This window comes from Clostridium sp. LXY-7 (assembly GCF_056172015.1).
In genome coordinates, this window is record NZ_JBLLJL010000001.1 from 173,014 (window position 1) to 230,684 (window position 57,671).

The 57,671-nt window shown below is 30.5% G+C and carries 52 protein-coding genes, 1 pseudogene and 2 other annotated features (1 of these 55 running past the window's edge); of the genes and pseudogenes, 28 read left to right on the plus strand and 25 right to left on the minus strand.

Annotated features, from left to right (window positions below):
- The 6 genes from ACI48Q_RS00925 to ACI48Q_RS00950 all read right to left on the minus strand — a co-directional run.
- Window positions 1-71, minus strand: partial view of an acyltransferase family protein gene (locus ACI48Q_RS00925; RefSeq protein ID WP_474917166.1) — the beginning only. Its footprint begins 919 nt before the window's first position; only the first 71 of its 990 coding nucleotides appear in the window; its start codon is at window positions 69-71; its stop codon lies beyond the left edge, outside the window.
- 23 nt (window positions 72-94) lie between these two features.
- Entirely contained in the window at window positions 95-736 is a 642-nt protein-coding gene (locus ACI48Q_RS00930; RefSeq protein WP_474917167.1) for an SGNH/GDSL hydrolase family protein, read from the minus strand.
- A 300-nt stretch (window positions 737-1,036) separates the two neighbouring features.
- Window positions 1,037-1,177: a hypothetical protein gene (locus ACI48Q_RS00935; protein ID WP_474917168.1), complete on the minus strand. Its 141-nt coding sequence runs from the start codon at window positions 1,175-1,177 to the stop codon at window positions 1,037-1,039.
- Window positions 1,178-1,297: 120 nt separating this feature from the next.
- Window positions 1,298-1,690: a DUF2500 domain-containing protein gene (locus tag ACI48Q_RS00940; protein WP_474917169.1), complete on the minus strand. Its 393-nt coding sequence runs from the start codon at window positions 1,688-1,690 to the stop codon at window positions 1,298-1,300.
- Window positions 1,691-1,894: 204 nt separating this feature from the next.
- Window positions 1,895-3,538, minus strand: a complete 1,644-nt coding sequence (locus ACI48Q_RS00945) for an SGNH/GDSL hydrolase family protein (RefSeq protein WP_474917170.1) — start codon at window positions 3,536-3,538, stop codon at window positions 1,895-1,897.
- Between the two features lie 15 nt (window positions 3,539-3,553).
- Complete coding sequence (locus tag ACI48Q_RS00950) at window positions 3,554-4,894, minus strand: hypothetical protein (RefSeq protein WP_474917171.1); 1,341 nt, start codon at window positions 4,892-4,894, stop codon at window positions 3,554-3,556.
- A gap of 318 nt (window positions 4,895-5,212) precedes the next feature.
- Here ACI48Q_RS00950 and ACI48Q_RS00955 point away from each other — a divergent pair, with 318 nt between their 5' ends.
- The 5 genes from ACI48Q_RS00955 (at window position 5,213) to ACI48Q_RS00975 (ending at window position 11,394) form a co-directional block, all read left to right on the plus strand.
- Entirely contained in the window at window positions 5,213-5,404 is a 192-nt protein-coding gene (locus ACI48Q_RS00955; RefSeq protein ID WP_474917172.1) for a ferredoxin, read from the plus strand.
- Window positions 5,405-5,502: 98 nt separating this feature from the next.
- Window positions 5,503-5,664: a DUF1540 domain-containing protein gene (locus ACI48Q_RS00960; protein ID WP_474917173.1), complete on the plus strand. Its 162-nt coding sequence runs from the start codon at window positions 5,503-5,505 to the stop codon at window positions 5,662-5,664.
- Window positions 5,665-5,898: 234 nt separating this feature from the next.
- Entirely contained in the window at window positions 5,899-7,980 is a 2,082-nt protein-coding gene (locus ACI48Q_RS00965; protein WP_474917174.1) for an SPFH domain-containing protein, read from the plus strand.
- Window positions 7,981-8,114: 134 nt separating this feature from the next.
- Window positions 8,115-9,881, plus strand: coding sequence for a sigma-54 interaction domain-containing protein (locus ACI48Q_RS00970; RefSeq protein WP_474917175.1), 1,767 nt, complete (start codon window positions 8,115-8,117; stop codon window positions 9,879-9,881).
- A gap of 202 nt (window positions 9,882-10,083) precedes the next feature.
- Window positions 10,084-11,394, plus strand: coding sequence for an L-cysteine desulfidase family protein (locus tag ACI48Q_RS00975; protein WP_474917176.1), 1,311 nt, complete (start codon window positions 10,084-10,086; stop codon window positions 11,392-11,394).
- 121 nt (window positions 11,395-11,515) lie between these two features.
- Here the strand turns inward: ACI48Q_RS00975 and ACI48Q_RS00980 are convergent, their stop codons facing one another.
- Window positions 11,516-12,040, minus strand: a complete 525-nt coding sequence (locus tag ACI48Q_RS00980; RefSeq protein ID WP_474917177.1) for a hypothetical protein — start codon at window positions 12,038-12,040, stop codon at window positions 11,516-11,518.
- Window positions 12,041-12,261: 221 nt separating this feature from the next.
- Between ACI48Q_RS00980 and ACI48Q_RS00985 the strand changes: the two genes are divergently transcribed.
- Both ACI48Q_RS00985 and clpA read left to right on the plus strand, forming a co-directional pair.
- On the plus strand, window positions 12,262-12,561 hold the full coding sequence (locus ACI48Q_RS00985; RefSeq protein WP_474917178.1) for an ATP-dependent Clp protease adaptor ClpS: 300 nt from the start codon (window positions 12,262-12,264) through the stop codon (window positions 12,559-12,561).
- 1 nt (window position 12,562) lies between these two features.
- Window positions 12,563-14,815, plus strand: a complete 2,253-nt coding sequence (gene clpA, locus ACI48Q_RS00990; RefSeq protein WP_474917179.1) for an ATP-dependent Clp protease ATP-binding subunit ClpA — start codon at window positions 12,563-12,565, stop codon at window positions 14,813-14,815.
- 57 nt (window positions 14,816-14,872) lie between these two features.
- Here the strand turns inward: clpA and corA are convergent, their stop codons facing one another.
- Window positions 14,873-15,823: a magnesium/cobalt transporter CorA gene (corA, locus tag ACI48Q_RS00995; protein ID WP_474917180.1), complete on the minus strand. Its 951-nt coding sequence runs from the start codon at window positions 15,821-15,823 to the stop codon at window positions 14,873-14,875.
- A 241-nt stretch (window positions 15,824-16,064) separates the two neighbouring features.
- On the opposite strand from corA, the gene cutA reads away from it, so the two are divergent.
- A complete protein-coding gene (gene cutA / locus ACI48Q_RS01000; RefSeq protein ID WP_474917181.1) occupies window positions 16,065-16,388 on the plus strand; it encodes a divalent cation tolerance protein CutA in 324 nt (107 codons plus the stop codon).
- A gap of 199 nt (window positions 16,389-16,587) precedes the next feature.
- Here cutA and ACI48Q_RS01005 read toward each other — a convergent pair whose 3' ends face one another.
- Window positions 16,588-16,974, minus strand: coding sequence for a hypothetical protein (locus ACI48Q_RS01005; protein ID WP_474917182.1), 387 nt, complete (start codon window positions 16,972-16,974; stop codon window positions 16,588-16,590).
- 501 nt (window positions 16,975-17,475) lie between these two features.
- Between ACI48Q_RS01005 and ACI48Q_RS01010 the strand changes: the two genes are divergently transcribed.
- From ACI48Q_RS01010 to ACI48Q_RS01040, 7 genes are all read left to right on the plus strand, one after another.
- The gene (locus tag ACI48Q_RS01010) at window positions 17,476-17,817 is read left to right on the plus strand and encodes a PadR family transcriptional regulator (protein ID WP_474917183.1); all 342 of its coding nucleotides are present in this window, start codon (window positions 17,476-17,478) and stop codon (window positions 17,815-17,817) included.
- Window positions 17,808-19,115 (plus strand): FtsW/RodA/SpoVE family cell cycle protein, encoded by a 1,308-nt coding sequence (locus tag ACI48Q_RS01015; RefSeq protein ID WP_474917184.1) that lies wholly within the window; start codon window positions 17,808-17,810, stop codon window positions 19,113-19,115. The genes ACI48Q_RS01010 and ACI48Q_RS01015 overlap by 10 nt, the downstream gene beginning before the upstream one ends.
- Window positions 19,116-19,396: 281 nt before the next feature.
- Window positions 19,397-19,954, plus strand: a complete 558-nt coding sequence (locus tag ACI48Q_RS01020) for a biotin transporter BioY (RefSeq protein WP_474917185.1) — start codon at window positions 19,397-19,399, stop codon at window positions 19,952-19,954.
- Between the two features lie 31 nt (window positions 19,955-19,985).
- Complete coding sequence (gene bioB / locus ACI48Q_RS01025) at window positions 19,986-20,939, plus strand: biotin synthase BioB (RefSeq protein ID WP_474917186.1); 954 nt, start codon at window positions 19,986-19,988, stop codon at window positions 20,937-20,939.
- A gap of 2 nt (window positions 20,940-20,941) precedes the next feature.
- Window positions 20,942-21,625, plus strand: coding sequence for a dethiobiotin synthase (gene bioD / locus ACI48Q_RS01030; protein WP_474917187.1), 684 nt, complete (start codon window positions 20,942-20,944; stop codon window positions 21,623-21,625).
- A gap of 5 nt (window positions 21,626-21,630) precedes the next feature.
- Complete coding sequence (bioA, locus tag ACI48Q_RS01035) at window positions 21,631-22,971, plus strand: adenosylmethionine--8-amino-7-oxononanoate transaminase (RefSeq protein ID WP_474917188.1); 1,341 nt, start codon at window positions 21,631-21,633, stop codon at window positions 22,969-22,971.
- A gap of 164 nt (window positions 22,972-23,135) precedes the next feature.
- Window positions 23,136-23,513 carry a hypothetical protein gene (locus ACI48Q_RS01040; protein WP_474917189.1) on the plus strand — a complete coding sequence of 126 codons (378 nt, stop codon included), beginning with the start codon at window positions 23,136-23,138 and terminating at the stop codon, window positions 23,511-23,513.
- A gap of 165 nt (window positions 23,514-23,678) precedes the next feature.
- Here ACI48Q_RS01040 and ACI48Q_RS01045 read toward each other — a convergent pair whose 3' ends face one another.
- Both ACI48Q_RS01045 and ACI48Q_RS01050 read right to left on the minus strand, forming a co-directional pair.
- Window positions 23,679-24,650: an ABC-F family ATP-binding cassette domain-containing protein gene (locus ACI48Q_RS01045; RefSeq protein WP_474918310.1), complete on the minus strand. Its 972-nt coding sequence runs from the start codon at window positions 24,648-24,650 to the stop codon at window positions 23,679-23,681.
- Window positions 24,650-25,244: pseudogene (locus tag ACI48Q_RS01050) on the minus strand (ATP-binding cassette domain-containing protein); the annotation flags it as partial. The pseudogene ACI48Q_RS01050 and the gene ACI48Q_RS01045, both read right to left, overlap by 1 nt.
- Before the next feature lie 438 nt (window positions 25,245-25,682).
- On the opposite strand from ACI48Q_RS01050, the gene ACI48Q_RS01055 reads away from it, so the two are divergent.
- The 7 genes from ACI48Q_RS01055 to ACI48Q_RS01085 all read left to right on the plus strand — a co-directional run bounded on the left by ACI48Q_RS01055 (window position 25,683) and on the right by ACI48Q_RS01085 (window position 32,617).
- Window positions 25,683-26,378 (plus strand): response regulator transcription factor, encoded by a 696-nt coding sequence (locus ACI48Q_RS01055; RefSeq protein ID WP_474917190.1) that lies wholly within the window; start codon window positions 25,683-25,685, stop codon window positions 26,376-26,378.
- Window positions 26,379-26,525: 147 nt separating this feature from the next.
- Window positions 26,526-27,449, plus strand: a complete 924-nt coding sequence (locus ACI48Q_RS01060; RefSeq protein WP_474917191.1) for an ATP-binding cassette domain-containing protein — start codon at window positions 26,526-26,528, stop codon at window positions 27,447-27,449.
- A complete protein-coding gene (locus tag ACI48Q_RS01065; protein ID WP_474917192.1) occupies window positions 27,442-28,203 on the plus strand; it encodes an ABC transporter permease in 762 nt (253 codons plus the stop codon). The genes ACI48Q_RS01060 and ACI48Q_RS01065 overlap by 8 nt, the downstream gene beginning before the upstream one ends.
- A gap of 26 nt (window positions 28,204-28,229) precedes the next feature.
- On the plus strand, window positions 28,230-29,132 hold the full coding sequence (locus ACI48Q_RS01070) for a sensor histidine kinase (RefSeq protein WP_474917193.1): 903 nt from the start codon (window positions 28,230-28,232) through the stop codon (window positions 29,130-29,132).
- A 585-nt stretch (window positions 29,133-29,717) separates the two neighbouring features.
- Window positions 29,718-30,284: a glycerol-3-phosphate responsive antiterminator gene (locus ACI48Q_RS01075; protein WP_474917194.1), complete on the plus strand. Its 567-nt coding sequence runs from the start codon at window positions 29,718-29,720 to the stop codon at window positions 30,282-30,284.
- A gap of 104 nt (window positions 30,285-30,388) precedes the next feature.
- Window positions 30,389-31,879, plus strand: coding sequence for a glycerol kinase GlpK (gene glpK, locus ACI48Q_RS01080; protein WP_474917195.1), 1,491 nt, complete (start codon window positions 30,389-30,391; stop codon window positions 31,877-31,879).
- Between the two features lie 33 nt (window positions 31,880-31,912).
- Window positions 31,913-32,617, plus strand: coding sequence for an MIP/aquaporin family protein (locus ACI48Q_RS01085; protein WP_474917196.1), 705 nt, complete (start codon window positions 31,913-31,915; stop codon window positions 32,615-32,617).
- A gap of 90 nt (window positions 32,618-32,707) precedes the next feature.
- Here the strand turns inward: ACI48Q_RS01085 and ACI48Q_RS01090 are convergent, their stop codons facing one another.
- A complete protein-coding gene (locus ACI48Q_RS01090) occupies window positions 32,708-33,151 on the minus strand; it encodes a MarR family winged helix-turn-helix transcriptional regulator (RefSeq protein ID WP_474917197.1) in 444 nt (147 codons plus the stop codon).
- 209 nt (window positions 33,152-33,360) lie between these two features.
- On the opposite strand from ACI48Q_RS01090, the gene ACI48Q_RS01095 reads away from it, so the two are divergent.
- Together ACI48Q_RS01095 and ACI48Q_RS01100 are read left to right on the plus strand one after the other, a co-directional pair.
- Complete coding sequence (locus ACI48Q_RS01095) at window positions 33,361-35,583, plus strand: ABC transporter ATP-binding protein (RefSeq protein WP_474917198.1); 2,223 nt, start codon at window positions 33,361-33,363, stop codon at window positions 35,581-35,583.
- The gene (locus ACI48Q_RS01100; RefSeq protein WP_474917199.1) at window positions 35,576-37,426 is read left to right on the plus strand and encodes an ABC transporter ATP-binding protein; all 1,851 of its coding nucleotides are present in this window, start codon (window positions 35,576-35,578) and stop codon (window positions 37,424-37,426) included. Before ACI48Q_RS01095 ends, ACI48Q_RS01100 begins: the two co-directional genes overlap by 8 nt.
- A gap of 359 nt (window positions 37,427-37,785) precedes the next feature.
- On the opposite strand, the gene ACI48Q_RS01105 is transcribed toward ACI48Q_RS01100, so the two are convergent.
- From ACI48Q_RS01105 to ACI48Q_RS01145, 9 genes are all read right to left on the minus strand, one after another.
- Window positions 37,786-39,018 carry an AfsR/SARP family transcriptional regulator gene (locus ACI48Q_RS01105; RefSeq protein ID WP_474917200.1) on the minus strand — a complete coding sequence of 411 codons (1,233 nt, stop codon included), beginning with the start codon at window positions 39,016-39,018 and terminating at the stop codon, window positions 37,786-37,788.
- A gap of 30 nt (window positions 39,019-39,048) precedes the next feature.
- Window positions 39,049-40,590: an amidohydrolase gene (locus ACI48Q_RS01110; RefSeq protein WP_474917201.1), complete on the minus strand. Its 1,542-nt coding sequence runs from the start codon at window positions 40,588-40,590 to the stop codon at window positions 39,049-39,051.
- Between the two features lie 242 nt (window positions 40,591-40,832).
- Window positions 40,833-42,041 (minus strand): M20 family metallopeptidase, encoded by a 1,209-nt coding sequence (locus tag ACI48Q_RS01115; protein WP_474917202.1) that lies wholly within the window; start codon window positions 42,039-42,041, stop codon window positions 40,833-40,835.
- A 17-nt stretch (window positions 42,042-42,058) separates the two neighbouring features.
- Window positions 42,059-43,495, minus strand: a complete 1,437-nt coding sequence (gene nhaC / locus ACI48Q_RS01120) for a Na+/H+ antiporter NhaC (RefSeq protein WP_474917203.1) — start codon at window positions 43,493-43,495, stop codon at window positions 42,059-42,061.
- 277 nt (window positions 43,496-43,772) lie between these two features.
- Window positions 43,773-44,477: an ABC transporter ATP-binding protein gene (locus ACI48Q_RS01125; RefSeq protein WP_474917204.1), complete on the minus strand. Its 705-nt coding sequence runs from the start codon at window positions 44,475-44,477 to the stop codon at window positions 43,773-43,775.
- Window positions 44,477-45,253, minus strand: a complete 777-nt coding sequence (locus ACI48Q_RS01130; protein ID WP_474917205.1) for an ABC transporter ATP-binding protein — start codon at window positions 45,251-45,253, stop codon at window positions 44,477-44,479. The genes ACI48Q_RS01125 and ACI48Q_RS01130 overlap by 1 nt, the downstream gene beginning before the upstream one ends.
- A complete protein-coding gene (locus ACI48Q_RS01135) occupies window positions 45,234-46,181 on the minus strand; it encodes a branched-chain amino acid ABC transporter permease (RefSeq protein WP_474917206.1) in 948 nt (315 codons plus the stop codon). The genes ACI48Q_RS01130 and ACI48Q_RS01135 overlap by 20 nt, the downstream gene beginning before the upstream one ends.
- A gap of 10 nt (window positions 46,182-46,191) precedes the next feature.
- On the minus strand, window positions 46,192-47,076 hold the full coding sequence (locus ACI48Q_RS01140) for a branched-chain amino acid ABC transporter permease (protein WP_474917207.1): 885 nt from the start codon (window positions 47,074-47,076) through the stop codon (window positions 46,192-46,194).
- A gap of 36 nt (window positions 47,077-47,112) precedes the next feature.
- Complete coding sequence (locus ACI48Q_RS01145; RefSeq protein ID WP_474917208.1) at window positions 47,113-48,285, minus strand: ABC transporter substrate-binding protein; 1,173 nt, start codon at window positions 48,283-48,285, stop codon at window positions 47,113-47,115.
- An 86-nt stretch (window positions 48,286-48,371) separates the two neighbouring features.
- Window positions 48,372-48,603 (minus strand) — a binding site (T-box leader).
- 263 nt (window positions 48,604-48,866) lie between these two features.
- Window positions 48,867-49,098: a binding site (T-box leader), on the minus strand.
- A 383-nt stretch (window positions 49,099-49,481) separates the two neighbouring features.
- On the opposite strand from ACI48Q_RS01145, the gene ACI48Q_RS01150 reads away from it, so the two are divergent.
- Window positions 49,482-51,485, plus strand: coding sequence for a S9 family peptidase (locus ACI48Q_RS01150; protein ID WP_474917209.1), 2,004 nt, complete (start codon window positions 49,482-49,484; stop codon window positions 51,483-51,485).
- Window positions 51,486-51,657: 172 nt separating this feature from the next.
- Here the strand turns inward: ACI48Q_RS01150 and ACI48Q_RS01155 are convergent, their stop codons facing one another.
- The gene (locus ACI48Q_RS01155; protein ID WP_474917210.1) at window positions 51,658-53,124 is read right to left on the minus strand and encodes an aminotransferase-like domain-containing protein; all 1,467 of its coding nucleotides are present in this window, start codon (window positions 53,122-53,124) and stop codon (window positions 51,658-51,660) included.
- A 151-nt stretch (window positions 53,125-53,275) separates the two neighbouring features.
- On the opposite strand from ACI48Q_RS01155, the gene ACI48Q_RS01160 reads away from it, so the two are divergent.
- A complete protein-coding gene (locus ACI48Q_RS01160; RefSeq protein WP_474917211.1) occupies window positions 53,276-53,902 on the plus strand; it encodes a LysE/ArgO family amino acid transporter in 627 nt (208 codons plus the stop codon).
- A gap of 56 nt (window positions 53,903-53,958) precedes the next feature.
- Here ACI48Q_RS01160 and ACI48Q_RS01165 read toward each other — a convergent pair whose 3' ends face one another.
- Together ACI48Q_RS01165 and ACI48Q_RS01170 are read right to left on the minus strand one after the other, a co-directional pair.
- On the minus strand, window positions 53,959-54,768 hold the full coding sequence (locus ACI48Q_RS01165) for a cation diffusion facilitator family transporter (RefSeq protein ID WP_474917212.1): 810 nt from the start codon (window positions 54,766-54,768) through the stop codon (window positions 53,959-53,961).
- Between the two features lie 397 nt (window positions 54,769-55,165).
- Window positions 55,166-55,450: a DUF4491 family protein gene (locus tag ACI48Q_RS01170; protein WP_474917213.1), complete on the minus strand. Its 285-nt coding sequence runs from the start codon at window positions 55,448-55,450 to the stop codon at window positions 55,166-55,168.
- Between the two features lie 309 nt (window positions 55,451-55,759).
- Between ACI48Q_RS01170 and ACI48Q_RS01175 the strand changes: the two genes are divergently transcribed.
- Window positions 55,760-55,924 (plus strand): hypothetical protein, encoded by a 165-nt coding sequence (locus ACI48Q_RS01175; RefSeq protein WP_474917214.1) that lies wholly within the window; start codon window positions 55,760-55,762, stop codon window positions 55,922-55,924.
- A 167-nt stretch (window positions 55,925-56,091) separates the two neighbouring features.
- The gene (locus tag ACI48Q_RS01180) at window positions 56,092-56,418 is read left to right on the plus strand and encodes a rhodanese-like domain-containing protein (protein ID WP_474917215.1); all 327 of its coding nucleotides are present in this window, start codon (window positions 56,092-56,094) and stop codon (window positions 56,416-56,418) included.
- Between the two features lie 462 nt (window positions 56,419-56,880).
- On the opposite strand, the gene ACI48Q_RS01185 is transcribed toward ACI48Q_RS01180, so the two are convergent.
- Window positions 56,881-57,654 carry a formate/nitrite transporter family protein gene (locus ACI48Q_RS01185; RefSeq protein WP_474917216.1) on the minus strand — a complete coding sequence of 258 codons (774 nt, stop codon included), beginning with the start codon at window positions 57,652-57,654 and terminating at the stop codon, window positions 56,881-56,883.
- Between the last annotated feature and the right edge of the window lie 17 nt (window positions 57,655-57,671).

The following is a 57,671-nucleotide window of genomic DNA, read 5'->3' on the forward strand; positions in this document are numbered from 1 at the left end:
AATACCACTAGAAGTATTAGAAAGCCTTTTAAATTATCCAATAGATAGTTCCTATTATCCACTGTATGCATTTTATTCTCCTTAATTTTAGAATCTAATCTATATTAAATAAGTCCAACCACTTTCTTGCAATTAATTTATGTCCTTCTTCTGTTGGGTGTATGCCATCAGAGGTCCAATATAGTGGTCCTTTTCCGTCTTCTTTCATAGCTTGATGAAATATATCACTTAAGGGTAGGTATAGAGCATTAAAATCTTTTGACAAATTACGAATAACCTCTATTTTAGGACTCAAATCTTCATACCACAAACTTTTATCTTCTGTATCAGGGAGAACAAAAGGCTCTATTAAGACAAGCTTAGTATTTTTTAGATTACTTCGAGTTTCATCTAAAATAAATTTATATGTATTTCCAAAATCTTTTGCAGAAATTGGTCTATTATATTTGTACTTTCTTCGGGTGTCATTAATACCAATTAATATTGATACAAGAGTTGGGTCAACTTTTAAACAATCTCTATACCAACGTCTCTTAAGATTTATAACTCTGTTGCCCCAAACACCACGATTGTAGCAGGTAATATTATAATCAGGAAGGTCTTCTTGTAGCTTGTGATTTATTAATGAAGCATAACCGTGGCCTAAATCCCCCTTAATGAATTTGTTTCGACTACAATCAGTTATACTATCTCCTTGAAATAGAATAACCTCATTTTTTTCTAATGAAAAGCCCATTTTAAACCCCTCTTTCGGATGCCTAATATATAAAAATTAATTTATGTAATAGAGAATATTTATTATATTATATATAAGTTGTAATTAAGGGTCTACATTATACAAATAGGCTTAAATATAAAATTAGATTAATATAAAGTTCAATTTAAATAGCTTATAAAAGAAAAGCCTATTTGCATTATGTAGTTTCATTATTACAATCTATATATAATATTTTCTATATTAAGAAATATAATAAGGTATATGATAGGGATAACCACAATCATACACCTTGTAAACATATCAGGATAAAACCTAGAATTATTTTTTTGTATATTTAGGCTTAGGTTTATTTGCAGTATGAGTATTTCTTGTATGTATTACATCAGAATTTAGATCGAACTCTACAGTTTCCTCTGCCTGAATATGTTTATCTGGTCTATTTCTCTTTTCTTTAGCCAAGAAAATCTCCTCCTTATTTGATGTTAATTTTATTATTTTCCAATATAGGAGAAGATATTCATAATTTAGAGAAGAGTAATAAGAGGTTGCTATTCACTAAATAAAGTACAAGCAATTTATTTAGAATTCCGTAGTTACTTGTCTTTTAAACCCTAAATATCTAGTTCCTTGAAAGGATAAAATACCTTTATCTCCTTGAGTAATGAGTCCATACTCGCCTCCATCCACAGAAAGTTCTAAACGATCTCCACTATCAAATTGGAAAGTAATATAGTAAGTGGTAGAGGAAGTATGTGAAGCCATATTGTTATCATTATTATGATGGTGGTGATGAGATACATCCATCCTTTTATCCATAACTAAAGCAGGAACGGAAAGTTTAGGTTGGTTATTATTATAGTTCCATTGCTTTGCACCTTTAACCAAATTAAGAATTATGGTACCTATAATAAGTGCGAATATAATGAAGAAGAATATAGGTACTATTGAAAATATAGAATCTCCTGGAAACATAAAATCCTCCTATAATTTAAATAATATAACTCTATTATACTTCATCAAAAGTAAAATTTATACAATTTGTTTTAGGATAAGACTTTGTTTTAATATATTATTGATAATAATATGCAACTCTAAATTCAGCAATATGTTAAAATTAAGTCAAAGATAAAAACTTATAATTATAGCCATAGACAGACGGTGTCTATGGCTAATATTTTAGTCAGTATAAGAATTCTTTAATTCTTTAATTATACTATTGAAGGCAGGTAGATAAACTATATTGTGACCTAATTCATTAGGATGATTTATACCATTACCACTTATATTAGGATCATTATAGGGACCTAATAATTCAGTTTCTGAATATAGTGGAGATTCAGTATAAGGAACTTGATTTTTTATAGTTAGGTTACTTATGGTAGAAGCTGTTTTACCAGTATCTTTTGTAGATAGCTTACCACCCATTATTCCCTGATATACTTTATAATCAATTACAGATTTATCATTAATAGAAACCTTATGATTAATACCATTTGCTTCAATTTTAACTTTATATGATTTATTTAAGGCAAAGGAAGATATTTCAACTGTTTTATTAGGTTCAATTTCTACAATTTCTTTCTCTTTGATAACTACAACAGTATTACCATCTTTGTCAACTTCATAAGAAATTTTTTCATCTGGTTCAACTACCTTAGTGGTCGTAGGTGTATCATTAAAATATAAGGAAGCAGAACCAGTACCATCTTTATTAGCTTGAAGTCTTAAAATAACACTTCCTAAATCGCTACTTCTGTATATTATGTCTCTTCCACCTTCAATACCATGAGCTTTTAGATTTACATCAAACTCTATAGTACCATTAGTGAAATTATTTACATTAGATAAATCACTTTCTTTAACTTCATATGTAGACACTATGTCTTTACCATCTCTTAGAATTTGAAATAATCTATTAGCATCTGCACAGATATAGTTTTTTTCTTTTGCATATTCTCTAGTTACAGAAGCTATATTATTGGTTACATCTTGTCTTTGGTCATATATTGAAGAGTTCTTAGTAGGCAATATAGTTGGAACAAGAACTATGTCTGGAACTTTAGACCAAGTCTCTGCATAACTACAGAAGTTATTCAAAGCATCCCAGAAATCCCAATCACTATCTGACCTGTTATGAGAATCATTCATGCCAACAGCAACTACAAGTAGGTCAGGAGAAAGGTCTTTAGCATGATCTCTCCAAGCTTTACCTGGCACAGACCAATCACGATGGAAATCAAGCAAAAAATTAGTTTCTTCCTCAACTGCTAAATAATTTTTATTTGATAGTTGAATAATTCCACGAGCACCTAAAGAGTAATTTTCAACTTCAATATCTACTTCAGGTAATGTTTCTTTTAAAGAAGTACGAAATTTTGATATGTAATTATCAGAAGAAGAATATAAATCAGCACCTTCTGATATACTATCACCTACAAAGGCTACTTTTAGAGAGCCATTAGAAATTGCTTTCTTTGATTGATTTAAAGAGCCTTGAGGTATGTTATTCATACTAGATATAGCTTTAGCATAAAGCTCACTAGAATTGCTTATATCAATATATGAAGGTAATGGAATTGGAGTAGTATCTGGATTATTAGAATCTGGATCAGTGGTATTACTAGAATCCGGATCAGTGGTATTATTGCTATTGTCATCACCATCATTAGTAGTAGTTTGCTTGTCAGTATTAATTGTTCCTATTTCAGTGTTTGGTTCATTAGCTTGTACTATAATAGTAGCTGCATTTGTTATGATTATTGTACAAACTAAAACCTGTGGTATTAATAATTTTAAACTTTTTATAATTTTCTTCTTCAAAGTATCACCCGCTTACTAATATATTTTCTGTACTATCTTAGAGCTTTCAGATGATTTTATTGTGAATTCATCATCCTTTAAAGTAGAGCTTGTATTTGGAAGATATTCTGAAGCAATACTATCAGTGCTCTTTTTTAATTTTTTAGCTATATCTGCAGGAGTATCCTCAGCTACAACTAATACATCATGTTTAATATTTCTATCTTTATCTTTAGCAAGTATTTCATGAGTAATGTAACCTGTATGTGTGGCACCACTATCAATCTTTATAGTGCTTTCAGCTGAGTACGGGTTATTATCTAAAGATGAACTTTCTACACCTAAAGTTAGTGTGATAGGATTTTTAGATACATATTCTACTAGTGAAGTACTATTATTAACCACATATATTAAATAATTAGATTGGACTGGTAGAGACGTTTCAGTAGTTTTATTATAATATAGTGGTAATGTTATGGTGTCTTTAAATCCATCTCCAATTACAGTACTACTTAAGTAGGAAGATTTTAAATCACTTATGGTTACTTTATTATTGCAGTAATCTTTTATCCATTCAAAGGTAACATATAGAGTATATCCCTCAGGAATTGCAGCTGGTAACTTTAAGTCTAAGTCATCAGGAGTAACTTCAACAGAAGGCATATTTATTATTTTATCTAAAATACCTTTTTTGTCTAAAGGGATTAATCTATCCTCTAGAGATTTAACAAAACTAAGAATATCTTCGCTAGAAAACTCATCGGGAATAGCTTTAATTTCTTCGATAGCAGATTTAGCAGCGTTAAAAGATGCCTCAACTCGAATCTCCTCAGCAAATAATACTAGTTGTTCAGCCTCAGTTAAAATAGCTCCTTGAAGTTCATCTAAAGCTGTACTATAGGGAGCCTTATAAATTGAGTCTAAATCATCTATTAATATTCGACCCCATATAACTTCAGATTGTTTAGGATTTTCCTTATTGCTTTCGATAACAGCTACCGTTCTTTCAAATATAGGATGTTGAAAGTTATCCAATATAGATGAAAAAGTTTGCTTGTAATTTAAAAAGCTTTTAGGAAGCTCATCAATTAGTTTGCGAGAATCGTATATAGCTGTTTGTAAATCAGCTTTTACGGCATTAACGGTATTCTTAGTTGTGCTTGGCCCAAAATCTAATGAATCTTCACATTTAAAATAATAGGGTTTAACACCATTTTTAGTTGCTATAGAAACAACCTTTTTAACTGATTTAAAACTATCTTCAAATAGTTTATCTACATTAGGCTCTGCTGCATGGGCGATTCCATTGAAAATTGTAGAAGATAAAAATGCACTGGTAATTAACAGAGAACAACCCAATTTATACAATTTATTCATATAATCCACTCCTTTTGTCTACATTTGTATTTTAAAATTAATTTATACATAAGTCCATAGATAATTTATATTATTAACAATAATATAAATTATAGGAATCTAATATGTTGTTGACAATAAACTACATATAGCTGTGTTTATATATAGCCATAATTACATAAAAAAGCTCCTAAATGCACTGATCTATAGGCATAATATATTTTACCATAAAATTAGTTATAAGTTCTAGGATTTTACAAATTATAATTAGTATATATATGTTTTGCACTACTAATACTAATTATATTAATGCACAATTTATATTTAGGAGGTATTTTAATGAAAGGTTTTGTTGAAAAAGATATCTGTATTGGATGTACAAATTGTACTGGAGTATGTCCAGAAGTATTTTCTATGGATGATGATGGAAAAGCAGTAGCTATAGAAGAGGAAATACCAGAAGAACAAGAGGAAAGTGCAATAGATGCTAGAGATCAATGCCCAGTATCTGCTATCAATATCGAAGAATAATTTTATTATTTGATTTTATAAGAATAATTTATTTAAAAATGCACAAAATAGCTATGAAAGTAACAAAAATTAATTATAAATTTAGGAGGTTGAATTTTATGGATATTAATGAAAGTATAGCTTGTTCAGTACAACAATGTAAATATCATAATAAATCTAAGGATTACTGTACATTAGACCAAATACAAGTAAAAACTCATGAAATGAATCCAACAGTACCTGAATGTACTGACTGTGGTAGCTTTGAAAAAGAAAAATAATTGTATTAAAAAAATAGCCTTAGCAATATATTGCTAAGGCTATTTTTGTTTAGATTTCATTCTAATACAGTGTTAATAATGAACTAGCCATTATTAATTTTTATCATGGAGTTTTATATTTATATATTACAAAAATGAATACAAATCATACAATGCAAATATATTTAATATGTAATAGTAATTTAAAATAAATAGTGTTCTATAAAGGGATACTATTCTATGAGGGAGGGTATTATGGATCTATTAACATCTTCAGCCATATCTACGATTATTATTGTGGTGGCATCATTGGTTGGACTATGGTTATTTCTGTGGATTATAGGTTTTAGAATCATACCAAATGATAAGGTTGGAATAGTTGAAAAGTGGTGGTCTACCAAAGGATCATTAAAGGAACAAATTATTGCACTAAATGGAGAAGCAGGTTATCAACCTGATTTATTAAGAGGTGGTATCCATTTTAGAACACCCTTAGTTTTTAAAGTTCATATAATACCACTGGTTACTATACCACAAGGAAAAGTAGCCTATGTTTTTGCAAGAGATGGTAAATCCTTAGAGCCAACACAAACCTTAGGAGAGATAGTTTCTCAGTGTAATAACTTTCAAAATGTAAGAGCATTCTTAAGCAATGAAGGACAAAAAGGTCCTCAAAGAGGAATTATTCGTGAAGGTACTTACGCTTTTAATCTAGCTCAATTTGTTATTATTACTGAAAATCAAACTCATTGCTTAAAAATGGGTAGTAAATCAGAACAAGAGACATTGATGGAAATGTCTAGACTTATAAAAGCTAGAAATGGTTTTTCACCAGTGGTAATAGAAGGGAATAGTGATTTAGTAGGAATAGTTACAGTTCATGATGGACCTTCCTTAGGAAGAGAAAACATAATATGCCCAACAGTGGGAGATGAAGCAAGTGATCCAAATTATCATAATAATTTTCAAGATATAGATGCATTTTTAAGTGCGGGTGGGTACAGAGGAAGGCAATATCAAGTATTAGCAGATGGAACTTACTTTATAAATAGATTATTTGCAACTATAGAATATATACCCAAGATAGTAATTCCTGTAGGATTTGTTGGAGTTGTAGTATCTTATACAGGAACTAAGGGGGAAGACTTCTCGGGTACAGATTATAAGCATGGAGAGTTAGTTAAACGAGGATATAGGGGGGTTTGGAATGAACCTCTAATGCCAGGAAAATATGCTTTTAATACCTATGCAGGAAATATAATTCAAGTACCAACCACTAATGTAATACTAAAATGGATTTCTAATCAAATTGGAAATCATAAATATGATGAAAACTTAAAAGAGGTTAGTTTAATCACTAAGGATGCTTTTGAACCAAGCTTACCACTATCAGTAGTATTTCATATAGATTATAGAAAGGCACCTCTTGTTATTCAAAGATTTGGGAATATAAAGATGCTGGTAGATCAAACTTTAGACCCTATGATTTCGGCATATTTTAAGAATGTTGGACAAACTAAGACACTTATAGAGTTAATTCAACAAAGAAATGAAATACAAGCTCAAAGTTCACAGGAGATGAAAGAGAAATTTAATCATTACAATTTAGAGCTTGAAGAGGTGTTAATAGGAACTCCAGGTGGTTCTAAAGACGATACTGCAATAGAAACTATATTAACTCAATTGAGAAGTAGACAAATTGCTAAGGAACAATTGCAAACCTACGATACTCAACAAAGAGCTGCAGAAAAAGAGAAAGAACTTAGAGAGGCAGAGGCTATAGCAAAACAGCAAACTACCTTAACAGAATCTGATATCAATATTAAAATTCAAGAGAATCAAGGTAAGGCTGAACTTATGAAGGCTAAGCAAGATGCTGAAAAGATTCAAAACTTATCAGAGGCAGAAGCCTATAAGGTTAAAAAACAATCAGAGGCAGAAGCTTTTAAAATTAAGATTACAGCAGAGGCCGATGCGGATAAAGAAGCAAGAGTGGGAATCTCTAAGGCTATTGCTGCAAAAGAACAAGTCAATGCCTATGGAGGACCTCAATATAAGGTAATTAGCGATGTTATGAGTTCCTTTACCAATGCAATTAAGGAAGGTAAAATAGATATAGTTCCTAAAACTATTGTAAATGCAGGAAGTAATGGGGAAGGTGGAAGTAATGCCTTTGAATCATTAATTATGCTATTACTAAGTGAAAAGTTAACAGCTTTAAATAGTGATGATAAGTTGGAAACTTCTAAAGAAGTTTCTAGAATAAGAGATGAGATATTAGCACAAATTTCAAATAAAGAAATTAAAGAAGAAATAATTATAGAAGATCATGAGTAAATCCTTAGTATATTTATAGCTGTCATTGATAGTTTATAATTTATAATTTATTATATAGTCATACTACTAATAATTAGTAGTATGACTATATTTTATTTTATTAAATTTATAATGTTAATCTAAAGGAGATTTTTATGGATTTAAATAGTATAAAAAATTCTGTACAAGAGGTGGCAGAGGCCATAGCAGCGGTACTTCATGTAGATGTTACAATTATAGATAATGAATTTAAAAGAATTGCTTCCACAGGAAAATATAAAACACTTATAGGAAATAAAATTCCATCTAAATGCCTTTATGAATATGTAATTAAGGAGAAAATACCTCATTATGTAGAAAGGTACTCACAAAGTAATGGGAAAAATATTGCATGTGACCAATGTGAAGCAAAGGATACCTGTAAGGAATTTGCAACAATTGGGTATCCCATAATTAATCAAGATGAAGTAATTGGAATTATAGGTATAAATGTTTTTAATGAAAATATGTGTGCAAATATATGTAGTGAATTTAATTCTATGATAAATTTTTTGAATAGGTTAAGCTCGCTATTGATAGGTAATATACATTACTTAGAGAATATTGAAAAGCTTAAAATACAAAAGCAAGAAACTAATCATATTATGAATAGTTTAAATGAAGGGATATTATGTGTAGATAAACATGGTGATATAAAATATGTTAACGATAAAGGAAAAAAATTACTGGGGATAAAGGAAAATCAGGATAATATAAACATCAAAAGAATTATGAAGGATTTTGATATAAGCTTTTTAGAAAATACTTATAAAGACCTAGTAATGGAAGTTCATAACAATAAAAATAAAAGTTTATTAATTAAGATTAAGCCCATTATATTACAAGGAGAAACTGTTAGTAATATAATTCAGATTAATAAAAAGAGTGATGAAGTTAGAGCAGCCTATAAATTGTTTGCTAATACTAAGCAAGTTAAATTTGAAGATATAATAGGAAATAGTGCTGCTATAAATAAAGTGAAAAATATTGCTAAAAATATAGCTACTACAGATTCAACAGTTTTATTACAAGGTGAAAGTGGAACTGGTAAAGAGTTATTTGCAAGAGCTATACATCAAGAAAGTAATAGATTTAATGCACCTTTTGTAGCAGTAAATTGTGCTTCAATTCCAGATAACCTTCTTGAAAGTGAGTTTTTTGGATATGAGGGAGGAACTTTTACTGGGGCTAGAAAAGAGGGGCATATGGGCAAGTTTGAAGTTGCTAATGGAGGAACTTTATTCCTAGATGAGATTGGAGATTTACCATTGCATCTTCAACCTAAAATATTAAGAGTTCTTCAAGAACAAAGCTTTACAAAGATAGGAGGAAAGGAAGAGGTCTTTGTAAATGTAAGAATAGTTGCTGCTACTAATAAAAATTTAGAACAAATGGTGAAAAATGGCCAGTTCAGAGAAGATTTATACTATAGACTTAATGTAATTCCGATTTTTTTACCAAGTTTAAGGGAGAGAGAGGAAGATATATTTTTATTAAGTGAGTACCTCATAAAGAAATATTGCTGTAAATATAGATTTGAAGAGAAAAAGCTTTCAGAAGATGTAAAAAAAATATTTGAGTCGTACAAATGGCCAGGTAATATTAGAGAGTTGGAGAATATTATTGAATATCTAATTAATATATCTAGAGGCGATGTTATTAATGTAGAAAATCTGCCGGATGCTATAAAGCAGTATTCTAAGACAAGTGATAAAACTAGTATCAATTTGAAAGCACAGGTTGAAAGTTATGAGAGAAGTATATTAGAAAATATGATTTTTAAATATGGAAATGAGAAAGATAGTAAAAATGTAATTTCTAAAGAATTAGGTATTGATCTTTCGACATTATATAGAAAACTAAATAAATATAATTTGCAATAATGCCAAACTATTTGCATTATTGCAAAAACATTGTATAGGAGCTATATAACCATATAATGTAGATATAAAAGGGCGTTTTTGCAATATTGCGAAAACGCCCTTTTAAAAACAATGGAATTTGGTCAAAATGCTATTGGCACGATTATTGCTGGTTTATATTGTGTATAGTATGTTTACAATAATACTAGGGAGAGATGAATAAATGAATAATTTGTCAATAGAAAGCATTAAAGAAGAATTACTAGAGATTGTAAAAAGTGAAACAAAGCCAGCAGTAGGATGCACAGAACCAGTAGCAGTAGCATTAGCAGCAGCTACTGCAAAAAAATATTTTTCAGGCGATTTTGATAGTTTAGAAGTGAAAGTAAGTAAAAATATATTAAAAAATGGAAAGTCGGTAACGATTCCTAATACTAAAGAATGTGGAATAGACATAGCAGCAGCCCTTGGAGTAATATGTGGGGATAGTGATGCAGGATTATTAGTGTTTAGAAATGTTGATGAAGATAGTGTCATAAAAGCTAAAGAACTTATACAAAGTAATAAAGTAAATGTAATTCCTATTTATGAAGGTGAACCTGTATTTGTGGAGATAACTTTAAAGACTTTAAAGAAAAGCGTGATAGTAATTTTAAAAGGCTCTCACACTAACATAGAAAGCATAGTAGTAAATGGTAAGATAGTCGCAAAAAATAATCAACAGGTATCAACTACTTGTATTAATTCAGACTTCATAAAAGATTTAACAATAAGAGACTTAAGGAAAGTAGCGGAAAACATTAACATTGAGGAATTAGGATTCATATTAGAAGGAGTTAAGATGAATAAAGAAGCTGCTTTAGAAGGGTTAAAGAAGGATTCAGGGCTTAAATGGGGAGCATCCTTATTAAAATTACAAAAAGAAGGTAAAATAGCTAAAGATGCTTCAACTACAGCAAGAATACTTACGGCTGCTGGGTCAGATATAAGAATGAGTGGAGGAAAATGTCCTATAATGACCAGTGGAGGAAGTGGAAATCAGGGGTTAGGAGTAATACTTCCAATTGCAGTGGTGGCTGAAGAAAACAAAATTAGTGATGAGAAAATTATGAGAGCTGTATTTTTAGCTCATCTAATAAACATATTTGTAAAGAAATATACAGGAAAATTATCAGCTATGTGTGGATGTGCTATTGCTGCAGGAATAGCATCATCAGTGGGAATAACTTGGATGCTAGATGGAACAGAGGAACAGTTAGAAGGCGCCATACAAAATATGCTTGCAAATTTAACAGGAATGCTTTGTGATGGAGCTAAGGAAAGTTGCGCTATGAAATTGTCAACTTCATCAGCAGAGGCTGTATTAAGTGCTTATTTAGCACTAGATAATACAGTAGTTCCATTAAAAACTGGTATTATTGGAAATAATGTAGAAACGACGATAAAGAACCTTGAGAAGTTATGTAAAGATTCATTTATAAAAGTAGATAATGCAATGATTGATATAACTTGCAGTTATATGGATGGAATTTAAATTTTAACAATATTATGTAGAGGTGAGTTAATTACATTGATTTACTAAGAGTTTAGATAAGGGCTGTAGAGATTTATAATATCTACAGTCCTTATAATTTCTCAATTATAATAACTTATATCTACTGTTCCCAATAGCTTATTCGCATATTTATAGTGGTTGCAAGACCTAATAGATTTTGTGCTAAAATAGTTAATGAAGTTCCTGGAGTAAGAATTAAGGTGTTATTATATGAAACATTGTAGAGAGATGCTACTTGATTTACAGTTTCAAAAACAATTCCGCCGCTTATAGGACTAATTATTGGAGCAGTAATTCTTTGACCAGTACCAACAGAAGAGTTTGAGAAACCAAAATTGGTGTTCTGTGGTGTTACACTGGTGGGAGAACCAGATAATGTAGCACTTCTATATAGCGTAAGACTAGATGAAACGTTAGTACCAGTATTTGCTACATATACATTATTAATAAATATACTTTTACTACTTCCACTAGGATTATTTAGCCGTACAGCATAAAAACCGGAAGCTACTAAAGGTACTGCTGTATCTGTTAATACATAAGAATTTCCAGATTGAGCAGATACAAAAGGTAATCCAATTACATACAAAGGATGGACCTGTTGATTAAATACTAGATGATTCATAATTTTAAACTCCTTTTTAAGATAAATAAGAAGAAATTTACTTTATTCCTTTTAATTAAGTTATGAGAAAATTGGATATTTTGTCCGTATTTTAGGGATTAGATAGGATTTAATAAATAGTATGAAGAAAATAAATTTAAATAAGGTAAAGAATAGTTATTTTACATGCCTTATTAAATATTTTAAGATATAATTATATTTGGAGCATTGGAGGTAGAAATATGGAAACTAATATTGTAACCATTGAAAAAAACAAAACAAAGATAAAGAAACCAACAGATTATAAGGTGGTTATGTATAACGATGACTATACTACTATGGAATTTGTTGTAGATATATTGATAAATGTATTTAATAAGAAGTTAGAAGAAGCAAATAAAATAATGATGGATGTACATAAAATTGGAAAGGGTATAGCTGGTATATATTCCTATGATATAGCATTTACTAAGGTGTCTATTGCAATGGCCATTGCAGAGCAGGAAGGATTTCCATTTAAGCTCACCTTAGAGGAGGTTTAAAATGAATATAACAAGAGACTTAAATTATATTATTTTAAAAGCTTTTGAAGAAGCTAGAAATAATAACAATGAATATGTAACTCCAGAGCATTTGTTATACAGTGCTCTTTCTAATGAAGAAGTAATAGAGGCTATTGATAAATGTGGTGGAAATGTAGAGGAGTTAAAAGCTAATCTTATAGAATATATAGGAGAATATATTGATAGTATAGAAGGAATTACGCCTCAGGAAAGTTTAGGATTTCAACAGATTTTAATTTTTGCTAGTCAACAGGTTATTAGTTCTGGTAAAGAAATCATAGATACTCATCATATATTAGCAGCTATATTTGAACTAGAAGATAGCTATGCAAATTACTATTTAAGTGAACAGGGAATTATAAAAAAAGATTTACTTTATTATCTATGCCATAAAGATGAGGAGACTTTCTTAGAAGATAAAGATGAAGTCGAAGTTAATAATAGAGAAGAGCAGATAGAGAATAAATCAAAAAAATCTTTTGTGGAGAAATATACGCTAAAGCTTAATGAGCTAATCCAACAGGATAATTATAAGGACTCTCTTATAGGAAGAGAGAATATCTTAGAAAGAACTATGCAGATATTATGTAGGAGAACAAAGAATAATCCTATACATATAGGGGAGGCTGGAGTTGGGAAAACAGCTATAACCTTGGGTTTAACAAACCTTATAAATAAAGGTAAGGTTCCTGAAAAGCTAAAAAAAGCAGAGATTTTTTCTTTAGATTTGGGATCAATGCTTGCAGGAACAAAATATAGAGGAGATTTTGAAGAACGAATAAAAAAGGTGTTAGATGAATTAAAGGGCCATGAGAATCCAATAGTATATATAGATGAAATTCACAATATAGTAGGAGCAGGAGCCTTAGGTTCGGGTTCTTTAGATGCATCTAACTTGCTAAAGCCTTATCTTATGGAGGGAAAAATCAAATTTATAGGAGCGACTACCTATGATGAGTATAAAAAATATTTTCAGAAGGATAAAGGATTAACAAGAAGATTTCAAGCTATAGAAGTTAAGGAACCCTCCCTGGAAGAAGCTATAGAAATTTTACAAGGGTTAATTCCAAGCTATGAGGAATACCACAATGTTAAGTACACTAAGGAAAGTATAGAAGCAGCTGTAAGTCTTAGCCATAAATATATAAATGATAAATATCTTCCTGATAAAGCTATTGATGTCATAGATGAGGCGGGTTCATATATTGCAATGAAGGAAGAGTGTATTAATGATATTGCTGTTATTAATGAAGAAATAATTGAAGAAATTATTGCTAAAACCTGTAATATTCCTAAGAAGACAGTGGAGAGTAATGAAATTAGCTCTTTAAAAAATATGGAAAATATCCTTAAAGAGAACATTTTTGGGCAAAATTCTGCTATTGAAGAAATTGTAAGATGTATTAAAACCTCTAGGGCAGGACTAAATGATGATGATAAGCCAGTAGCATCTATGCTTTTTGTTGGACCTACTGGAGTGGGAAAAACAGAGATAGCTAAAACTTTAGCTAAGAATATGGGTATAGAGCTTGTTAGATTTGATATGAGCGAATATGGAGAAAAACATGCATCGTCAAAACTTATAGGCGCACCACCAGGATATGTAGGGTATGAAGAAGGCGGATTACTTACTGATGCCATAAGAAAAAAACCACATTGTGTACTTTTATTGGATGAGATTGAAAAGGCGCATATAGATATACTAGATGTATTATTACAAATTATGGATTATGCTACACTTACAGATAATCAAGGAAGAAAAGCAGATTTTAGGAATGTAATAATAATTATGACGTCCAATGCAGGAGCTAGAAAAGTAGGTAAAAATATTATAGGATTTGGAGAGCGTCAAATTGGAGGAGAGGCCATAATGGAGGAAGTTAAAAGAATATTTTCTCCTGAGTTTAGAAATAGATTAGATAAAATTGTGGTATTTAATCATATTAATAAGGATATGGCTATAAGTATTGCTAAGAAAGAGCTAAATAATTTTAAAGAAAGACTTTCTAGTAAAAACATTACTATAGAATTCGACACCAATTGTATAGATTATATAGCTGAAAAGGGAATTTCAAGAGAATTTGGAGCGAGAGAAATTATAAGAATTATTAGCTCTCAAATAAAACCACTATTAGTAGATGAAATCTTATTTGGAAAACTAAGTGGTGGTGGAATAGGTACTATAGATATAGTAGAAGGTAATTTTGAATTAAAGGTATCTTCAAAAAAGTAGATAGTTATTTTTCTTCATGTGCCTGAAATATAGCAGCTGAGAGGCTGCTATATTTTTTTACTTATTAAACCAACCCTTTTTCTTAAACCAATAAAACATAAGTATACCTATCAATAGCATTATAAATAATATGAAGAAGTATCCATATTTCCAAGTGAGCTCAGGCATATAGTGAAAGTTCATTCCGTATACACCAACAATAAAGGTAAGAGGTATAAATATAGACGAAATTACAGTAAGTAACATCATATTAACATTCATTCTATAAGAGTTTATAGAGATATAACTATCTCTCATATCAGAGGTTATGTCACGACAGTTCTCAACCATTTCAGATAATTTTAGAAGATGGTTATATATATCTGTAAAATAAAGACGATGAGCTTCAAAATCATTGATCCTATCTGAATTTAATATTCTATAAAGTAAATCTCTTAAAGAATTAACCATTCTTCTAAGAACTATTAATTCACTTCTGGTTTTATAAACCTCATCAATTAAAGTCTGAATAGATTTTTTATCTTCGTTATCATTTAATGATTCTAATTTATCTTCAATAGAAAATAAGGCTGGAAATAATTCATCTACAATATTATCTAAAATTTTATGAGTTATAAAAATAGAGCCATTTACCCATTGATCTGGTCTTTCCCCTACTCTTTCCATAGCTTCTTCAATTTCAGGAGAGGGTTTTTCATGATAAGATACTATATAATTCTTACCAACAAAAAGTGAGATTTCTACTGGAGCTATTTTATTTCCATCAAGAGAATTAAGAACAAGGTAGTTATAATCACCATAATAATCTATTTTAGGTCTATTTAAAGAATATAAGCAATCTTCCACTGCAAGATGATGAAATTTAAAATATGTGGTTAATAATTTTTTTTCATCTTCAGTAGGATTAGAAAAATCAAACCATATCCATGCATAATTACTTATATGGATATTTTCAAATGATAAATCTTTTTTTAATGTATCATTATCTAAAGCTAATATATTAATCAAAATATTACCTCTCTTTCTAATAAGGCTAATTTTATAATATTACAAAGCTTTGATATTTTAAACATATTTTTAAATAATCACAACTGGAGATTGTATTATTTAAATAAGCTGCTTTGTCATTTACTTAAATAGTGCTTTATTAGTATATAATTAATAGTAATGAATAGAGATTTTACTTTAAAAATATACTATTAAAAGAGTTTCAAAAGTTATTATAATAAAAAGAAAAAGAGGGATAAAAATGAATTTTACTTTAGTTAAAATTGAAACATTCATACCAGAGAAATATATTAGAAAACTAAGAGAGGAATTGAATCTAATAGGAGCATTAACAATTGATGGGATATATGATAATTGTATGAGCTACAGTAAAGTAAGAGGTTCATGGAGGCCATTAGAAGGAGCAAATCCTTTCAATGGAGAAATAGGAGTATTATGTGAAGCAGAGGAGATGAAGGTAGAATTCTGTTGTACAACAGGAGTATACAAGGAAGCTACTGAAACAATTAGAAAAGTACATCCTTATGAGACTCCTGTTATTAATGTTTTACCTATTATAGATTAAAGTAAGAGTATTCTAAATAAATATCACAAATAAATTTAAGTATATGCAGCAGGGGGATATTCCCCTGTTAGCTCAAATTGTTATGATTTATACAGAAGTCATATTCCATAGGTACCAGTAGGCATATCTTTACTTTTAAAAATTTATTGATAATATGTAGTTAAAGCATACTATCAATAAACCTTTAAAAGCTAATAAACTAGTTGAAAAACTTATTCATAAAGCCTGATTTTTCCTTCTCGTTTTTTTCAAGCATATCTCCATAGTTAATGTCATTGTTTTCACTATCATTTAATTTATTATCTTCACCATAAGAGTTAGAGGCTATAAAAAATTCTTCTAACCTATCTGTTAAAAAATCTCTTTCAGTTATCACATTTTCACAAGATTTGCTCATATATATTTCCACAGAACCCATATTTATATCACTGAACCCTGTTTTTATATCATAACCAAGCTCACCTAATTCACCTACAATATCTGTCAGTGAATAATTATCCTTTAAAGTAATTGAATCATATTTAGGAATTTTCAGACAGAGTTCATTTTCTTTATCATTATAAAAAACTTTAACTATACTAAACATTTCATATCATCCACCTTTAAATAAAATGTGAAGCATTTTATTTAGTGAATTGCGACCTATGGTCTCAGAGAAGTATGCCAGAGGCATAGTGAATTGGTTTGGCCAGTGAAGTGCGTCTTTAGCGCAGAGGGTTGACTTCGTCAGAGAGAAAGTTTTTGCCTAAGCAAAAACCTCCTTCCGAAATTAGCAGGTAACTCTCTGCGAACAACGTGAGCAATTCACTGTGAACAAAGTGAACACTTCTCTGTGCCTATGGCACAATTCTCTGCGCCTTAGGCGCAATCCACTAAATAAGTTACTTCGTAACTTATTTATATTATACAATATTATCAAAGCGTGATGGGGTCATGATTTTTAATAAAATATTAACAACCATTGACAAGGTTAAAAAATCCAATTAAGATTATATACATAGATATACCATGTATAGTAAATCTATGTATATAGATAAATTTATAGATTCAAAGGTGGATTTTAATTAAAAGAAGGGAGGTAGAAATATTGAAAATTAGTAAAGAGCTTATAAAAGGAAGTACATCTATATTGATTTTAAGACTTTTAGATCAAAAGGATATGTACGGCTATGAGATGATTAAAGAAATTGACATGAGAAGTAATGGAATATTTAGCTTTAAAGAGGGTACTCTTTATCCAATACTTCATGGATTAGAGTGTGAAAATTTCATTGAGGCCTACTGGGAAGAGGGAGAGACCAAGAGAAAGAGAAAATATTATAAAATTACAGAGGAAGGAAGAAAGCAGCTTAAAGAAAAGAAAGAAGAGTGGGAGCTTTTCCGTTCCACGGTTGATAAAGTTTTATGGGAGGGTATAGCATGGGGATAAATGAAAAAATTCAAAACTATATAGACGAAGTATGTAGTTATATTAAAAATAATAAGATTCATGAAGATGTAGAAATGGAGCTTAGAACTCATATCGAAGATATTATATCTGAATATGAAACCAGTGGACATAGTAAAGAGGAAGCTGTAGATAGAGCTATTGATCATATGGGGGACGCAGCAGCGGTTGGGAATGGACTTAATAGGGTTCATAAAACAAAGCCAGATTGGGTTATAATAATTCTTACAGTAGTGCTTATTAATTTAGGGTTAATAGCTATGTATTCTGTTGAAAAGTCATCACAAAGTCTAGTTATATCAGGGGATTTTTGGATGAGGAGCATAGTATATACCTTAATAGGAGTGATTATAGCATTTGGAACCTACTTTTTAGATTATAGAAGTATAAAAAAATATTCTAAATATATTTATTTAGGAACTATTCTATTTTTCTTTATAAGTTTTATATATAGTAATGTTATTAAAGGTACAAGGCAATGGATAGCTGTCGGAGGAATGAGCATTAATTTTGTTCAGTTATCTTTATTTTTATTTATTGTTTCTATAGCAGGAATTTTTGATAATTATAATTGGTGTGGAGGAAAAAATGTTATAAAGGGAATAGCTATAATTTTATTTCCTAGTGTATTAGCGTTAACTTCTCAGTCTTTAGCCCCATGTATAGTATATACAATTTCAGCTTTTGCAATAATGCTTTTATCCGGTGTTAAACTAAGGGACTTTCTATTATTACTTGGAGGTTATTTTGGATTGTTTTTTATGTTTGTAATGACTGAACCTTATAGAATTGCAAGAATGTTAGTTTTTGTTAATCCAAATGCAGATCCAGAAGGAGCTGGATGGATTTATAATCAATTAATTGAAATAAGGGAAGCTTCAGGATTACTTGGAAATGGAGTTAATAGTAATATGATTGATTTACCAGATATTCATACAGATTTCATGCTAAGTTATATAATTTATACTTTTGGATGGCTTGCAACGGTATTAGTAATTACACTAATAATTGTATTTTTAGTTAGAATGATAGGAATAGCAAAAGGCTCAAAGGATAGTTACGGAAAATTGTTAGTTAGTGGATTTATAGCAATGCTAACAGTAGAATTCCTTTGGAATATACTCATGAATTTAGGAATAGCTCCAACAATTGGAGTATCAATGCCATTTATAAGCTATGGTGGTTCTCAGATGATAATAAATATGATGATTGTAGGTATAGTTATAAATGTATATAAATTTAAAAATACACCAGTAAAAGAGAAAACTCAATTTCAATAATAAGGTATGTTTTAATATGTAGTTCTTTATTAAAGCATAACTAACAATAAATAGTTTAACGAGGCTTTAAAATTTGACTAAACTTGATAAGTACTACATATTTTTACTAGTAGATTTTAAAGAAGTGTAATAGGAAGTAGATTTATATAACAAACTTATAAGAAAAGATAATCAACGCTTATTGTAAACCTTAAATAAAAAATAGGTTTACAATAAGCGTTTTTTTATGATATACTTTGAAAAGCAAAATATTTTGAATTTTAATGAAAGGAATTTATTGTATGGAAAATAGAAATAAAACTAAAAAACTTATACTTTGCGGAATATTCGCTGCGTTAACTGCAATAGGAGCTTTTATAAAAATACCTGTACCTAATGTGCCGTTTACTCTTCAGGTATTTTTTGTGATAATGTCAGGAATTATATTGGGATCTAATCTAGGGGCCATAAGTCAATTAACCTATTTGTTCATAGGACTTATAGGAATTCCTGTATTTACAGCTGGTGGAGGGCCATCATACATACTTCAGCCTACCTTTGGATATTTAATAGGATTTGCACTAGCGGCATATGTGGTAGGGAAAATAATAGAAAAGAGAAGAGATTTCAACTTAAAAACCTTACTTATAGCAAGCTATATAGGGCTAGCTGTTGTGTATCTAATAGGAGTACCTTATTTATATTTAATTTATAACTTATATCTAGGGCAACAGTTTACTGTAGCCATGGCGCTATGGTTTGGCTTCATAATATGTGTGCCAGGAGATATTTTATTGATGGCATTAGTAAGTGTTATGTGTAATAAGATAGTGCCAACTTTAAGAAGAGCATATATTTAATCAATACTATATTACAAGAAGGTGTGGATTTATGAATATTTTAGAATTGAAAAGTAGAGTGTTAAAAGAGGATGATATAACAAAAGAAGAAGCTTTAGAGCTTCATAATGTTAATTTAGTAGAACTTTTACAAGCTGCTGATGAAATTAAAAATCATTACTGTGGAAGAAATATAGATTTATGTACCATAATCAATGGTAAAAGTGGTAGATGCAGTGAAGATTGCAAATACTGTGCTCAATCTGTACATTTTAAAACAGGGGTAAATGAATATAGATTAATGAAATATGAGGATATTCTAAAAGCTGCCGAGGAGAATTATAGGGAAGGGGTGGGAAGATTTTCTATAGTAACCTCTGGAAGGGCCCTTAAGGGTGAAGATTTTGAAATAATACTAGAGTATTATAAAAATTTATCTAAACAGTGTGATGTAAGTCTTTGTGCTTCCCATGGATTTCTATCCTATAGAGACTTCAAAAAGCTCAAAGAGTGTGGGGTTAATAGGTATCATCACAACTTAGAGACCTCAAAGAGCTATTTTAATAATATTTGTACAACTCATAGTTATGAAGACAAAATAGCAACTATTAAAGCAGCTCAAGAAGCAGGACTCCAGGTGTGTAGTGGAGGAATAATTGGTATGGGAGAAACCCTAGAGGATAGGATAAATATGGCTTTTGAGCTTAAAGAATTAGGTATATTTTCTATTCCAATAAATATTTTAATGGCAATTGAAGGCACGCCTTTTGAAAAATTACCACCTTTAGAAGAAGAGGATATACTAAAAACCATAGCTATATTTAGATTTATAAATCCAAAAGCCCAAATTAGATTGGCAGGAGGAAGAAGTTTGTTAAGTAATTGTGGACAAAAAGCTTTCCAAGGAGGAGCTAATGCAACTATTACAGGGAACTTATTAACAACCTGTGGAAACAATATAGCAGAAGATATGAGGATGTTTAATGAGTTAGGGTTAGAGGTGTAGCTATGAGTAAGGGAGTATTCATTACTGGGACAGATACAGATGTAGGAAAGACCTATGTTACTAGTTTAATATTAAAGATCATAAGAGAAAGAAGTATTGATGCTATCTACTATAAGTCGGTATTAAGTGGAGGAGAATATAGTCAGGATAAAGAGGAGTTAATTCCAATGGATGCTAAATATGTATGTGAAGTAGCAGGGGTGGAAGAAGAATTTAAAAATATAGTATCCTATACGCTAAAAACACCAGTATCTCCACATCTTGCTTGCGAAATGGAAGGAGTAGAAATTTCTCTTCATAAAATTAAAAGAGATGTTGAAGAACTGAAGAAAAAATATGATTTTATAATATGTGAAGGTAGTGGAGGATTAATATGTCCTCTTTATAAAGATAAAGATGATTATCTTATGCTTACAGATGTTATAAAAGAGGTTAATTATCCTATAGTGATTGTAGCAAGAAGTGGTTTGGGGACTATAAATCATACGGTACTTACAGTAGAGTCTGCTAAAGCACAAGGGTTAGATATAAGAGGAATAATATTGAATGGTTACAATCCTAAGGACTTAGTTCATAGGAATAATAAGGAGACTATAGAAGCATTAACAGGGATTAAAATAATAGGTACATTAGAAAATAATATAGATAAATTAGATGAGAGAACTATAGATATAATAATGGAGTGATTGTGATGAATTTAGTTGAAAAGGATTTAAAATATATTTGGCATCCATGTTCTCAAATGAAAGATTATGAAGAGCTAAAGCCCATAGTTATTGAAAGAGGAGAAGGAGCTTATTTAATTGATATAGAGGGTAAAAAATACATGGATGCAGTGAGTTCTTGGTGGTGCAATCTTTTTGGACATGCAAATCCGGATATAAATAAGGCTATCAAAAATCAAGTTGAGGAGCTAGAACACGTGATTATGGCTAATTTTTCAAATATACCAGCTATTGAACTTGCAGAGAGATTAGTAAATATAACTCCAGAGGGTCTAAATAAAGTATTTTTTTGTGATAATGGATCTTCAGCAGTAGAAGCAGCTATGAAGATGAGTTTTCATTATCATCAGCATCTAGGAGAAAAAAAGAAAACCAAGTTTGTAACCCTTGAAAATGCCTATCATGGTGAAACTATTGGGGCCTTATCAGTAGGAGATTTAGATTTATATAACAGTATATATAAACCACTAATGTTTGATGTGTTCAGAGTAACTTCGCCAGATTGCTATAGATGTAGTTATGGTAAGTGTAGAGAAGATTGCAATGCTCCTTGCTTTGAACATATGGAAGAAAATCTATCAAAGCATCATGAAGAAATAACTGCAGTAATAGTAGAGCCACTTTTACAAGGAGTTGCAGGAATGAAGATGTACTCACCTATATACTTAGAAAAGTTAAGAGAAGCTTGTGATAGATATAATGTAAATCTTATAGCTGATGAAATAGCTACAGGATTTGGAAGAACGGGAAAGATGTTTGCTTGTAACCATGCAGATATAAGTCCGGATTTCATGTGCATATCAAAAGGACTAACGGGTGGATATTTACCAATGGCCATAGTCATGACTAGAGATAATATATATAATGCATTTTATGATGACTATAATAAAATGAAGGCATTTTTACATAGCCATACCTACTCTGGCAATGCACTTGGATGTGCAGTAGCTTGCGAAGTGTTAAATATCTTTGAAAGAGATAAAATTTTAGAAAAAAATATTGAAAAAGCAAAAATGTTAAATAACAAGTTAAAACAAGAGTTAGAGGATCATAGAAATGTGGGAGAAATAAGAGCTATGGGGTTGATAAATGCTATAGAGTTAGTAGAAGATAAAGTAGCTAAAATACCCTTTGATTCAAAGCGAAGAGTAGGTTATGAAATATACAAAAAGGCACTAGACAAAGGATTATTACTCCGTCCCTTAGGAAATGTATTATATTTTAATCCTCCATATATAATTGAGGAAAGTGACATGGATTTTATGGTTAAAGTATGTGCTCAGTGTATAAGAGAAATATTAGGATGATTATTATATAATTATTATCTATAGAAGTTGTAAATACTAAATTTATATCAAGAAATTAGATTTGTTTTAAATAGTTGCTTAGAATGAACTGAAAGCTAATTAAAAAACATTATTAAAGCTATATTAAAATGTAGTCTAATATTAAAGGAGGTAAATTTAGACGTATGAAAAGTAATTTATTATTTGGATTAATAGCTATGGCTATAGGTATAAGTGTAGTTTCTATTCCAACTCAAGCACTTGCAGAGAGTCCGTTATTAAATGATGGATATAGTGTTAATGCCCCTATGAATAATAATGATCTAACGGAATATTATGAGAAATATAAGAAGCTTAGGGGAGTTTTAATTCACTTAAAGAGAGAGGGAATCATTAGTGATGGTGACATATCTAAGATATATAAACATTATGAAGAATTAAAAAAGGATACTACAAAGGCATTACCAGATAATGATAAAGAATTATTAGAGAATCTATATGAAAATAAAATTATCACTGGGGTTCAATATCAAAAAATCATAGGTATGATAGATGAATTTTAATATAGATATACAATTTTAAAAATATATTTTAACGGCAGTTATTAATTAAAGGTAGATGAAAAAATTAAGGTGAAAGCGTATTAATTATAAGCTTTCACCTTAGCTTTTTATATGTTAAATTAAGAGATTAAACATATATAATATGAAACTTAATATAAGTAATAACTAAATTACATGAAAATAGTTTTCCATATCCCACACATCGCTTATCCAATCCTTATAAAATTCAGCTTCATGACATACTAAGAGAATAGTACCATCAAAATTTCTAAGAGCTTTCATCAACTCAATTTTAGAAGCTTCATCTAGATGGTTTGTTGGTTCATCTAGTAAAAGCCAGTTTGAAGGGGTCAACATAAGTTTACAAAGTCTTACTTTGGATTGTTCTCCACCACTTAAGGTAGATAGCTTTTGAGATATATGATCACTTTTAATTCCACACCTTCCCAGAGCTGCACGCACTTCACTTTGAGATTTCTGAGGAAAATGATTCCAAACTTCCTCAAGGGGAGTATGCTCTTCAATGGCAACTTGTTGTTCAAAATAAGCTGGATATAGGAAGTCACCCAAATGGATATCACCTTTCAATGGTGGAATAATTCCCATTATAGTTTTAAGAAAAGTGGATTTACCTATACCATTACAACCTGTAATAGCTATTTTATCACCTCTCTTAAGGGTAAAATTTAAATTCTGTATAAGTGGATAATCATAGCCTATATCCATATTTGAAGTTTTCATAACAAGGCTACTAGAACTTCTTTCAGTATTAAATAAAAATGAAGGCTTAGGCGATATAATTTTAGGTTTTTCAAGCCTATCAATTTTATTTAAGGCTTTTTGCCTGCTTTTAGCTCTTTTAGAAGTGGTAGCTCGTATTATATTCTTATTTATAAAATCTTCTAATTTAGAGATTTCCTTTTGTTGTTTAGCATACTCTTCAATATATCTTTTTCTCTCAGCATCTTGAAGTTTCAAAAATTTATCGTAATTTCCTGGATATCTATTTAATGTGGAAAATTCAAGATTGAAAATTACATTTGTAACTTTATTTAAAAACTCAGTATCATGGGATATGAGTATAAAACAATTTTTATACTCAGACAGATACTTTGATAACCAAGTAATATGATCCACATCTAAATAATTAGTAGGCTCATCTAAAAGTAAAATATCAGGAGTCTCTAAGAGAAGCTTTGCTAGCTTTACCTTCGTTTTTTGACCTCCACTGAGTTTCTTTATAGGTGTATCCATACCAAGCGCATGTAGCCCGAGGCCACTAGCAGTATTCTCGATATGCTTAGAGATGTTATAAAACTCACTTGTATCTAAGATATCTTGAAGATTACCTAATTCTTTAACTAGCCTATCAACCTCTTCTAAGTTGGAATTAGATAGCCTATTACTTATGTCCATGATTTTTCCCTCAAGGATGTATAGATCTATAAAGGCTGACTTCAAGATTTCCATAATACTTAAATCCTCATCCATAGAAGAATGTTGTTCAAGATATCCTATTTTTGATGATGAGGATTTTGAAAAACTTCCTTCATCACATATTAACTTATCCGTTAGAATATTAAATAGTGTAGTTTTACCGGCACCATTAACTCCAATAAGACCAGCATGTTCACCTCTTAACAATCTAAAAGAAACATTTTTAAAAATAATTTTTTCTCCAAAACTAAAACTAATATTTTCAACGTTTAATATACTCATAATTACCTCCATAATAACAAAAGGAAAGGGGAGAAAACTCCTCTTTCCTTAATTTGAATAATTCTATTTATCAATGAAATTAAAAATTTCATAATGAGAGAATACTCCCTAATTTATATACTTATAGTATATAAATTAGGGCATCAAAAAAGAGCCTTATCCTGCAAATGGTATTAACTATTAAAATATTTTAGGTAAAAAAGGGCAGACTTATCCCGTTGTTAACCTAAAACACTTATAAGAGTTACCATTCTACACAATCTGACTCACATCTCCTCGCAATTTTAATTTATTTAATCATTAGAAAAATAGAATATATTTAAAGTTTTTACACTTATAAATATTATTATACCTTGGAAATTTTTAAAAGTAAATATAATACAGTTGAAATGATGTATTATAATAGTATTGTAATGGATATAAATATGATGGATATAGAGGAGAAAAAATATGATTAAGGGTGTAAATATACTAGTTATTGAAGATGATGTAGATATAAATAATCTTATATGTAGAATTTTAACCAAGGAAGGATACAATGTGAGAGGGGCATACTCAGGTTCCGAAGGAAAGATGTGTATAGAGCAATATGATTATAATCTCATATTATTAGATTTAATGTTACCTGGTATAGTAGGTGAGGAGTTAATTAAAGAGATAAGGGCCAATAAGACAATACCTATAATAGTCATATCGGCTAAAAATTCTTTAAATAATAAGGTGGAAGTATTAAAACTAGGAGCAGATGATTTTATTTCTAAACCTTTTGATGTTGAAGAGTTATTAGCTAGAGTAGAAGCACAGTTGAGACGATATATGATTTTTTCTGAAAAGATATCTAGTGATAATAAGTTAGTCTATAAAGGATTAGTTTTGGATAGAGAAGAACGGAGGGTTTTTGTTAAGAATAAGGAATGTATACTTACAGTAAGAGAGTTTGATATATTAGAACTTTTAATTAGTCATCCTAAAAAGGTTTTTACAAGGGCTAATTTATTTCAGCAGGTCTGGAATGATGAGTTTTTAGGAGATGACAATACTATAAATGTTCATATAAGTAACCTTCGCTCCAAGATAGATAAAATTGATCCTGATACAGAATATATTCATACGGTTTGGGGAATAGGTTTTAAGCTACAGGAGTAAACTTAATATTTTCTTAAGATTTTCTTTAAGGTATCTTGGTGATTACCCTTTAATATATAATTATCGATACAAGCGAAGCTTAATTTATTAAGACTATACTTATAAGTAATGGGGCGATCCTAACATAGATTAATTGGAGGAGATTTTATGTCAGATTTAGTGGTTAAGACTAAAGATATTGTTAAGATTTATGGAAAGACTAAAGTGGTAAACAATGTGAACATAACAGTAAAACAAGGAGAGATATATGGCCTTGTAGGAAAAAATGGGGCAGGAAAAACCACATTATTAAAAATGATTAGCGGGTTGACTATGCCAACTTCAGGCGAGCTTGAATTATTTTATGTAAATAGCAAGGCTGAGCTAGAAAAAGCACGTTCAAGAACTGGATGTGTTATTGAAACTCCAAGTTTTTTTCCTTATCTTTCTGCCAAAAAGAATTTAGAATACTACAGAATTCAAAGAGGTATTCCAGAATTAGAATGTGTAGATGAAGCTTTAGAACTTGTTGGACTTTCAAAAGTAGGAAATAAGAAATTTAAGAGTTTTTCTCTAGGTATGAAACAGAGACTAGGCCTTGCTTTAGCTATAATGGGAAGTCCTGATTTTCTTATATTAGATGAGCCAATAAATGGTCTAGATCCAATGGGAATAGTAGAGTTTAGAGAACTATTAAAGAAGTTAAATAGGGAAAAAAATATTACAATAATAATTTCTAGTCATATATTAGGAGAGCTTGCACAGCTTGCAACTACCTATGGGTTTATAAATGAAGGAATTTTAGTTGAGGAAATTACAGCTAAAGAAATAGAAGAAAAATGCAGGCAATGTGTAGCTGTTAAGGTAGATGATACTAAAAAAGCTTGCACAATTCTTGAAGAAAAACTTAAGTGTAATGAATATGAAGTGTTAAATGATATGGAAATAAGAATTTTTAAATATATAGACGCCCCTGAAAAAATAAATGAAGCATTAGTTTTAGCTGGAATAAAGGTTTCTAATCTAAACACCACTGGCTCAAATTTAGAAAATTACTTTATTGATTTAATAGGGGGAAAAGAAAATGCTTAATTATATAAAATCAGAATTATACTTGCATTTTAATCGAAAGGGAATTTATACCTTAATAGGGTCAGTAGGTGCATTATGCATAGGACTTTTTGCAGCAGTAGCATTATATGCTTCGGATTCTGTAGTTAATCAGTTTGGGTTATCTACTTTAATGCTTATGGGAGTACAGATGTTAATGGTATCTATATATTTAGTACTGATAGTAATGTCTATGACCTGTAGTGAGGAGCATAAGTTTTTAACTTTTAAAAACACTATATCTTCTGGCATGTCCAGGGAAAAGCTATATATTTCAAAAGTAATATCTACTATAATAGTATCTTCAGTAGCTGCTATAGCTATAGTGGCTATTTATTTAGTAGCAGGGGCTTTAATTTTAGGTCTCGGTGATGACTTTACCTACTCTATGCTAAGTGAATTTTTAAGAAGATTTTTATTAGCTGCCCCTCTTTGGATGGGAGCAATTGGAATAGGAATTTTTCTATCCTTTGTGCTAAAAAATGAAAATGCTTTTTCTATTGCTTATATAATGATATTTTTAACAGCAGGTGAGATTATAAAGTTATTATCCTATCTTGTATGGGATAAAATAGCATACTTAAGAAATATATTGTTAACCACTCAATTTAAACTACTGGCTAATCCTGAATTAACTAGTATGGAGATGACTAAGATAGCAGGAATAGGTATAATGTATCTAGTGGTATTTAGTATTTTAGGAGTTATATATACAAGAAAAATGGACTTCAAATAAGAAAATATACAATGGGAGTGATATTTATGATTTTAACTATTATAACTTTACTTATAATAATAGCAGGTGTAAGTATCACTCTGCTTTTTTCTACGAGAAGAGAAATGAATAGAATTGCCTGTAATCTAGAAGATATTAATATGAGAGAAAGTAATGAAAGATTAAGGGTGTCAACTTCAAGTAAGTCACTTAGAAATTTAGTAGTTCAGATTAATAATACCTTAAGTAATAAACAACAGTGTGAGATTAAATATAAGAATATAGACAGAGAGCTTAGAGAAGCTATAGCTAATATTTCTCATGATTTAAGAACGCCTCTTACTTCTATTAGAGGATACATGCAATTAATTAAGGCTGAAGATGTGGATGAAAATGAGAAGAGAGAATATATAGAAATTGTAGATAAGAGAGCAAAGGCATTACAGGGTTTATTAGAAGGCTTTTATGATTTATCCAGACTTGAAGCAAAGGAATATGAATTTAATTTGGACAGTGTTAGCTTATATGAAATACTTTGTGATATATTAGCAGGCTTTTATAATGAATTCACCCTTAAGGGTTTTGAACCGATAATTAGCCTTTCTGAAAATTTACCGAATATAATTGGAGATGAAAATGCTGTAAGAAGAGTATTTATAAATCTTATGCAAAATACTTTAAAGCATGGGAAAAAATTCATTGGTATTTCTTTAGAAAGTGATGGAGAATATTTAGTTACTACATTCGCAAATGATGCCCCAGAATTAAAGGAAGAAGATGTGGAGCATATATTTGAGAGATTTTTTACTGGAGATAGAATGAGAACAGGTCAAAATACAGGACTAGGATTAGCTATAACAAAAACCTTAGTAGAGCAGATGGGATATAGTATAAAAGCTACATTAAATCAAAGTAAATTAAGCATTGTTATAAAATGGAGATGTATATGAGATTACTTCCATCTACCGTAGATTGAAGCATATTAGATATATTAGGTATACACATCATTGCTTTTTAAAAATAATCTCCATAAGATAAATTATTTATAGTAATAAAATTCATAAGATATTATGAAAAATAAGCGAAAATAACTTATTAACCTTTACTTAAGCAAAATTTATTTCTAAAGGCTGAAAGTGACAAAAAAACTTGACATAGATACTAATTCATAGTAATATTTTTTTATGTATACGAATATATATGAATAAAACTAAATAACGTAGGTTGAGATTTTGAGAACCTTTGAATAATCAATTATTCAGGGGTTTTTTGTCCTTTTTTAGGCCTTAACCATCCCTCAAGCAAGTAATATGGGTAAGAAGATATCTTTGTATGACTTTAGCAAATATGTCATTTGGGTGAGGAGTTCATCGTAAGCAAACTCCATCTGAAGCCAAGAGTCACTTGATAACAACATTGAAGACACAGAAATAGACATAGTTGCTACGAGAAATGTGTTAAAAACTAAATACATAAAATTTGGTATATAAGAATGTGATAATTCATACTTATTTACTGTGAAAGGAGATGATAAAATGAGAAACTTTGAAGAAATGTTGAATGATAAGCCAGTAATAGGGGCTATCAGAAATGCTAAAGATTTAGAAGTTATTTTAGAAAGTAATACTGACATGGTGTTCGTACTTTACGGAAATATAACTAATATAAAGGACATCTGTGATCAATTAAGAAGAAAAAATAAAACTATCTTTGTAAACGTAGACATGATTGATGGACTGAGAGGAGATAAGTATGGTGTTGAGTTTATTAAAGAGATAGTAAACCCAGATGGCGTCATTTCAACCAATGGACATGTATTAAAATATGCTATACATCTAGGAATATTTACAATTCAAAGATTATTTATAATAGATTCAATCTCCATAGAAACAGGGCTAAATAATGCTAAAACGATTAAGCCTAATGCCATTGAAATACTACCGGGCATAGCCTATAAGGCTATAGAATTGATAAAGGGCAAGGTGAGACAGCCAATAATTACTGGGGGATTAATATATACGAGAAAAGATGCTAGACAAGCTTTGAGCTCAGGTGCTATAGGAGTTTCAACATCATCTAAGGAATTGTGGGAGTTTGATTAGAATATATGACATAAGGATACTGATTGATTATTTAATAAATTAATTAGATGTAAACTTATAAATTTAAATAAATTTTATATTAAGGGAAAATGGAGGGTTTTATTATGGCAAAATATGTTATGGCTTTAGATCAAGGTACTACTAGCTCAAGATGCATTTTATTTAACGAAAAGGGACTAATTAAAAGTGTGGCACAAAAGGAATTTACTCAAATTTACCCTAAGGCTGGGTGGGTTGAGCATGATCCAATGGAAATTTGGGCAACTCAAATAAGTGTGGCGTCAGAAGCTATGCAAATGATTGGAGCTGTAGCGGCAGATATAGCTGCTATAGGTATTACCAATCAAAGAGAGACTACAGTAGTTTGGAACAAAAATACAGGGGAACCAGTTTACAACGCTATAGTATGGCAATGTAGAAGAACCTCGGAGTTCTGTGATGAATTAAAGGCTGAGGGGTTTGATAAAGCTGTAAGAGAAAAGACAGGTCTTATAGTCGATGCATACTTCTCTGGAACAAAGATAAAATGGATTCTGGATAATGTTGAAGGAGCAAGAGAAGAAGCAGAAAAAGGCAACCTGTTGTTTGGAAATATAGATACTTGGCTGATTTGGAAATTAACAGGTGGTAAGGTTCATGTAACAGATTACTCAAATGCTTCTAGAACTATGCTATTTAACATTCATGAATTACAGTGGGATAAAGAAATACTAGAGAGAATAAACATACCTGCATCAATGTTGCCAGAGCCTAAACCATCAAGCTGTATTTATGGATATACAGACCCAACATTATTAGGGGGAGAAATTGCTATTGGGGGAGCAGCTGGAGATCAACAAGCAGCATTATTTGGACAAGTATGTCATACACCAGGAACAGCTAAAAACACTTATGGAACAGGATGCTTTATGCTAATGAATACTGGGGAGAAAGCTGTTGAGTCAAAAAATGGATTATTAACTACAATAGCTTGGGGAGCAGATGGAAAAGTTGAGTATGCACTAGAAGGAAGTATATTTATAGCTGGAGCTACAATTCAGTGGTTAAGAGATGAATTAAGACTTATTAAAGATGCAGCAGATTCTGAAGAGTATGCAAATGCTGTTGAAGACACAAATGGTGTTTATCTAGTACCTGCATTTGTAGGATTGGGAGCTCCTCATTGGGACCAATATGCAAGAGGAGCTATTGTAGGATTAACAAGAGGCGCTAAAAAAGAACATTTAATAAGAGCAGCATTGGAATCTTTAGCATATCAAACTTATGATGTACTAAAAGCCATGGAGGAGGACTCTGGAATTAAACTTGAAGCCTTAAAAGTAGATGGTGGAGCATGTGCTAATAACTTCTTAATGCAATTCCAATCAGATATTTTAGATGTTGAGGTTCACAGACCAGAAGTTATAGAAACTACTGCATTAGGTGCAGCTTATCTTGCAGGACTAGCTGTAGGATATTGGAAAGATAAAGATGATATAGCTAAAAATTGGGCAGTGTCAAGAAAGTTTATACCTAATATGGAAGAAGAGAAGAGGCAAGAACTATTAGAAGGATGGCATGAAGCTGTTAAGAGATCTTTAGGATGGGCTAAATAATTATATAATTTATATATTTGGGGGGAGTATTAAATGTCAACTTTTATGGCGGAATTATTAGGTACAATGTTTCTAATTCTTTTAGGAGATGGAGTTGTTGCTGGTGTTGTTTTGAAAAAAACTAAAAATAACAACTCTGGATGGATTGTTATTACAGTTGGATGGGCACTAGCAGTTGCTATTCCAGTATTCATTTTTGGTGGTGTAAGTGGAGCTCACTTTAATCCAGCAGTTACATTAGGGGTTGCAGCTATAGGCAAGTTTGCTTGGGCAGATGTGCCACTTTATATTATAGCTCAACTTGTTGGTGCTATGCTTGGAGCAATTTTAGTTTATCTACAGTATCTTCCTCACTGGAAAGAAACTGATGATGCAGATTCTAAACTAGGAGTTTTCTGTACAATGCCAGCTATTAGAAATACAACTGGTAACTTTATATCTGAATTCATAGGAACTTTTGTTTTAGTATTTGCACTTCAAGGAATCGGAAATACCCAAATGGTAGATGGATTAGCTCCAATAGTAGTAGGATTAGTAATTCTAGTAATAGGTATATCTTTAGGAGGAACGACTGGTTATGCTATTAATCCAGTTAGAGATCTTGGACCAAGAATAGTTCATGCAATATTACCAATACCAGGGAAAAGAGATTCAGGTTGGGGATATGCTTGGATTCCAGTGGTAGCACCAATTTTAGGTGGTATATGTGGAGCATTGGCATTTGCAGCATTATTTTAATATGTAAAGTATAAGGAAATATAAGGGGATAAGAAAAGTCACAGCTTTGAAGTTTTCTAAGCTGTGACTTTTAACGTATGAGAATAATATTTAATCTAGCTTTTCCATTATGTTAATTAATATAGTTATAGATTCAGCTAATGTATTTAAATCCTCTTCAGAAAGGATAGATATTTTTTCTTGTAATTTGCCTTTAATTTTTTGCTTTTCAGCTATAAATAGCTTACGAGCTTTTGGAGTTAGCTCAATTCTGAGAATTCTTCTATCATTAGGGTCCTCATATCTATTAACCAAATCTTCAGCTATTAATTTATCGATAATTGGTGTCATATTAGATTTTGATATGCCTAGATTATGTGCTATTTGAGAAATAGCTGATGGACCAATATGTGAAAGATAAAAAATTACCTTAACGTGAGAAGGTGGCATTGGAAGGCCTTTAAGAATTTCATTCTGACTAAAGGTCTTGCTATGTAATTTGAATAATAATTTAAATAAATCATCAGATATTTTAGCTAAATTAATAGTATCCATTTAAAATCTCTCCTATAAAGATAATAATAATTTTTTGTTAAATTAGAAACATAAATTTAAAATTTATGTTTCTAATTTTATTATAAACTAAAATGAGAGAATATACAAATAAAAAGTTATTGACTTATAATAGTTATGAAATTATAATTAATATGAAGTTATAACAAAGTAAAATATGAGGATTAATTTTGAAAGGAGAATAGTTGTACATGTTTAAGTTGATCAAACATTTAAAGAATTCTATAGTACCAATTATATTAATAATTGGACTTCTAATAGTACAGGCAGTTTGTGATCTTTCACTACCTGATTATACATCTAACATAGTAAATGTTGGAATTCAGCAAGGTGGAGTAGAGAATGCTGTACCTGAAGTAATCAGAAAAAGTGAATTAGAAAAGATTAAATTATTTATAAATGATGAAGATAAGGAGGAAATTGATAATAGCTATATATTAATAGATAAAAATGAATATGATAAGTATGTAGCAAAATATCCAGAGCTAAAGAATCAAGAATTATATAAACTTAGTATAAAAGATAAAGATGAAATAGAAAAATTAAATACAATACTAGGTAAGTCAATTCTTATGCTATCTGGTTTTGAAAGTGAAGGAGAAAAACAGATTAGTAGTCAGCTTCCGCAAGGAATGAGTATTCCAAAAGATACGGACACAAGAACACTTATTGAAATGATTCCTAAGGAGCAATTTGAAGAAATAAAAAAACAGATGAATGAAAAATTTGAAGAAATGCCTAGTAGCATGATAACTCAATCAGCAGTTATATATATACAGAATGAGTATAAGGCTATAGGAATGGATATAGAGAAGCTTCAAAGTAATTATATATTATCATCAGGTGGAATAATGGTGCTTATTGCATTAATTAGTATGGCTGCAACAGTAACAGTAGGATATATTGGAGCAAGGGTGGCAGCTAAACTTGGAAGGGACCTTAGAGGGAAGATATTTAAAAAGGTTGTATCTTTTTCTAATACAGAATTAGATAAGTTCTCTACAGCATCTCTTATAACTAGAAGCACTAATGATATTCAACAAATACAAATGCTTATGGTTATGCTTTTGAGAATAGTATTCTATGCTCCAATATTAGGTATAGGTGGAGTTATAAAGGTTATTAATACGGATACTTCAATGGCATGGATTATTGCAGTAGCGGTTATGGCAATTTTATCCTTAGTAATAGTTTTATTTGCAATTGCCATTCCTAAGTTTAAGGCAGTGCAAAAACTTATAGATAAAGTTAATCTTGTAACTCGTGAGATTCTTACTGGAATGCTCGTAATACGTGCTTTTAGTACTGAAAAGCATGAGGAGAAAAGATTTGATAAAGCAAATACAGATTTAACAAAGACTAATCTTTTTGTTAACCGTACTATGGCTATTATGATGCCAGCGATGATGTTAATAATGAACTGCGTTACAGTATTAATTGTATGGAGTGGTTCACATGCAGTGGATGCGGGCACTATGCAAGTTGGAGATATGATGGCATTTATACAGTATACTATGCAAATAATAATGTCATTTCTAATGATATCCATGGTATCAATTATGCTTCCTCGTGCGTCTGTTTCAGCTCAACGTATTGATGAGGTATTAACTACTGATTTTGTAATAGAAAATCCTAAAGAGATCAAAAGCTTTGATAATAATAAAAAAGGAATTGTTGAATTTAAAAATGTTGCATTTAGATATCCAAATGCAGAAGAAGATGTATTAAGCAATATAAGCTTTACAGCTAAACCTGGAGAAACTACTGCATTTATAGGAAGTACGGGCAGTGGTAAGTCTACATTGATTAATTTAATTCCAAGATTTTACGATGTAACAGATGGGCAGATATTAATTGGTGGAGTAGATGTACGAAAGGTAAATCAGCATGAACTAAGAGATAAAATTGGTTATGTTCCTCAAAAAGGAGTTTTATTTTCAGGAACCATTGAGAGCAACTTAAAGTATGGTGGGAAAAACATAACTGAAACGGATTTAAATAAAGCATCAGAAATTGCTCAAGCTAGTGAATTTATAAATTCAAAACCTGAAGGGTTTGACACAGAAATATCTCAGGGAGGTACTAATGTATCTGGAGGTCAAAAACAAAGGCTTTCAATTGCTAGAGCTATAGCTAAGAATCCGGAAATATATATATTTGATGATAGTTTCTCAGCACTAGACTTTAAGACAGATGTTGCATTACGTAAAGCTCTAAAAGCTGGAACTAGTGATAGTACTGTATTAATAGTTGCTCAAAGAATAAGTACTATATTACATGCAGAACAAATTGTAGTGCTAGATGAGGGCAAAATTGTGGGGATTGGGACACATGATGAGCTTCTGAAAAATTGTGAAGTTTATAATCAAATAGCACTGTCACAACTTTCAAAGGAGGAGCTAGCTCATGAGTAAAGTTAAAAATAATGAAAAGAGAGGTTTTGGCAGAGGTCCTATGGGATCTATGGGTGGTGGAGAAAAAGCAAAAGATTTTAAAGGTACCATGAAAAATCTTATTGGATATTTGAAACCATTTAGTATATCAATAATATTAGTAATTATTTTTGCAATAGGAAGTGCGTCATTCTCCATAGTTGGACCTAAAATTTTAGGTAAGGCTACTAATGAAATTTTTGCAGGACTTGTAGGCAAGGTTACAGGGGTAGCAGGAGCGGGAATAGATTTTACTTATATAGGAAGAATATTATCAATATTACTTTGTTTATATGTAGTTAGTGCACTATTTTCATTTATACAAGGGTTTGTAATGTCAGGAGTTTCTCAAAAGGTTTCATATAATCTCAGAAAAGAGATTTCTGAAAAAATCAATCGTATGCCACTTAAATATTTTGATAGCAAAACTCATGGAGAAGTGTTATCTAGAGTTACAAACGATGTAGATACTGTAAGTCAAAATTTAAATCAAAGTATGACACAAGTTATTACTTCTATTACTACTTTAATAGGAGTACTAATAATGATGTTCTCAATAAGTTGGGTAATGACTTTAGTGGCATTATTGATATTACCTTTGTCGGCTATATTTATATCTTTAGTGGTTAAGAAGTCGCAGAAGCATTTTAGATCACAACAAGAATATTTAGGAAATGTAAATGGCCAAGTAGAAGAAATATATGGCGGACATAATATAGTAAAGGCATTCAATGGTGAAGAAAATGCAATAAAAGAATTCAATGAGTTAAATGATAAATTATACAGTTCAGCATGGAAATCACAGTTTTTATCTGGAATGATGATGCCAATAATGACATTTATAGGAAACTTAGGATATGTAATGGTATCTATTCTTGGAGGATGGCTCGCTATTAGAAAAACTATAGAGGTTGGGGATATTCTTTCATTTATTCAATATGTAAGAAGCTTTACTCAGCCAATTGCTCAAACAGCTCAGGTTGCTAATTTAATGCAATCAACAGCAGCGGCAGCAGAGAGAGTATTTGAATTTTTAGAAGAAGAGGAAGAGGTGCAATATGCACAGAAACCAGCTAGCATAGAAGGTATTCAAGGACAAGTTTCTTTTAACAATGTTCATTTTGGATATAACCCAGATAAGATTATCATAAATGACTTTACTGCAAATGTAAAACCAGGTCAAAAGGTAGCTATTGTTGGACCAACTGGAGCAGGTAAAACCACCATGGTAAAATTACTTATGCGTTTTTATGATATAAATAGTGGAGAAATACTAATAGATGGACAGAATATACAAGACTTTAATCGTAAAGATTTAAGAAGTATGTTTGGTATGGTACTACAGGATACATGGTTATTTAATGGTTCAATAATGGAAAATATAAGATATGGTAAATTAGATTCAACGGATGAAGAGGTAATTGAGGCAGCAAAGGCCGCACATGTTAATCATTTTGTTAAGACCTTACCAGATGGATATAATATGGAATTAAATGAAGAAGCAAATAATGTATCACAGGGGCAAAAGCAGTTACTAACTATAGCTCGTGCTATTTTAGCTGATCCTAAGATACTTATTCTCGATGAAGCTACAAGTTCTGTTGATACTCGTACAGAAGTGCTTATACAAAAGGCTATGGCAAACCTTATGAGGGGAAGAACAAGTTTCATTATTGCTCATAGATTATCAACAATTAGAGATGCTGATTTAATATTAGTAATGAAGGATGGAGATATTGTGGAACAAGGAAGTCATGAAGAATTGTTAGCAGCAAATGGATTCTATGCTTCGCTTTATAACAGTCAATTTGAAGATGCATCTTAAAAAACTTTATAAGATATAAAAACAAAATAAAAATGTAGCTCTAAAAATAGAGCTACATTTTTTATTAATAATATTTTAAGGGCATGTTTAAAGAAGTAAATAGTAACTATAATTAAAATTACTATTTATTTCTTTTACCCAATATAGTAAGCTGGGATAAACAAACTATATTGGGGATAAAGTAGCTCTATCTAAAAAACTACCTCACATAAAAAAAACTAGGGTGTTAAAAAGTTAAAGTACTTTTTATCAATAAATATAATATCATAGAATAATATGTAGATGTTTATAAATACATCTAAAGTACAATTCTTTATAGATTTATATGGAATGATAAATTAAAAAATACAGTTATTATACTAAGGAGAAAGTTTATCTCCATCTATAAAAATATGTATTTTACTGTTTGGGTTTTTAAAGATAAACAATTTTAGTAAATTATAGGATATAGTGTCAATATTTGCTATGTCATTTATAAATACATTAACAGGAAAAATATCTTCAACATGCAGAAATAATCTTTCTAGAGAAAAATAAATTCTATTTTCTTCGCCATGAGGAGTTAAATTATCGTGAATCCGTAAATCCTTATTAATTAATAGTATTTTACCTTGAATTCTTAATAAGTCCATTAAGATAAAGTTTTCTAAGGACTTCAAAGATTCAGGAGAATATATATCAATAATCTTATCTATAATACAAGAGATACAAAAGTATTTTATTTTATCAATAGGATAACAATTTATAACAATATCATTTCTATGAAAAGAGTTGGTTACAGAATTCTCAGAGGGTAATTTTATAGTTAAAGACTTCTTAGACTCCTTAGAGTTTAATATATTATGTTTTAAAATAGTTTCTTTATAAAATTTTGTCAGACCTTCACTTGGACGTATATTCAATTCCTCTCTAAGTATGTATTCACATTTTTCATATTCCCTTAGTGAAGCAAGAATATTACCAGCATTTAAATATTCTTTCATTAAAGCTAGATATATATCTTCCTTATAGGGATTAATTTTTAGTAATTCTTCTAACATAGAAATAGATTGTTCATGCATATTATTTTTGGAATACATGTTAGAAAGTGTAAATAGCAGTTGGCTATAACTTTTTTGATATTTTGCTCTTTCGAAAAAAATCCAATCATTAAAATCAGGACAATTTTTCAAATAGAATTCTTGAAGGAATTCACCTTTATAGAGGTTCTTACATTTTTCTAAGGTTAAGAGAGGATTCTCTACCTTAGAAAACTCTTTCATTAGGTAATCAAAATGTAAGACATCCACGGAATAATCAAAATTATGATTTATAGTACAGCTATCTTTAGAGCTAATAAAAAAATCCATATCCTTGGTATTAAATACTTTTCTTAGATTCCATAAGCTGTATCTAAGATTATATCTTGCATTTTCAATACTAGTATCATTCCAAAAGTAAGTAGAGAGCTTATCTCTAGTGAATTTTTTTCCCTTATTAGTACATAGAAAGCAAAGTAGACCTATGGCTTTGTTACTTAATTTATTTATAACAGAGACTCCATTAACTTCAATATCTACTTCTCCTAAAAGGTATATGTGAACGTTACTCAAAATTTATCACCTGCTAACTGAACAAAGGTTTTATCTAAGAAAATTTTCATAGAGAATATGTCCTTCTTTAATAGTGGCTACAATTTTTATATCCTTTATTTCTTCAGGATTAACTGTAAGGGGATTTTTATCTAGTACAACTAAGTCTGCAAGTTTACCTACATCTATGGAACCTTTTATTTTTTCTTCAAATACTGCATAGGCACTATTTATTGTAAAGAGTTTAATAGCATCTAATATACTAATGCTTTGTTTAGAATTTGGATGATTTGTAGCAGAATGAACACCTAATAGTGGATTGATTGGAGTTACATCACTGTCAGAACCTCCACATACCATAAGATTATAATCTAGCATAGTTTTATATGGATTTGTTTTATAAGTCCTATCTATACCTAGTCTTTTAGCATACATTTTATCTTGACCACCCCATAAATATTCATAGGTGGGTTGAACTGATGCGATTAGTCCTAATTTTTTAGCTCTTTTCACATGTTCTAAAGATGGAAGCTCAAAATGTTCTATGCGATGGCGAAGATTTTTATTAGGGTAAATACTATTAGCAAATTCATGAGCTGTAATTATCTGTTCTATTGCAAGTTCACCAATGGCATGAGTTCCAAGTTGAATATTATTTGCATAGCATTTTAATACAAAGGAATTTAATTCTTCTTGTGTATAATAAAGTACTCCAGATTTTGTACTATCATCGTTATAAGGATGGGCTAAGGCAGCAGTTCTAGAGCCGAAAGATCCATCTAAGAAAATACTTCCGCCAATTCTTTTTAAGTCTTTTTCTATAACTTTGTCTACATTTACAGTTTGATAAAATAAAACTATATCAATAGGATAATCATCTTTTGTATTATAAATAAATTCTGCATCCTTATCATGGAAGGTATATCCGCCCTCCATGGCATTAATAGTAGTAACACCTTTAGAAATAGCAGTTTTTAAAATATCATCAACAGCTGAAAGTCGAGTTTTATTGCTTATACTCTCCAGCATTTGTTTTCTAAAAAGAGCATTAGCAGTATAAGTCAATATGCCTGTAGGCACACCAGCATCATTTTTTAATACCCCCTCAATATTTAAAGGAATATTAAATTTAAGAAGTGCGAGAGAATTGATAATACTAGTATGATATTCAACTCTGTTTATAGAAACTGGATGATCAGGAGAAACTGTATCAATTTCATATCTATTGGGGAGTCGTTTTTCTAATAATTTTGTATCATCTATCCCTGTAGCTCTAACTAGGGTACCCTTTGGAATATTCAAACAATAATTCTTAATCAAGGAGAGTATTTCATCCAAAGATTTGGCATTACTTAAATCTAAGCTAATGGAATTTAATCCAGTTTGGACTAAATGCACATGGCTATCATAAAAGCCTGGAAGTACAGTTTTGCCTTTTAAATCAATAAGCTCTGTTGAATCATCCACTATATTTAAATAATCTTGGTTAAACCCCAAGTGAGTTATTATCCTATTTTTAATCCCAATCCAATGAAGAATTTTACCCACAGGAAAGGTTAAGATATTTCCATTATATAAAATTAAATCTACCATATTAATAACCTCGAATTTTTATTATATATAACCTATACTATATAATTAAGTATTACAAATCATATATTTACATTGTAACATATAAACTCATTAATATAGTTTAAATTTATGATGTGTTTTAAGCAAAGTGTAACCTATGGTTAACGGTATTTAAATAAATTACTTCACAATTTATTTAAGAAATAATTAAAACAACATAAAGTTTAAATCTCCTCTTTGAAAACTAAAGAGGAGATTTAAGGTTAATTACATAATAGATTACATAGATAGTTATAAATGCACAGAGCTGTTTCCACTACTGTATCTATTTCAACATATTCATTGCAAGTATGATAATTATCACCATTTGGTCCGAATATTATTGTAGGAACATTTAATCTAGAACCGATATAATTAAAATCGCCTATACTTTTAAAATAATCCACAGTACATTGTTTATTAGACACCTTTTCAACAGTTTTTATAAATTTATCAACGTATTCATTATTTTTATCCACAGTATAAGGAAGAAAACCTTTGGTATCCTCACTAGGAGATTCTCTAAAAGAGAATTCAATTGAAGAGGATATATTAGCTCTTCTTACAGCCTGAAAAAGTTCGTTTTTTACATAATCTGAATCCTCTCCTCTTACTACATGACGAAATACTGTAAAGGATGCAGTATCTGGAACACTACAAGCTTCATCTTTACTATTAATATTAAGTATGCATATAGAACCTTTACCTAAGTTTTTATCTTCTATAAGAGTAGATTTTTCTAATTCAATAATTACTTTTGCACAATCTACAGCAGCATTAATGCCTTTTTCAGGGTTAGCTGCATGAGAAGATTTTCCTTTTAGGGTTACAGTGTAATTAAAACCACCTCTAGCACCTAAACAAACACAAGGGAAAGGTTTTTTGCAAAAGCCACTACTAGGCTCAGTTACTATAGCTACATCTACATTATCTACAATACCATCCTTTATCACAGCATCTGTACCAAGTCCATAGGGTCCTTCTTCATCAGAAACAATAGAATATATAATTTCTCCATTAAAATCGCCATTAAGATTTTTAAAGGCTTCTAAGGCAAGCATTATAGCTGAAACTCCAGATTTCATATCAAGGGCACCAATACCATAGAGTTTATTGCTATGAATCTCAGCGGTGAAAGGAGGCGTGACCCATCCCTCACACTGATTTACAGTATCTATATGACCATTTAAATAGATTTTAGGCCCAGGTTTTTTCCCTTTTAAAGTCCCTATAACATTTACTCCATGAAAGTTAGTTACTTTCTTTTCACTATAATAGTGAAACTTAGGATCTAATCCACGATTATTTAACCATAGATGAACTGTATCCATGATTTTTTCCTCATGGAAGTAAGGACTAGGTATATTTACAAGGGTAGTTAAAAGATCAATAACATTCTCTTCATTTATATAGTCTATCATAGTTTTTTTCATAGGTATCTCCTTAACAATTATACAGATTTATTTTCATAAGAACTTGAAGATTTAATATCTCCTTCTTTAAATACAAACTTATTAGTAAAAGCAAATAAAATAGTAATCAAAGGACAAAGTAATGCTAAAAATACATAAGGAATGTATTCAAGGGTTGCAACACCTAACACTCCTGAGAAATATACACCACATAATCCCCAAGGAACTAATGGGGAAGTCACTGTTGCAGAATCTTCACAGGTCCTTGAACAAACTTGAGGAAGAATTCTTAATTTTTTATAAGCAGGTATAAGCATCCTTCCAGGAATTATAATAGCTATATATTGACTTGCAGAGAATAAATTAACTGCAATAGATGAAATTACATGAGTTGTGATAAGTCCACCTTGAGTATTAACTAAAGAAGACATTTTTTCTAAAAGCACATCAAGGATTTTAGTTTTTTCTAATAATCCTCCAAAACTTATACCAATAAACCCTAGAGAAATTGTCCACATCATACTTTGAAGTCCTCCTCTACTGAGAAGACTATCTATTTCTGTAACACCAGTAGCAGAAACGAATCCATCATTCATGAATCCAAGCATGTCTCCAAAATTAAAACCTTGAAAAACTACTGCGAAAAATAGTCCTACCATAGAAGCTATAACCATTACAGCAAGTCCAGAAACTTTTTTAAGGGCTAGAATTACTACTATAACTGGTGGAATTAGCATCAAAGGATTTAAATTAAAATTATCCTTTAAACCATTAAGTATAATATCTATTTGAGAAGTATCTATAGCACCACTCTTGAATTTTAGACCTATAATTGCATATAGACCTAGAGATATTATAAAGGCAGGTCCAGTGGTATAACACATAGATTTTACATGATCAAAGAGATTGGCTTCTGCAACTCCTGCGGCTAAATTTGTTGAATCAGATAAAGGAGACATTTTATCTCCGAAAATAGAACCAGAAATTACAGCTCCTGCTGTTAATGCAGGTGGAATATTAAGCCCCATACCTATTCCCATAAAGGCAACACCAAAGGTAGCTCCAGTTGTATAGCTACTACCAGTAGATACAGAAGCAATTGAGCAAACTAAAGCAGCAGTAAAAAGAAAGAAAGTTGGTGATATTAATTTTAATCCATAGTAAATTAGAGTTGGTATAGTACCAGCGGCAATCCATGTAGAAATAAGTACTCCAACTAACATAAGTATAAGCATAGGAACTAAGGCAATATTACAACCATATACAATACCATCCTCAATATCCTGCCAAGTAAAGCCAGATAACAAAGCTACAATGGCAGCAACAGAAGTTACTATGATAAGTGTGATATGCGTAGCATAAGCCTGTTTAAATACAAAAATTTGAAGACACATAGCAACACATAAAAAAAGAATTATAAATAGTGCGGCTCCAAAGCTAGGTCTTTTTTCTTTAGAATTAGTAGAAGTTTCCATTTTCATATCCCCCTTTAAAATTCAGTAGTGTAAAACAATAATTAAAAAATTTCTATAAAAAATTATTTACTACACTAACTTATTTAATTACATGATAATAGAGGTATGTTTATTTTACTGTTGGATATAGTGTTTTAAAAAATAAATAATTAACAAAGGGTTAGTTTAAATATTATGAAAAATCAAACAAAGCTATGGATAGGTAAATATCCATAGCTCAAATCAAACAGTATTTTAAACTATTCTTTAATGAATTGTAAATAAACATGATATATAGCTATGCTCCAAGATAAGCACTTTTTATACTATCATCATTAAGAAGTTCTTCAGCACTTCCATCTAATTCTATCACTCCATGTTGTATTACATAAGCTCTATGAGCAATCTTAAGTGCCATGGTGGCATTTTGTTCAATAAGCAAAATAGTAGTACCTGCTTTGTTTATTTCCTTTATAATAGAAAAGATTTGTTTAACTATTAGAGGGGCAAGCCCCATAGAAGGTTCATCTAGAAGTAAAAGCTCAGGCCTGGACATTAGGGCACGGCCCATAGCCAGCATTTGCTGCTCTCCTCCAGATAAGGTTCCTGCCATTTGATTTCTTCGCTCTGAAATTATAGGAAAGGTATTAAATATTTTTTCATAATCCTTTTTAACTTCAGACGTATCCTTCCTTGAGTATGCACCCATTTCAAGATTTTCCATAACAGACATGTTTTTAAAAATTCTTCTGCCTTCTGGTACATGAGCAATTCCAAGAGAAATTAATTCATGAGCAGCTACCTTGCTTATATTTTTACCTTCTAACAATACCTCACCACTAGTGGGAGTTAAGGTACCAGAAATAGTTTTAAGGGTAGTTGATTTACCTGCCCCGTTGGCACCAATTAAGGTAACAATTTCTCCGCGATTTACCTTCAGATTTATTCCTTGAAGTGCATGAATTGCACCATAGTGTACATTTATATTAATTAGTTCTAGCATTATTCTTCTTCACCTCCAAGATAAGCTTTTATAACTACAGGATTATTTTTTATTTCTTCAGGAGTTCCATTTGCAATCATTTCACCATGATCAAGAACATAAATTTTATTACATACAGTCATTACAAGAGACATATCATGCTCAATAAGTATAATGGTTATATCAAATTTTTCTTTTATCCATTTAATAAGTTCTGTTAACTCATTGGTTTCATTAGGATTCATTCCAGCAGCAGGCTCATCTAGTAGTATAAATTTTGGCTTTGAAGCTAATGCTCTAGCTATTTCTAATCTTCGCTGCTCTCCATAGGGGAGATTTTTAGCTAGTTCATCTTTTTTATCTAAAAGATTGAATACTTCTAGTAATTCATCAACAGTATTATCTGATTTGATTTCCTCCTTATAATAAGAAGGAGTTCTAAATAGAGAGGATAAAAGGTTATATTTCACATTCTTATGAAAGCCTATTTTTACATTTTCACCCACAGTCATATTGCCAAATAATCTTATATTTTGAAAGGTTCGTGACACACCTGCACTGGCAATGTCAAAGGGCTTCATATTTTTTATAGAGATTTCTTTATTAAATTTATAGTAAATTCCTCCTTCAGAGGGATTATATATTCCAGTAAGTAAATTAAAAAGAGTGGTTTTACCAGCACCATTTGGGCCAATAAGACCTACGATTTCGCCATGTTTTATATCCATATTTACTCCATTTAATGCCTTAACTCCTCCAAAATATCTACATAAGTTATTAACTTTTAATGCGGACATTTTTACCCACTCCTTTCTTAAATAATTTAAATTCATAATTGCCCATTATACCTTGAGGGCGATAAACCATTATTAAGAATAGTATTAATGAATAGATTACCATTCTTAATTCAGGTATGCTTTGTAGTGATATTGAAATAATAGAAAGGGCAATAGCTCCAACAATGGAACCAGTTATGCTTCCCATGCCACCAAATACTACAATAACCAGTATATCTATGGATTTCATAAATCCAAAGGCATCTGGTGTTATAAAACTTAGATAACCAGAATATAATGCTCCAGCAATTCCAGCAAAAAATGCACCTAAAGAAAAAGACAAAACCTTATAAAAAGTTGTATTGATCCCCATAGCTTCTGCAGCAATTTCATCTTCACGGACAGAAATACAGGCTCTACCACTTTTAGAATTAATAAAGTTATTTATTATAATTATGGTAGCTACAACCATAAAAAACAGCCATGACCAATTGGTGTAGAGAGGTATATAATTAAATCCGCTAGCACCACCTACATATTCAGTGTTAAGTAATAGGGTCTTTACGATTTCTCCAAAACCCAAGGTAGCTATAGCAAGATAATCACCCTTTAATCTCAAAGTTGGGATACCAATTAAAATTCCAGCTAGTGCTGCACAGATAGCACCAGATAAAATTCCAACTCCAAAAGGCATACCAAAATTTGAAGTCATTATAGCTGAGGCATAAGCTCCAATTGCCATAAAAGCTGCATGTCCTAGTGAAAACTGTCCAGTAAATCCAGTAATAAGATTAAGGCTTACGGCAAGAATTATATTTATAGCTAGTGGTGCAATATTCATAAAAGTATAGGCATCAATAATTTGAGTTGCTGTAAATATTTGCCCAAGAACATATACGAAAATTATGATTACTGTCCAAGTTATATTTTTTTTATTAAATATGCTCATATTATCCCTCCTATACTTTCTCTTTAGAGCTTTTACCTAAAAAGCCATTAGGTTTTATTAAAAGAATTAATATTAAAATTGCAAAAGCAACAGCATCCTTATATAGTGAGCCACCATAGGCACTAACCACAGTTTCAGTCATACCTAGAAAATATCCACCAAACATTGCACCAGGAATAACTCCAATTCCACCAATTACTGCGGCTACAAAGGCTTTAAGTCCAGGAATAACTCCCATAAGAGGATTTATAGAGTTATAATACACACCAACTAATACTCCAGCAGCCCCAGCTAAGGCCGAACCTATGGCAAAGGTAAAGGATATGGTTTTATTTATACTAATTCCCATATAAGTTGCAGCTTCTCTATCCATAGCAACGGCTCTCATAGCTTTTCCCATCTTGGTTCTATGTATAATATATTGAAGTATTATCATTAAAACTACAGTTGTAAGAACAATCCATATTTCAGTAGTATTTAAAAATATATTTCCATTAAAAAGCTCTATGTTTTTATTAGGAAGTACTTGAGGAAAAGCTCTGGATTCAGGCTTAACAAAATACATTGTTCCATATTCTATGAATAAGGATACGCTTATAGCTGTTATTAAAGCTGCTATTCTTGAAGATTTTCTAATAGGCTTATAAGCGACTCTTTCAATTAATACTCCAATTAAGGCACATGCTATCATAGAAACTACTAGAGCTGGTAAAAAGCTAAGTTTAAAGAAAGTTATTAGCGCAAAACCTATAAATGCTCCTAACATATATACATCACCATGAGCAAAATTAATAAGATTTATGATTCCATAAACCATGGTATATCCTAAGGCAATTAATGCATAAATACTTCCAAGAGATAATCCATTTATTAATTGTTGAATAAGTTGTTCCAAATTCTTCACATCCTTTTATATAATGTAGTTAAATTATTATTTTTGAGGGGCCAATTTCTTTAAGAAGGTTGGTTGTCCATCTTTCATTTCAAGTATAGTTATTGTTTTAAGTGGAGTATGTTTATCATCCATAGAAAAGCTTCCAGTAACACCCTCAAAATCTTCAGTTGAGGCAAGAGCATTTTTTAACTTTTCAGGATTGTCTTCACCAGCTCTTGTTAGTGAATCTGCTAAGAAGTAAGCTAAGTCATAACCTAAGGCATTAAAGGCATCCGGCTCTTTATTGTATTTAGCTTTGAAAGCCTCTTTAAATTTAACAACCGATGGAGTGTCATCCTTTGAAGAATAGTGATTTGTATAGAACACATCCTTTAAGGCAGTGACTCCTGCTAAATCTGCAAGTTTTGGTGAGTCAAATCCATCACCACCAAGGATTGGCACATTAAGACCTAGGTCTCTAGCTTGTTTTATAATTAATCCGGCTTCTTCATAGTAACCTGGAACATATAACACATCAGGATTAGAAGCTTTTATTTTAGTTAAGACTGCTTTAAAGTCAGTTTGTTTAGCTGCATAGGCCTCTTCTGTTACGATAGTTCTGCCCTTTGAAGTGAAGGTTTCTTTAAAGTTTTTAGATAATCCCTTACTATAATCACTACCTGTATCTATAAGTACTGCAGCGTTTTTCTTACTAAGATCACCAGCAGCAAATTCTGCCATAATAACTCCTTGGAAGGAATCACTAAAACAAGTTTTAAAAACATAATCTAATACATTACCGTTTTTATCCAAAGTAGTATCATCTGCGGTAGCAGAGGCTGATATTAATGGAACCTTATTGGCAACAGCGGCAGTAGCAGCAGCTTTTGTATTACCAGAGGTAGCTGGTCCTAATATTGCTACTACCTTATCTTTAGTTGCTAGCTTTGTGGATAGGTTAGCTGCTTCAGCATTTTCTGATTTATTATCAACTTTAACGGCTTCTAGTTGTTTACCAAGGACTCCACCGTTTTTATTTATTTCTTCAAGAGCAAGTTCTATTCCGCCAATAAGACCTTGACCATAGGTTGCAACTTGTCCAGATAATTCATAGTTTAAACCTACTTTTATGGAATTTGAATTTACTGATGTACCTGAGCTATTTCCACAACCTACAAATACTCCTGTTACAAATAATGTTGCTAAAAATACTGATAATTTTTTTCTCATTTTTTCCATCTCCTTAAAATTTAAATTTGTATTTTCATTTAATTAATAAGATATATAAAAAAATCTCTATATGTATTATAAATACATATAGAGGTGCTTTAGCACTGTACCACTCTAATTCACCAACATCTCACGATACTAGCCTTTCTAGGTTCTAACAAACCCTAGTTTTTTAACGCAACTACACGTTATAGCTTACTAATGTTCAGCTATACAACTCAAAAGTGATTTATTACTATCGGCTTAATCAGGTTCTCAGCTACCCCTGTTCTCTGTAATTAAACAATAAATAGAACTTTTCTTTATCATCGTTGTTAATCCTATATTAAATTGTTTTTATATACATTTATGGTAATTTTTAATAACTTGTTCATAATAATATCATGAGTTTTTTTCGCTGTCAACTAAAAATTTAATTTAATTTTATATAGTTACAACTATGAATTTCTGAGTATGAATTTTAAATTTAGAAAATAAATTTTTCATAACTTTATATAAATTCAATGAGTTTTACTATAATTTCTATAAACTTAAACATTAATTATTGATATAAAAAAACCTCTATACGTATTACAAATACATATAGAGGTGCTTAAACACTGTACCACTCTAATTTACTAATACCTCACGATACTAGCCTCTCTAGGTTCTAAGAAACCCTGGTTTTTTAACGCAACCACACGTTATAGCTTACTAATGTTCAGCTATACAACTCAAAAGTGATTTATTACTATCGGCTTAATCAGGTTCTCAGCTACCCCTGTTCTCTGTAATTAAACAATAAATAGAACTTTTCTTTATCATCGTTGTTGATTCTATATTACATTGTTTTATTGGTAAATATATCAATCTCAATAACTTTTTAATAATATTATCATGAGTTAATTTATATGTCAACTAAAATTTTAATATATTGAAAAAAATTTAGATATAGTATGGATAATTTATATATTTAAAGAGCTAAAGCCTTAAAAGTTATCTCTATATTAAATGCATTGAGAGTAATACTATGTAGTTTATTATTAATACTATATTAAAATAATTAATCATAACAATGAAAGTAAAGTAGAATTAAATGTATGGTGGGTATATAATTATATTATAAATTTTCTAAATATTAAGACTTAGGCATATTCAAGAATACACCAGTATAATGATTAGTATTTTCTGCATGCCTTAATAGGGGGGAATAAGATATGAGAAATATTCAACTTGATGACTTTATAAAGTATAAGTTTCTTTCATCCTTTACTTTTTCACCTAAGGGAGACAATGGATGCTTTATAGTTTCGGAATGTAATGTTGAGGACAACAGCTACAATTCTAATTTGTGGATTTATAACGCAAATAGTGATAAATATCATCAACTTACTTCTTTTAATAAGGAAAGTAAATATATATGGCTTCAAGATAATGAAACTATAATGTTTCCAGCAACTAGAGATAACAAGGATAAGAAGGCTCTTGAAGAAGGAACAGAGTTTACTCAATTTTATAAAATAAATATACATGGCGGAGAAGCAATTAAAGCATTTAAGATTCCTAAAGTTGTGGTTTCTATGTTTGAAATAAATGAGAATGTTTTTTTGTTTACAGCTCTTCATCAAGTAGGAAAAAAGGATATATCAAAGCTTTCAAAAGAGGAAAAAGTTAAGGAGTTAGAGATAAGAAAAGAAGAAAAGGATTATGAGATATTAGACGAAATTCCTTTCTGGAGCAATGGTGAAGGCTTTATAAATAAAAAGAGAGTTGGTTTATACAAATATACGGTAAGCACAGGAGAGGTAACCCCTATAACAGAAGAATATACTTCAGTAGGAATAATAAATCTTAATTCTTATAAAGATAAAGTGGTATTTACTGCAAGTTCATATAAGGACAAGGCTCCTTTAAATGATATTCTTTATATTTATGATATTAATGATAATAATTTAACTAATTTAAATGAAGGAGAGGTTTTTTCTTATGGATATATCAATTTTATAGATGATAGTACATTAATTACTATTGGAAGTGATATGAAGGAATATGGAATAAATGAAGATGGTAAATTTTACTTAATAGACATAGCTACTAAGAAAAAGATTCTATTAACTGGTGATTTTGATAAAAGTGTTTGGAATTCTGTAGGATCAGATTGTAGGTATGGTGGCGGAAAATCAATGGTAAGAGATGGAGAGTATATATATTTCATCACTACAGAAATTGATAGCTCTTATATAAACAGAATAGACATAAATGGAAATATAGAAAGAATAAGTTGTCAGAAAGGCTTTGTAGATTGTTATGATGTAAAAGATGGGAACATTATTCTTGTGGCTTTAAGGGAACAGAAGCTTCAAGAATTATACAAATTACATGATGGAAGAGAAGAGCAGATGACGTGTTTTAATCAATGGATACAAGAAGAATTTAAGATATCAAAACCTAAAAAACTTATTTTTGAAACAATTCCAGGAATAGATATTGAAGGTTGGGTGCTTAAACCCGTTGATTTTGATGAGAATAAAAAATATCCAGCGATACTAGATATACATGGGGGTCCTAAAACTATTTATGGAGAGGTATTCTATCATGAAATGCAATTCTGGGCTAGTAAGGGATACTTTGTATTCTTCTGCAATCCTAGGGGAAGTGATGGTCATGGAAGGGCTTTTGCAGACATTAGAGGAAAATATGGTACCATAGACTACGATGATATTATGAGATTCACTGATGAAGTTTTAAAGAAATATACAAATATTGATTCTTCTAATATAGGGTTAACTGGAGGGTCCTATGGAGGCTTTATGACCAATTGGATAATAGGTCATACTGATAGATTTAAAGCAGCAGCTTCACAGAGAAGTATTTCAAATTGGATTTCCAAGTTTTGTACCACTGATATAGGCTATTATTTTGTAGACGATCAAAATACAGCTACTCCTTGGGGAGATGTAGAGAAACTATGGTTCCATTCTCCACTAAAATATGCTGATAGAGTTAAAACTCCAACACTATTTATACACTCAGAAGAGGATTATAGATGTTGGCTTGCAGAAGGATTACAGATGTTTACTGCGCTAAAATATCATGGAATAGAAGCTAGACTTTGTATGTTTAGAGGAGAAAACCATGAACTTAGTAGAAGTGGTAAACCAAAGCATAGAATAAGAAGACTTACAGAGATAACTAATTGGTTTGAAGAACATTTAAAGTAGATTTTTAGATAATGGCAATGGTAGGTTGCAGGGAATAGCTTTGTAGGGAAGTGTTCACTAGTGAACAAAGTGAGTACTTCTCTATCGAAGCTATTCCCTGGCAAACTTAATTCTCTACGCTTACGGCGTACTTCTCTGCAGACTATAGTTATCATTCTTTAATCACTTGTTTTTAAATCTTATTAATCAATTCTGAGAGTTTTTTCAATCCTGTTACCAAATCTTCATGAGAAGCATAGGAATAAGATATACGAATACATTGATTTTTGGAAAAGTCATAGATGTTTCCAGGATGTATTAATAGTTTTTCTCTTGCAGCTAAATTAAATAATTTATCAATAGAGATATTTTTATTTAATTTTAACCAAATATAATATCCACCTTTGGGAATACTCCAAGTGGCAATATCACTATAATAATCCTTTAAGATTTGTAAGGTTAAATCTCTTCTGTTTTTTAGATTGTATCTAAATGTATTTAGATGTTCTTCGTATAGCCCACTAGATATCCATTCTAAAAGAGTCCATTGAGAAATTGAACTTGCACCATAATCCATTTGCATTTTCACATCTCCTAGACGCTCAACTACAGACTCAGGACCTACTAGCCATCCTAATCGAAACCCTGGTGCTAAAGTTTTTGATATAGTTCCCATATATATAACTGAGCCATTTTTATCACAGGCTTTTAATGGCAGAGGAGGAGTTTCATCTATCCATAATTCCATATAAGCATCATCTTCTATTATAGGTACTCTATTCTTTTTGCTCCAATCTAAGACGTCAATACGTCTCTCTTTACTCATAACAATACCTGTAGGGTTGTGAAAAGTTGGTATAGTATATAAAAGAGATTTATCTATGGGGTAGTCTTTTTTATCATTCATCCAAGGTACTACGCCATACTTGTCCATAGGAAGACCCTTAAGGTTTATTCCCATAGATTGAAATACATGCAATGATTTTAAATAAGATGGAGATTCGACAAAAACTGTTGAACCAGCCGGAAGCATACACATAGACATAAGTTGCAAAGCTTGAAGTGATCCAGAAACTATCAATATACAAGAAGGTGGAACGTCGATACCATACTTAGTAAGATACTTACTCAAAGTTTGTCTTAGTTCAAAAAGTCCCAAAGGACCTAGATAATTAAGAGAATAGGCTCTGTCAGGCACCTTTTGTAGAACTTTTTTCATCATATCGTGAGGAAATAAATCTGGGGCCATCTCTCCAGTACTTAAGCGAATAATATCTTTAACATATTGTAGTTTATTTATCTTTTGGATGGTGGGGAAGTTAGCAATATGTATTCCAGAATCTATATAACTTTGCCAATTTGGTGGGGGAGTTGACATAAATTGTGACCAAGTATTATTTATTATTGTTGTGCCTTGTCCATGATTACCTTCTATTATACCTAGAGAGGTCAATTCATTTAAAGCTTCAGCTACTGTACTTCTATTTACATTAAATAATTTTGCAAGTTCACGTTGAGAAGGAAGCTTACGACCAACACCCCAGTGTCCTTCGAAAATCTTATTACTTATATAGTCAACAATTTGCCTGTAAATAGGAATCTTACTGAATTTGTTTGGTTTCCAATCTATATTTATAATCTCACTTGTTGAATTTATCATAGCTTTTCCTCCTAATGAAAATAACATATGTACTTCTCCACATAATTATAGATTTGGATGGGGAGAATTTCAATGGTTGGATGGGGAAATGATGAATAAATTTTATTATAATGAGGTTAGTAGATTCAATGATAGGGAATGGGGGATTTTTATGTTTAAGTATTTATTTCAAGGATTACTATTAGGTTTTGCCTATGTGGCACCCATAGGAAATCAAAATTTATATGTCATAAATGCAGCTACAGGAAAAAGTAAATTAAAAGCTTATCAGGTTGCATTAATTACAATTTTGTTTGATATTTCACTTGCTATATCATGTTTTTTGGGTATAGGACTATTGGTTGATAAGTTTCCTATATTAAAAGGTGCAATATTATTTTTAGGAAGTGCTGCTGTGATTTACATAGGAATTGGATTAATTAGAGCTAGCTCCAAGGTACAAGATACTAAAGGGGAAGATAAGAGCATACTTGGGATTATTGGTACTTGTTTTGCTGTTACATGGCTAAATCCACAAGCTATAATTGATGGATCATTATTGTTAGGAGGAATTCGAACTTCATTACCAGCAGATATGGCTAAATATTTTATCATAGGTGTATGTTTAGCATCATTCACATGGTTTGCTACATTAACAACTATAGTATCAATACTTTCTAATAAATTTTATGATAAAATTAATAATGCAATAAAATGGATAAATATAATATGTGGAAGTATAATAATTTTCTATGGATTAAAGTTAGCATATTCCTTTATTCAATTTATAATGTTGTAAATTAAATAATATTAGAGCTGTAGATAAAATTACCTACAGCTCTAATATTATTTATTCTATAGTGCCCATTTTCTATCACCAGTAAAGGACACATTTAACCATTTATTGTATTTAAGGTGATTCATTTCTTTAGATAGTTTTTCTCTTAAATAATCCATTTGATCTAAATCATGTAAATCTGTTTCATCATTATAAATAAAATCAATTTCTATCCTTAAAGCTCTTCCAACCTTTGAGACCCTTGTTATAGAGTCCTCGAAGTTATATTCTTTTTCTATCTCTTTAACTAAAATACTGATATCTTCATTAATAGTATCATCAGCTTTCACACATAGAACTTCTTTAAAACTACTTATAAAGGTTTTAATTGGAAGTATTAGGAATGCTGTAGAAGATATTATAACCATTAGTGGATCTATATATTTGTTCATATGATTAAAGTTAGTGTTACTAAGTATAGCTACTGTTATAAACCCAACTAATACCGCAGCACTTAATACTGTATCCATAAGCCATTGAGTACTCTCAGCCTTTAATAATTCTGAAGAAAGGCTCTTTCCTTTTCTTTTAATATGGAAGTAAACAACTCCACTACCTACAGTTGAGATAACGGCATATATAAGTGCTACTCCATATTGAACATCGTTTCCGCCAGCAATAACATTTCCTATTGCTCCTATTAGAGAATATATGCATATGATAGCTATAACAAGAGATTTAAAGGCTACCACCATTGGCTCTAATATATGTTTACCAAAAGGGAATTTTTCTTCATTATCTTTTCTATTAATATAGTTACTAATATATAAAGACATAGCTGATAAAAGCAAACTGATAAAAGAGTACATTCCATCAAACAGAATCATCTCCGAACCTATAGTTCAGCCCCATGCAATACCTAGTAGAGCAAAAAACAATGCTCCGTACACTGACAACTTTAACATTTTATTTTCCAATTTCATGATTTCACCTCTTATATTTTTAAAACACTTAATATATTATCATTATATGCCTTTTAGAGATTTTTCTGAATGATTATAACACTCACAATTTGTTACTAATATGGGGTTCCTCTAATTGGGAAAATAATGAAAAGACATAAAAGTACCTAAAAATATGTGAAAAAGTACGTAAACTTAATATTTATTTATGAAATTATTAATAAATTGTATCAAGAAATTATTTTACAATATTATAATTTGGATAAAATCCATTTACTATAGAGTATTAATTTTTAATATTGCACTTATTTAATGATAACTATTATTTTTTATTTGTATTCTTAGGAAACCATCCTCTCTTTACTCGTTCCTCCTGCTCTATAATTTCATGGATACTCCAAAGGCATGAGAACCCCGTTACACCTAATATGGATGACAATGTGGTTTCATCAATATATAAAGATATAGCTATAAAAATAATTCCAAGAAGTAAAAATATAGGCCATATTTTCTTACCGAAGTAGTATTCTCCTTTAATTACTATAGGATGAAAAACCCCAATAATAACAAAAGCAGCAAGTCCAATAAAAATTCCATTAAAATTCAATTTAATCCCCCCTGTAGCCTGCATTATATCAATATGATACCATATAAAGGTAAACTATTGTCAAAACTATATTAATATATAATATTTTAGGTTCTGTTTTAAATGGTTGCTAATTTTAGAACTACATATTATTGCGAAATGGTTTGTTAGCAATAATATATAGTTCATTATCAGCACTATATTAAAATAAAGCCATATTTTAATATATATCTACAATAATTAATTAAAATACATGGATTGAAGAATTTATAATTTGATATTATTCTGTTAAATAATCATAATAGAAAGTATAGAAGTGGAGGAATTTATATGATACAAATCTTAGTTATATCTCTTATAGTTATTTTCTCAACAAGTTTTATGCTTTATAGGGTAAAAAACGATACTTCAAAAATTCTCAGCATAGTATTATCTTTTATCGGGATTTTGGATTTTATTACTATGGTAGTTTTAATACTTATTTTTAAAGAGTGATTTTATTATGGAGAAGGATGAAATAATAGATATTTGATTAGAATTATGAAGATCTTTCACAAGCTTACAATATTTAGATGAAATATAGACAGACTAAGAAAATAATTGTACATAAGATAATAACTTATTATAATTGACTTAATATAGTTTAAGTGAGGTAAAGAGTTATGAATAACATAAAATCTATAAATAATAAACAGGCTGAAAAACTAATTGAGGAAAAGAGTGAATTATTAATCATAGATGTTAGAAGAGTTAACGAATTCAAGGAAAATAGAATTCCAAATGCAATAAATATTCCTGTAGAGGAATTAGAAGGAGAGATTGAGGAATTAGAAGAATATAAGGATAAACCAATTCTTGTTTATTGTGAGGCTGGAGTAAGAAGTAGTGTGGCTTGTAGCCTAATGGAAGAGGAAGGATTTAATAGACTTTATAATCTAAGAGGTGGAATATTAGATTTTACAGGAGTTATAGAGGAAAAGGAGAGCTAATTTACTGGTAAATATCATATATTGATATCATATACATAGGTTTGAAGATTACTATATGGATATAATTAGAAGACTTTTCAAAGTGTCTTAAGGCCAAGTCAGCAATATAGATCTATAGAATTAGAAAAAAGCACTGGATTTTTACTGGTGGCTTTAATTATATGTATAAGTTACAATAATAAAACTACATAATACAAATAGACATTCTTATAATTTATTTAAGTTGAACTTTATATTATTGATGTGAATACCATTTGCAGGAACATTAGATTTACTTTCATAGAGCTTTAGTAAATCAAGGTTTCGAAACGGTTGAACAGTAATAATATAAAGTTCTAATTAATCTAATTTTCATAATATAGTCTATTTATATAATGTAGAAACTTAATTGAAACTTATATACATTAATAAGCCTGATTTAAAACATCTATTAGATAATCTGCGTAGTGAATCAATATTTTTTTAATTCACTTTATTTTTTGAAATCAAATAATAGGGAAGTGCTAGAAATAATATGCCACCAACCATATTACCTAAGGTTACAAAAAATAAATTGTACGCATATCCTAACACACTTACCGTAGTTGGATGTGGTGTAAATAAACCTATTGCAAGTAAAGTCATATTAGCTACACTATGTTCAAAACCAGTGGTGATAAACATAAATAAACACCAGAAGATCATTATTAATTTTGAAGATTCTTCTTTACATCTAAAGCTACACCATACCGCTAGACAAACTAAAATATTACAAAATATAGCTCTAAAGAATAGTTCTGAAGGTGGTAAAGTCATTTTTGTAGCTGAGGTATTTACTATAAAGTCTCCAACGGGACCCTTTGAAAGTCCTGATAAGAAAAACATATAAGCAACTAGTATTGAACCAGCTAAGTTACCACTAAAACTAGCTATCCAAATTTTTAATGCATCCATTAAAGATACTGATTTATTTAAATATCCTGCCGCCATGGTAAAATTATTACCGGTGAATAGTTCAGAGCCAGCAAATATTACCAAGCTTAAAGCTCCACCAAAGGATAATCCCATGGCAATTTTAGTTAAAGGTGAATTAGAGGAATTTAATAATCCACCGATTGTAAAAATAAGCATAACAGCAAGTCCAACAAAAGCACCAGCTAACATTGAGCTAATGAAGTAGCCAAGCTTATTATTTTTCAATAATTCTACTTTGCTTTTAGCAGCTATGGCTACTTTACCAAAATCTTCATTAAACATAAATAACGCCTCCACAG

Bases quoted from the DNA above. Each gene is read 5' to 3' on its own strand.
- ACI48Q_RS01160 (WP_474917211.1), top strand. From the start codon at position 53,276: ATGTTTAAGTATTTATTTCAAGGATTACTATTAGGTTTTGCCTATGTG.
- ACI48Q_RS01075 (WP_474917194.1), top strand. From the start codon at position 29,718: ATGAGAAACTTTGAAGAAATGTTGAATGATAAGCCAGTAATAGGGGCT.
- ACI48Q_RS01085 (WP_474917196.1), top strand. From the start codon at position 31,913: ATGTCAACTTTTATGGCGGAATTATTAGGTACAATGTTTCTAATTCTT.
- ACI48Q_RS01070 (WP_474917193.1), top strand. From the start codon at position 28,230: ATGATTTTAACTATTATAACTTTACTTATAATAATAGCAGGTGTAAGT.
- ACI48Q_RS00985 (WP_474917178.1), top strand. From the start codon at position 12,262: ATGGAAACTAATATTGTAACCATTGAAAAAAACAAAACAAAGATAAAG.
- ACI48Q_RS01155 (WP_474917210.1), bottom strand. From the start codon at position 53,124: ATGATAAATTCAACAAGTGAGATTATAAATATAGATTGGAAACCAAAC.
- ACI48Q_RS01130 (WP_474917205.1), bottom strand. From the start codon at position 45,253: ATGTCCGCATTAAAAGTTAATAACTTATGTAGATATTTTGGAGGAGTT.
- ACI48Q_RS00980 (WP_474917177.1), bottom strand. From the start codon at position 12,040: ATGAATCATCTAGTATTTAATCAACAGGTCCATCCTTTGTATGTAATT.
- ACI48Q_RS00930 (WP_474917167.1), bottom strand. From the start codon at position 736: ATGGGCTTTTCATTAGAAAAAAATGAGGTTATTCTATTTCAAGGAGAT.
- glpK (WP_474917195.1), top strand. From the start codon at position 30,389: ATGGCAAAATATGTTATGGCTTTAGATCAAGGTACTACTAGCTCAAGA.
- ACI48Q_RS01020 (WP_474917185.1), top strand. From the start codon at position 19,397: ATGGAAAATAGAAATAAAACTAAAAAACTTATACTTTGCGGAATATTC.
- bioA (WP_474917188.1), top strand. From the start codon at position 21,631: ATGAATTTAGTTGAAAAGGATTTAAAATATATTTGGCATCCATGTTCT.
- ACI48Q_RS01175 (WP_474917214.1), top strand. From the start codon at position 55,760: ATGATACAAATCTTAGTTATATCTCTTATAGTTATTTTCTCAACAAGT.
- ACI48Q_RS01185 (WP_474917216.1), bottom strand. From the start codon at position 57,654: ATGTTTAATGAAGATTTTGGTAAAGTAGCCATAGCTGCTAAAAGCAAA.
- ACI48Q_RS00950 (WP_474917171.1), bottom strand. From the start codon at position 4,894: ATGAATAAATTGTATAAATTGGGTTGTTCTCTGTTAATTACCAGTGCA.
- ACI48Q_RS01005 (WP_474917182.1), bottom strand. From the start codon at position 16,974: ATGTTTAGTATAGTTAAAGTTTTTTATAATGATAAAGAAAATGAACTC.
- ACI48Q_RS01125 (WP_474917204.1), bottom strand. From the start codon at position 44,477: ATGCTAGAACTAATTAATATAAATGTACACTATGGTGCAATTCATGCA.
- ACI48Q_RS01180 (WP_474917215.1), top strand. From the start codon at position 56,092: ATGAATAACATAAAATCTATAAATAATAAACAGGCTGAAAAACTAATT.
- ACI48Q_RS01090 (WP_474917197.1), bottom strand. From the start codon at position 33,151: ATGGATACTATTAATTTAGCTAAAATATCTGATGATTTATTTAAATTA.
- ACI48Q_RS01040 (WP_474917189.1), top strand. From the start codon at position 23,136: ATGAAAAGTAATTTATTATTTGGATTAATAGCTATGGCTATAGGTATA.
- ACI48Q_RS01115 (WP_474917202.1), bottom strand. From the start codon at position 42,041: ATGAAAAAAACTATGATAGACTATATAAATGAAGAGAATGTTATTGAT.
- ACI48Q_RS00955 (WP_474917172.1), top strand. From the start codon at position 5,213: ATGAAAGGTTTTGTTGAAAAAGATATCTGTATTGGATGTACAAATTGT.
- cutA (WP_474917181.1), top strand. From the start codon at position 16,065: ATGAATTTTACTTTAGTTAAAATTGAAACATTCATACCAGAGAAATAT.
- ACI48Q_RS01060 (WP_474917191.1), top strand. From the start codon at position 26,526: ATGTCAGATTTAGTGGTTAAGACTAAAGATATTGTTAAGATTTATGGA.
- ACI48Q_RS01065 (WP_474917192.1), top strand. From the start codon at position 27,442: ATGCTTAATTATATAAAATCAGAATTATACTTGCATTTTAATCGAAAG.
- ACI48Q_RS00960 (WP_474917173.1), top strand. From the start codon at position 5,503: ATGGATATTAATGAAAGTATAGCTTGTTCAGTACAACAATGTAAATAT.
- ACI48Q_RS00965 (WP_474917174.1), top strand. From the start codon at position 5,899: ATGGATCTATTAACATCTTCAGCCATATCTACGATTATTATTGTGGTG.
- ACI48Q_RS00975 (WP_474917176.1), top strand. From the start codon at position 10,084: ATGAATAATTTGTCAATAGAAAGCATTAAAGAAGAATTACTAGAGATT.
- bioB (WP_474917186.1), top strand. From the start codon at position 19,986: ATGAATATTTTAGAATTGAAAAGTAGAGTGTTAAAAGAGGATGATATA.
- ACI48Q_RS00970 (WP_474917175.1), top strand. From the start codon at position 8,115: ATGGATTTAAATAGTATAAAAAATTCTGTACAAGAGGTGGCAGAGGCC.
- ACI48Q_RS01055 (WP_474917190.1), top strand. From the start codon at position 25,683: ATGATTAAGGGTGTAAATATACTAGTTATTGAAGATGATGTAGATATA.
- ACI48Q_RS01135 (WP_474917206.1), bottom strand. From the start codon at position 46,181: ATGAGCATATTTAATAAAAAAAATATAACTTGGACAGTAATCATAATT.
- ACI48Q_RS01145 (WP_474917208.1), bottom strand. From the start codon at position 48,285: ATGAGAAAAAAATTATCAGTATTTTTAGCAACATTATTTGTAACAGGA.
- ACI48Q_RS01165 (WP_474917212.1), bottom strand. From the start codon at position 54,768: ATGATTCTGTTTGATGGAATGTACTCTTTTATCAGTTTGCTTTTATCA.
- ACI48Q_RS01015 (WP_474917184.1), top strand. From the start codon at position 17,808: ATGGGGATAAATGAAAAAATTCAAAACTATATAGACGAAGTATGTAGT.
- ACI48Q_RS01150 (WP_474917209.1), top strand. From the start codon at position 49,482: ATGAGAAATATTCAACTTGATGACTTTATAAAGTATAAGTTTCTTTCA.
- ACI48Q_RS01100 (WP_474917199.1), top strand. From the start codon at position 35,576: ATGAGTAAAGTTAAAAATAATGAAAAGAGAGGTTTTGGCAGAGGTCCT.
- clpA (WP_474917179.1), top strand. From the start codon at position 12,563: ATGAATATAACAAGAGACTTAAATTATATTATTTTAAAAGCTTTTGAA.
- bioD (WP_474917187.1), top strand. From the start codon at position 20,942: ATGAGTAAGGGAGTATTCATTACTGGGACAGATACAGATGTAGGAAAG.
- nhaC (WP_474917203.1), bottom strand. From the start codon at position 43,495: ATGGAAACTTCTACTAATTCTAAAGAAAAAAGACCTAGCTTTGGAGCC.
- ACI48Q_RS01110 (WP_474917201.1), bottom strand. From the start codon at position 40,590: ATGGTAGATTTAATTTTATATAATGGAAATATCTTAACCTTTCCTGTG.
- ACI48Q_RS01095 (WP_474917198.1), top strand. From the start codon at position 33,361: ATGTTTAAGTTGATCAAACATTTAAAGAATTCTATAGTACCAATTATA.
- ACI48Q_RS00940 (WP_474917169.1), bottom strand. From the start codon at position 1,690: ATGTTTCCAGGAGATTCTATATTTTCAATAGTACCTATATTCTTCTTC.